Annotated in this window: 55 protein-coding genes and 2 tRNA genes (2 of these 57 cut by a window edge); 35 read left to right on the top strand and 22 right to left on the bottom strand. The window is 63.9% G+C overall.

The window, feature by feature from the left end; all coding sequences use genetic code 11:
* The 6 genes from VVT58_RS03525 to VVT58_RS03500 form a co-directional block, all read left to right on the top strand.
* A protein-coding gene (locus VVT58_RS03525; protein WP_327754164.1) for a lysophospholipid acyltransferase family protein crosses the window boundary here: on the top strand, window positions 1–518 show its 3' portion. 223 nt of this gene lie to the left of the window's left edge; 518 of the gene's 741 nt are visible here — the last part of the coding sequence; the start codon falls outside the window, past its left edge; it ends in the stop codon at window positions 516–518.
* A 27-nt stretch (window positions 519–545) separates the two neighbouring features.
* Window positions 546–1,895: a tRNA (N6-isopentenyl adenosine(37)-C2)-methylthiotransferase MiaB gene (miaB, locus tag VVT58_RS03520; protein ID WP_327754165.1), complete on the top strand. Its 1,350-nt coding sequence runs from the start codon at window positions 546–548 to the stop codon at window positions 1,893–1,895.
* 122 nt (window positions 1,896–2,017) lie between these two features.
* The gene (locus VVT58_RS03515) at window positions 2,018–3,022 is read left to right on the top strand and encodes a PhoH family protein (RefSeq protein WP_327754167.1); all 1,005 of its coding nucleotides are present in this window, start codon (window positions 2,018–2,020) and stop codon (window positions 3,020–3,022) included.
* Between the two features lie 29 nt (window positions 3,023–3,051).
* Entirely contained in the window at window positions 3,052–3,552 is a 501-nt protein-coding gene (ybeY, locus tag VVT58_RS03510; RefSeq protein ID WP_327754168.1) for an rRNA maturation RNase YbeY, read from the top strand.
* A 35-nt stretch (window positions 3,553–3,587) separates the two neighbouring features.
* A complete protein-coding gene (locus tag VVT58_RS03505) occupies window positions 3,588–4,535 on the top strand; it encodes a hemolysin family protein (protein WP_327754169.1) in 948 nt (315 codons plus the stop codon).
* A gap of 368 nt (window positions 4,536–4,903) precedes the next feature.
* Entirely contained in the window at window positions 4,904–6,367 is a 1,464-nt protein-coding gene (locus VVT58_RS03500; protein ID WP_327754171.1) for a DUF2142 domain-containing protein, read from the top strand.
* On the opposite strand, the gene VVT58_RS03495 is transcribed toward VVT58_RS03500, so the two are convergent.
* The 4 genes from VVT58_RS03495 to VVT58_RS03480 are packed head-to-tail and all read right to left on the bottom strand — an operon-like array spanning window position 6,248 to window position 10,073.
* Entirely contained in the window at window positions 6,248–6,979 is a 732-nt protein-coding gene (locus VVT58_RS03495; RefSeq protein WP_327754172.1) for a phosphatase PAP2 family protein, read from the bottom strand. The two genes, VVT58_RS03500 and VVT58_RS03495, sit on opposite strands and share 120 nt — an antisense overlap.
* Window positions 6,957–8,351, bottom strand: a complete 1,395-nt coding sequence (gene lpdA / locus VVT58_RS03490) for a dihydrolipoyl dehydrogenase (protein ID WP_327754173.1) — start codon at window positions 8,349–8,351, stop codon at window positions 6,957–6,959. The genes VVT58_RS03495 and lpdA overlap by 23 nt, the downstream gene beginning before the upstream one ends.
* A 28-nt stretch (window positions 8,352–8,379) precedes the next feature.
* Window positions 8,380–8,787 carry an acyl-CoA thioesterase gene (locus VVT58_RS03485; protein WP_327754174.1) on the bottom strand — a complete coding sequence of 136 codons (408 nt, stop codon included), beginning with the start codon at window positions 8,785–8,787 and terminating at the stop codon, window positions 8,380–8,382.
* Window positions 8,787–10,073, bottom strand: coding sequence for a pyruvate dehydrogenase complex dihydrolipoamide acetyltransferase (locus VVT58_RS03480; RefSeq protein ID WP_327754175.1), 1,287 nt, complete (start codon window positions 10,071–10,073; stop codon window positions 8,787–8,789). The genes VVT58_RS03485 and VVT58_RS03480 overlap by 1 nt, the downstream gene beginning before the upstream one ends.
* 204 nt (window positions 10,074–10,277) lie before the next feature.
* Here VVT58_RS03480 and VVT58_RS03475 point away from each other — a divergent pair, with 204 nt between their 5' ends.
* A complete protein-coding gene (locus VVT58_RS03475; RefSeq protein WP_066561800.1) occupies window positions 10,278–10,733 on the top strand; it encodes a universal stress protein in 456 nt (151 codons plus the stop codon).
* 132 nt (window positions 10,734–10,865) lie between these two features.
* On the opposite strand, the gene VVT58_RS03470 is transcribed toward VVT58_RS03475, so the two are convergent.
* The 4 genes from VVT58_RS03470 to VVT58_RS03455 all read right to left on the bottom strand — a co-directional run bounded on the left by VVT58_RS03470 (window position 10,866) and on the right by VVT58_RS03455 (window position 14,269).
* Window positions 10,866–11,660, bottom strand: a complete 795-nt coding sequence (locus VVT58_RS03470) for an ABC transporter permease (RefSeq protein ID WP_327754176.1) — start codon at window positions 11,658–11,660, stop codon at window positions 10,866–10,868.
* Entirely contained in the window at window positions 11,657–12,589 is a 933-nt protein-coding gene (locus VVT58_RS03465) for an ABC transporter ATP-binding protein (RefSeq protein WP_327754177.1), read from the bottom strand. Before VVT58_RS03465 ends, VVT58_RS03470 begins: the two co-directional genes overlap by 4 nt.
* Before the next feature lie 65 nt (window positions 12,590–12,654).
* Complete coding sequence (locus VVT58_RS03460; RefSeq protein WP_327754179.1) at window positions 12,655–13,284, bottom strand: methyltransferase domain-containing protein; 630 nt, start codon at window positions 13,282–13,284, stop codon at window positions 12,655–12,657.
* Between the two features lie 82 nt (window positions 13,285–13,366).
* Window positions 13,367–14,269 (bottom strand): LysR family transcriptional regulator, encoded by a 903-nt coding sequence (locus VVT58_RS03455; protein WP_327754180.1) that lies wholly within the window; start codon window positions 14,267–14,269, stop codon window positions 13,367–13,369.
* Window positions 14,270–14,365: 96 nt separating this feature from the next.
* Between VVT58_RS03455 and VVT58_RS03450 the strand changes: the two genes are divergently transcribed.
* From VVT58_RS03450 to mmsB, 3 genes are all read left to right on the top strand, one after another.
* Window positions 14,366–15,523, top strand: a complete 1,158-nt coding sequence (locus VVT58_RS03450) for an acyl-CoA dehydrogenase family protein (protein WP_327754181.1) — start codon at window positions 14,366–14,368, stop codon at window positions 15,521–15,523.
* A 14-nt stretch (window positions 15,524–15,537) separates the two neighbouring features.
* Entirely contained in the window at window positions 15,538–16,596 is a 1,059-nt protein-coding gene (locus tag VVT58_RS03445; protein WP_327754182.1) for an enoyl-CoA hydratase/isomerase family protein, read from the top strand.
* 77 nt (window positions 16,597–16,673) lie between these two features.
* On the top strand, window positions 16,674–17,558 hold the full coding sequence (gene mmsB / locus VVT58_RS03440; protein WP_327754183.1) for a 3-hydroxyisobutyrate dehydrogenase: 885 nt from the start codon (window positions 16,674–16,676) through the stop codon (window positions 17,556–17,558).
* A 56-nt stretch (window positions 17,559–17,614) separates the two neighbouring features.
* Here mmsB and VVT58_RS03435 read toward each other — a convergent pair whose 3' ends face one another.
* The 3 genes from VVT58_RS03435 to folE all read right to left on the bottom strand — a co-directional run bounded on the left by VVT58_RS03435 (window position 17,615) and on the right by folE (window position 19,929).
* A complete protein-coding gene (locus VVT58_RS03435; RefSeq protein ID WP_327754184.1) occupies window positions 17,615–18,391 on the bottom strand; it encodes an enoyl-CoA hydratase-related protein in 777 nt (258 codons plus the stop codon).
* Window positions 18,392–18,481: 90 nt separating this feature from the next.
* Window positions 18,482–19,324 carry an SDR family oxidoreductase gene (locus VVT58_RS03430; protein WP_066558230.1) on the bottom strand — a complete coding sequence of 281 codons (843 nt, stop codon included), beginning with the start codon at window positions 19,322–19,324 and terminating at the stop codon, window positions 18,482–18,484.
* Window positions 19,321–19,929: a GTP cyclohydrolase I FolE gene (gene folE, locus VVT58_RS03425; protein ID WP_327754185.1), complete on the bottom strand. Its 609-nt coding sequence runs from the start codon at window positions 19,927–19,929 to the stop codon at window positions 19,321–19,323. Before folE ends, VVT58_RS03430 begins: the two co-directional genes overlap by 4 nt.
* Before the next feature lie 152 nt (window positions 19,930–20,081).
* On the opposite strand from folE, the gene VVT58_RS03420 reads away from it, so the two are divergent.
* A complete protein-coding gene (locus VVT58_RS03420) occupies window positions 20,082–20,672 on the top strand; it encodes a nucleotidyltransferase family protein (protein ID WP_087575808.1) in 591 nt (196 codons plus the stop codon).
* 4 nt (window positions 20,673–20,676) lie between these two features.
* On the opposite strand, the gene VVT58_RS03415 is transcribed toward VVT58_RS03420, so the two are convergent.
* Window positions 20,677–22,338, bottom strand: coding sequence for an MFS transporter (locus VVT58_RS03415; protein WP_327754186.1), 1,662 nt, complete (start codon window positions 22,336–22,338; stop codon window positions 20,677–20,679).
* Between the two features lie 212 nt (window positions 22,339–22,550).
* Between VVT58_RS03415 and VVT58_RS03410 the strand changes: the two genes are divergently transcribed.
* The 5 genes from VVT58_RS03410 (at window position 22,551) to pgl (ending at window position 28,386) form a co-directional block, all read left to right on the top strand.
* Window positions 22,551–23,759: an acetyl-CoA C-acetyltransferase gene (locus VVT58_RS03410; RefSeq protein WP_327754187.1), complete on the top strand. Its 1,209-nt coding sequence runs from the start codon at window positions 22,551–22,553 to the stop codon at window positions 23,757–23,759.
* Window positions 23,760–23,877: 118 nt separating this feature from the next.
* Window positions 23,878–26,067, top strand: a complete 2,190-nt coding sequence (locus VVT58_RS03405) for a 3-hydroxyacyl-CoA dehydrogenase NAD-binding domain-containing protein (protein WP_327754189.1) — start codon at window positions 23,878–23,880, stop codon at window positions 26,065–26,067.
* A 148-nt stretch (window positions 26,068–26,215) separates the two neighbouring features.
* Window positions 26,216–27,220, top strand: coding sequence for a UDP-glucose 4-epimerase GalE (gene galE / locus VVT58_RS03400; protein ID WP_327754190.1), 1,005 nt, complete (start codon window positions 26,216–26,218; stop codon window positions 27,218–27,220).
* Window positions 27,217–27,690, top strand: coding sequence for a YbaK/EbsC family protein (locus VVT58_RS03395; protein ID WP_327754191.1), 474 nt, complete (start codon window positions 27,217–27,219; stop codon window positions 27,688–27,690). The genes galE and VVT58_RS03395 overlap by 4 nt, the downstream gene beginning before the upstream one ends.
* Window positions 27,691–27,696: 6 nt before the next feature.
* Entirely contained in the window at window positions 27,697–28,386 is a 690-nt protein-coding gene (gene pgl, locus VVT58_RS03390) for a 6-phosphogluconolactonase (protein ID WP_327754192.1), read from the top strand.
* A gap of 4 nt (window positions 28,387–28,390) precedes the next feature.
* Here the strand turns inward: pgl and VVT58_RS03385 are convergent, their stop codons facing one another.
* The gene (locus VVT58_RS03385) at window positions 28,391–28,654 is read right to left on the bottom strand and encodes a hypothetical protein (protein WP_327754193.1); all 264 of its coding nucleotides are present in this window, start codon (window positions 28,652–28,654) and stop codon (window positions 28,391–28,393) included.
* A gap of 55 nt (window positions 28,655–28,709) precedes the next feature.
* Here VVT58_RS03385 and VVT58_RS03380 point away from each other — a divergent pair, with 55 nt between their 5' ends.
* The gene (locus tag VVT58_RS03380; protein WP_327754194.1) at window positions 28,710–29,852 is read left to right on the top strand and encodes an aminotransferase class I/II-fold pyridoxal phosphate-dependent enzyme; all 1,143 of its coding nucleotides are present in this window, start codon (window positions 28,710–28,712) and stop codon (window positions 29,850–29,852) included.
* 245 nt (window positions 29,853–30,097) lie between these two features.
* On the opposite strand, the gene VVT58_RS03375 is transcribed toward VVT58_RS03380, so the two are convergent.
* Window positions 30,098–30,182: transfer RNA gene (locus VVT58_RS03375), tRNA-Leu, on the bottom strand.
* A gap of 329 nt (window positions 30,183–30,511) precedes the next feature.
* On the opposite strand from VVT58_RS03375, the gene zwf reads away from it, so the two are divergent.
* The 5 genes from zwf (at window position 30,512) to VVT58_RS03350 (ending at window position 36,060) form a co-directional block, all read left to right on the top strand.
* Window positions 30,512–31,972, top strand: a complete 1,461-nt coding sequence (gene zwf / locus VVT58_RS03370; RefSeq protein ID WP_327754195.1) for a glucose-6-phosphate dehydrogenase — start codon at window positions 30,512–30,514, stop codon at window positions 31,970–31,972.
* The gene (edd, locus tag VVT58_RS03365) at window positions 31,965–33,791 is read left to right on the top strand and encodes a phosphogluconate dehydratase (RefSeq protein ID WP_327754196.1); all 1,827 of its coding nucleotides are present in this window, start codon (window positions 31,965–31,967) and stop codon (window positions 33,789–33,791) included. Before zwf ends, edd begins: the two co-directional genes overlap by 8 nt.
* A gap of 136 nt (window positions 33,792–33,927) precedes the next feature.
* Entirely contained in the window at window positions 33,928–34,893 is a 966-nt protein-coding gene (gene glk / locus VVT58_RS03360; protein ID WP_327754197.1) for a glucokinase, read from the top strand.
* Window positions 34,893–35,510: a bifunctional 4-hydroxy-2-oxoglutarate aldolase/2-dehydro-3-deoxy-phosphogluconate aldolase gene (eda, locus tag VVT58_RS03355; protein WP_327754198.1), complete on the top strand. Its 618-nt coding sequence runs from the start codon at window positions 34,893–34,895 to the stop codon at window positions 35,508–35,510. Before glk ends, eda begins: the two co-directional genes overlap by 1 nt.
* Before the next feature lie 37 nt (window positions 35,511–35,547).
* On the top strand, window positions 35,548–36,060 hold the full coding sequence (locus tag VVT58_RS03350; RefSeq protein WP_066561815.1) for a hypothetical protein: 513 nt from the start codon (window positions 35,548–35,550) through the stop codon (window positions 36,058–36,060).
* Between the two features lie 68 nt (window positions 36,061–36,128).
* On the opposite strand, the gene VVT58_RS03345 is transcribed toward VVT58_RS03350, so the two are convergent.
* Together VVT58_RS03345 and hemB are read right to left on the bottom strand one after the other, a co-directional pair.
* Window positions 36,129–36,713, bottom strand: a complete 585-nt coding sequence (locus tag VVT58_RS03345; protein WP_066558262.1) for a gamma carbonic anhydrase family protein — start codon at window positions 36,711–36,713, stop codon at window positions 36,129–36,131.
* A gap of 1 nt (window position 36,714) precedes the next feature.
* A complete protein-coding gene (gene hemB, locus VVT58_RS03340) occupies window positions 36,715–37,710 on the bottom strand; it encodes a porphobilinogen synthase (RefSeq protein ID WP_327754279.1) in 996 nt (331 codons plus the stop codon).
* A gap of 73 nt (window positions 37,711–37,783) precedes the next feature.
* Between hemB and VVT58_RS03335 the strand changes: the two genes are divergently transcribed.
* Window positions 37,784–38,161 (top strand): VOC family protein, encoded by a 378-nt coding sequence (locus VVT58_RS03335; protein WP_066558271.1) that lies wholly within the window; start codon window positions 37,784–37,786, stop codon window positions 38,159–38,161.
* Window positions 38,162–38,180: 19 nt separating this feature from the next.
* Here VVT58_RS03335 and VVT58_RS03330 read toward each other — a convergent pair whose 3' ends face one another.
* Window positions 38,181–39,761 (bottom strand): M28 family metallopeptidase, encoded by a 1,581-nt coding sequence (locus VVT58_RS03330; protein ID WP_327754199.1) that lies wholly within the window; start codon window positions 39,759–39,761, stop codon window positions 38,181–38,183.
* Window positions 39,762–39,882: 121 nt separating this feature from the next.
* On the opposite strand from VVT58_RS03330, the gene VVT58_RS03325 reads away from it, so the two are divergent.
* From VVT58_RS03325 to VVT58_RS03315, 3 genes are all read left to right on the top strand, one after another.
* Entirely contained in the window at window positions 39,883–40,587 is a 705-nt protein-coding gene (locus tag VVT58_RS03325; RefSeq protein ID WP_327754200.1) for a GIN domain-containing protein, read from the top strand.
* A gap of 95 nt (window positions 40,588–40,682) precedes the next feature.
* The gene (locus VVT58_RS03320; protein ID WP_327754201.1) at window positions 40,683–41,951 is read left to right on the top strand and encodes an ammonium transporter; all 1,269 of its coding nucleotides are present in this window, start codon (window positions 40,683–40,685) and stop codon (window positions 41,949–41,951) included.
* Window positions 41,952–41,953: 2 nt separating this feature from the next.
* Complete coding sequence (locus VVT58_RS03315) at window positions 41,954–42,799, top strand: glycosyltransferase family 2 protein (protein WP_327754202.1); 846 nt, start codon at window positions 41,954–41,956, stop codon at window positions 42,797–42,799.
* 19 nt (window positions 42,800–42,818) lie between these two features.
* Here the strand turns inward: VVT58_RS03315 and VVT58_RS03310 are convergent, their stop codons facing one another.
* The gene (locus VVT58_RS03310; protein WP_327754203.1) at window positions 42,819–44,150 is read right to left on the bottom strand and encodes an MFS transporter; all 1,332 of its coding nucleotides are present in this window, start codon (window positions 44,148–44,150) and stop codon (window positions 42,819–42,821) included.
* A gap of 189 nt (window positions 44,151–44,339) precedes the next feature.
* Here VVT58_RS03310 and cyoA point away from each other — a divergent pair, with 189 nt between their 5' ends.
* From cyoA to VVT58_RS03275, 7 genes are read left to right on the top strand one after another with little or no spacing between them, the layout of a single operon-like run.
* Complete coding sequence (gene cyoA, locus VVT58_RS03305) at window positions 44,340–45,455, top strand: ubiquinol oxidase subunit II (protein ID WP_327754204.1); 1,116 nt, start codon at window positions 44,340–44,342, stop codon at window positions 45,453–45,455.
* A gap of 5 nt (window positions 45,456–45,460) precedes the next feature.
* Window positions 45,461–47,467, top strand: a complete 2,007-nt coding sequence (gene cyoB, locus VVT58_RS03300; protein WP_327754205.1) for a cytochrome o ubiquinol oxidase subunit I — start codon at window positions 45,461–45,463, stop codon at window positions 47,465–47,467.
* Window positions 47,468–47,472: 5 nt separating this feature from the next.
* The gene (gene cyoC / locus VVT58_RS03295) at window positions 47,473–48,102 is read left to right on the top strand and encodes a cytochrome o ubiquinol oxidase subunit III (RefSeq protein ID WP_066558292.1); all 630 of its coding nucleotides are present in this window, start codon (window positions 47,473–47,475) and stop codon (window positions 48,100–48,102) included.
* On the top strand, window positions 48,099–48,530 hold the full coding sequence (gene cyoD, locus VVT58_RS03290) for a cytochrome o ubiquinol oxidase subunit IV (RefSeq protein WP_327754206.1): 432 nt from the start codon (window positions 48,099–48,101) through the stop codon (window positions 48,528–48,530). Before cyoC ends, cyoD begins: the two co-directional genes overlap by 4 nt.
* Window positions 48,527–49,252 (top strand): SURF1 family protein, encoded by a 726-nt coding sequence (locus tag VVT58_RS03285; protein ID WP_327754207.1) that lies wholly within the window; start codon window positions 48,527–48,529, stop codon window positions 49,250–49,252. Before cyoD ends, VVT58_RS03285 begins: the two co-directional genes overlap by 4 nt.
* Window positions 49,249–50,574, top strand: a complete 1,326-nt coding sequence (locus tag VVT58_RS03280; RefSeq protein ID WP_327754208.1) for an ATP-binding protein — start codon at window positions 49,249–49,251, stop codon at window positions 50,572–50,574. Before VVT58_RS03285 ends, VVT58_RS03280 begins: the two co-directional genes overlap by 4 nt.
* On the top strand, window positions 50,567–51,097 hold the full coding sequence (locus VVT58_RS03275; RefSeq protein WP_327754209.1) for a response regulator transcription factor: 531 nt from the start codon (window positions 50,567–50,569) through the stop codon (window positions 51,095–51,097). The genes VVT58_RS03280 and VVT58_RS03275 overlap by 8 nt, the downstream gene beginning before the upstream one ends.
* Window positions 51,098–51,111: 14 nt before the next feature.
* Here VVT58_RS03275 and VVT58_RS03270 read toward each other — a convergent pair.
* Window positions 51,112–51,185 (bottom strand) — tRNA-Gly (locus tag VVT58_RS03270).
* A gap of 210 nt (window positions 51,186–51,395) precedes the next feature.
* On the opposite strand from VVT58_RS03270, the gene VVT58_RS03265 reads away from it, so the two are divergent.
* Both VVT58_RS03265 and VVT58_RS03260 read left to right on the top strand, forming a co-directional pair.
* Complete coding sequence (locus VVT58_RS03265; RefSeq protein WP_327754211.1) at window positions 51,396–53,357, top strand: PAS domain S-box protein; 1,962 nt, start codon at window positions 51,396–51,398, stop codon at window positions 53,355–53,357.
* A 134-nt stretch (window positions 53,358–53,491) separates the two neighbouring features.
* Complete coding sequence (locus VVT58_RS03260; protein WP_327754280.1) at window positions 53,492–54,364, top strand: alpha/beta hydrolase; 873 nt, start codon at window positions 53,492–53,494, stop codon at window positions 54,362–54,364.
* Between the two features lie 20 nt (window positions 54,365–54,384).
* On the opposite strand, the gene VVT58_RS03255 is transcribed toward VVT58_RS03260, so the two are convergent.
* The 3 genes from VVT58_RS03255 to epsC all read right to left on the bottom strand — a co-directional run.
* Window positions 54,385–55,317: a nitronate monooxygenase family protein gene (locus VVT58_RS03255; protein ID WP_087573975.1), complete on the bottom strand. Its 933-nt coding sequence runs from the start codon at window positions 55,315–55,317 to the stop codon at window positions 54,385–54,387.
* 140 nt (window positions 55,318–55,457) lie between these two features.
* Window positions 55,458–55,814: a DUF2794 domain-containing protein gene (locus tag VVT58_RS03250; protein ID WP_066558315.1), complete on the bottom strand. Its 357-nt coding sequence runs from the start codon at window positions 55,812–55,814 to the stop codon at window positions 55,458–55,460.
* A protein-coding gene (gene epsC / locus VVT58_RS03245; RefSeq protein WP_087573977.1) for a serine O-acetyltransferase EpsC crosses the window boundary here: on the bottom strand, window positions 55,814–56,237 show its 3' portion. It continues 299 nt past the right edge of the window; 424 of the gene's 723 nt are visible here — the last part of the coding sequence; its start codon lies off the right edge, out of view; its stop codon occupies window positions 55,814–55,816. The genes VVT58_RS03250 and epsC overlap by 1 nt, the downstream gene beginning before the upstream one ends.

The raw sequence follows: 56,237 nt of genomic DNA, 5'->3' as shown, positions 1-56,237 counted from the left end.
TATTGGCCTTGGGCGGTGCGACCGGATCGGCCTTCGTCGCGCATGACGGCATAGCCGGATGGCCGCTTATCGGCTGGCTGGCTGCCCAGAACAACACGCTGTTTGTCGCCCGCAACCGGCGTGGCGCGCTTTCATCGCAGCTCGACGCCTTGCGCGCCGCACTTGCCGGGCACCAGCCGGTCGCGCTCTTTCCCGAAGGCACGACCAGCGACGGCACTGGGCTGCTGCCGTTCAAGCCCTCTCTGCTCGCGGTACTATTGCCACCTCCGCGCTCGGTGCGGATTCAGCCCGTCCATATCGACTACGGCCCGGCAACGGCCGAGATTAGCTGGCACAGCAACGAACCGGCGGGCGCGAATGCCAAGAGACTGCTGGAACGCAAGGGCCGGCTCGACGTCACCTTGCGCTTTCTGGCGCCTTTCGACCCGGCAATCTGCCCGGATCGCAAGGCTTTGGCGGCCATGACGCAGGAAAGAATTGCCGCCAGCATCGCAACGCACCTGCCGCCTTTTACTTAAGGCGCGCCCCTTGTATAGCTGGACCGCATGAATCGGTACGACGCCCCAAAGACTCCAGCGACATTCCACGTCAAATCCTTCGGCTGCCAGATGAACGTCTATGATGGCGAGCGCATGGCCGAGATGCTGGGCGAGCGCGGCATGACCGCAGCCACCGAGGGTAGTGAGGCCGATCTCGTCATCCTCAACACCTGCCACATCCGCGAAAAGGCGGTGGACAAGGTCTATTCCGACATCGGCCGCCTGACCCGCGAGGACGGCACGCGCCCGATGATCGCGGTCGCGGGCTGCGTCGCCCAGGCGGAGGGTAGCGAGATCCAGCGCCGCGCCCGCAATGTCGATATCGTCGTCGGCCCGCAGGCTTACCATCACCTGCCCGACCTGATCGACAAGGCCGGTCGCGGCGAGCAGGCCGTCGATACCGACATGCCGCTCGCCTCCAAATTCGGCGCCCTGCCCGCCCGCACCAAGCAGGCGCGGCCCACCGCCTTCCTGACGATCATGGAAGGTTGCGACAAATTCTGCACCTATTGCGTGGTGCCCTATACGCGCGGCGCGGAAATCAGCCGCACATGGTCCGCGATCATCGACGAAGCGATGGCACTGGTCGACGGCGGCGTGCGCGAGATCACCCTGCTTGGCCAGAACGTCAATGCCTGGACCGGCGAGGACGGCAAGGGCCGGATGCAGGGCATGGACGGCCTGGTCCGCGAATTGGCGAAGATCGGCGCCCTCAAGCGCATCCGCTACACCACCAGCCATCCCAACGACATGAGCGACGGCCTGATCGCCGCCCATGGCGACGAGCCCAAGCTGATGCCCTTCCTCCATCTGCCGGTACAGTCGGGCAATGACCGGGTGCTCAAGGCCATGAACCGCAGCCACAGCACGGACAGCTATCTGCGCATCATCGAACGGGTCCGCGAAGCCCGCCCCGACATCGCGCTGTCGGGCGACTTCATCGTCGGCTTCCCCGGCGAGACCGACGCCGAGTTCGAAGACACGCTCAAGATCGTGGAGCAAGTCCGCTACGCGCAATGCTATAGTTTCAAATATAGTTCGCGCCCCGGCACGCCCGCTGCCGACATGGACGGCCAGATCCCGGCGGAGGTGATGGACGAACGCCTCGCCCGCCTGCAAGCCGCGATCAACCGCCATCAGGTCGAATTCAACACCGCCACCGTCGGTCGCCGCACTGACATATTGCTCGAGCGCAAGGGCCGTCATCCCGGCCAGCTCATCGGCAAGACGCCGTGGCTCCAGTCCGTCCATGTCACCGCGCCCGACCTTGGCATCGGGGACATGGTCGAAGTCGATATCATCAGTGCCGGCCCGAACAGTCTGGCCGGCGAACCTAGCAGGAGGAAGGCCGCTTGAACCTAAAACCAGTCGTTCCCGTGACAACGGGAACCCATCTCCGAACCTGTCCGCCAGGCTCAAAGAGGAGGAGATGGATACTCGCCCATGCGAGTGTGACGGGTGAACAGGGAGGCTGCTGAATGTCCAAGAAACCGAACCAGAACCACCGCACCGACATCGCTGAACGCGCGCGACTGGAAGTTGTTTTCGACCGCCCGCACCTGCTGGGCGCGCTCTTCGGGCAATATGACCAGAATCTGGTGGCCATCGAAAACCGCCTGGGCGTCTATATCGCGGCGCGCGGCAACAAGCTCCAGATCGAGGGCGAGGCCGAAGCCGCCGCCCGCGCCCGCGACGTGATGACCGGCCTCTATAACCGCATCGTCGCCGGGCAGGAAATCGACGCGGGCGCGGTCGAGGCGGTCATCGCCATGTCCGCCGAACCGACACTGGATGGCATCATCCGCCATGACGTGGCCGAACCGCCCAAGGTGATGATCCGCACGCGCAAGAAGACGATCGTGCCGCGTTCCGCGACGCAGGTGACATACATGGAAGCGCTCACCCGTAACGACATCATCTTCGCGCTCGGCCCGGCAGGCACCGGCAAGACCTATCTCGCCGTCGCGCAGGCGGTGAGCCAGCTCATCACCGGCAGCGTCGACCGCCTGATCCTCTCCCGCCCCGCGGTCGAGGCGGGCGAGCGGCTGGGCTTCCTGCCCGGCGACATGAAGGAGAAGGTCGACCCCTATCTCCGCCCGATCTACGACGCGCTGTACGACACGCTCCCCGCCGAGCAGGTCGAACGGCGTATCGCATCGGGCGAGATCGAGATCGCTCCCCTCGCCTTCATGCGGGGCCGGACCCTTGCCAACGCCTTCATCGTCCTCGACGAAGCGCAGAACACCACCATCGCCCAGATGAAGATGTTCCTGACCCGCTTCGGTGAGGGCAGCCGCATGGTTATCTGCGGCGATCCGCGTCAGGTCGACTTGCCGCAACCGGGCATTTCGGGCCTGGCCGACGCCGTCACGCGGCTGGAGGGCGTGGACGGCATCTCCGTGGTGCCCTTCGGCATTGCCGACGTGGTCCGTCACCCGGTCGTCGGACGCATCGTCCAGGCCTATGAGGGGCCGGATGCCTGAAATATGTTACTGTTCGTGGAGTTCCAACAATGATTGAAGTCGCCGTCCTCCACGAACGGGGCTGGCCCGATACCGACTGGGAATTGCTCGCCCAACGCGCGGTGGTCGCCGCGATCACTCATAGCCCCTATGCCGCCTTCGCTGCTGACGAGGCGCTGTATGAGATCGCGGTCAAACTCACCACCGACGAGGAAGTCCACCAGCTCAACCGCGCCTATCGGGACAAGGACAAGCCGACCAACGTCTTGTCCTTCCCGATGGTGCAGTCCGACCTGCTGGAAGCCACCGCCAACACCGACGACGGCGAAGTCATATTGGGCGATATCGTGCTGGCCGAGGGCGTCTGCGCGGCGGAAGCCGCCGAAAAAGGCATTTCCATTGCCGATCATGCGACCCATCTCATCATTCATGGGACTTTTCATTTGCTGGGATATGATCATATGGAGGACGCCGAGGCCGAAGCGATGGAAGCGTTGGAGACGCAATCGCTGATCAGCCTGGGCATTTCCGATCCTTATGGGGATCGGTAGATCCACATTTTTGAAACAGGGGAACAGGAAGTAAAATGGCTGAAGGCAGTCCGAAGGACGGCAACGGTTCCAAGGAATCGGACAGTAGTAGCCACGAAGGCGGTTTATGGAGCGGCCTGAAGTCGCTGCTTTTCGGTGAAGAAGAGAGCCACAGCCTCCGCCGCGAGTTGGAGGATGCGCTCGACGAATATGATGAGGATGAGCAGGAGGAAGGCGCTTCCTCCCCTGCCAAGGGCGACCTGTCCGCGATCGAACGCCAGATGGTCCGCAACCTCCTTCATTTTTCCGAACATACGGTCGACGACGTGGCTGTGCCCCGGGCGGACATCATCGCCATCGAGGAAAAGGCGAGCTTTGCGGATCTTGCGGCATTATTCGCGGAGGCCGGGCACAGCCGTATCCCGGTCTACCGCGAAAATCTGGACACCATTGTCGGCATGATCCACATCCGCGACGCCTTCGCGATCCTGGCGGGCAAGGCGCCGGTTCCCGATACGCTGGAACCGCTGATCCGCCAGCCGCTCTATGTCCCTGAAAGCATGGGGGCGCTGGACCTGCTCGCGGAGATGCGCGCCAAACGTACCCATCTCGCCATCGTGCTGGACGAATATTCGGGCACCGAGGGGCTGCTTACCTTCGAGGATCTGGTCGAGGAAATCGTCGGTGAGGTCGAGGACGAGCATGACGAAGAACCCGAGGCGATGCTGGTCCCGCTGCAAGGCGGCATCTGGGAAGCCGATGCCCGCGCCGAGTTGGAGGATGTCGCCAAGGAAATCGACGAAAAGCTGGCCGATATCGAGGAAGATGTCGACACGCTGGGCGGACTTGCCTTCGTGATTGCAGGCAGGGTTCCGGAACCCGGTGAAATCATCGAGCATGAGGAGAGCGGCTGGAAACTCGAAATCCTCGCCAGCGACGGTCGCCGCGTCAGCCGCCTGCGCCTCCACCCGCCTGCGGAACGGGAAATAGAAGACGGCGTGTGATTTTGGGGTGCCGGTTGGAGGGGCCGAGGTTCGACCTGGGCATGCCGGCGGCATAGGGTGGCAGGCGGACTTTCAGTTTCCGTCCGCCCTGAGCTTGTCGAAGGGTCTTGCTGAGCGAAGGCGAAGCATGGGAGCCTCACTCCGCTCGGCTGAGGGCTTCGACTTGCCGAAGGCAAGTTTATCCTGAGCGCCTGTCTTGGCAGGCAGACGAAGGGCTCAGCCCGAACGGATTTCTCTCGTCAGCAATTGGCCAACTACACCCTTAGCCCAATAGGCGCGAAATATTAAGAGCTTGGCGCTAGCTCGTCTTCCCGGAAGCGCGGCAGGGCGGGGCAGGTTTATCAATGCGGCAGGAAAGGCGAACATTCATGCAGGCGGGTCGTCCGATCGCGGCCGACATGCCGTGGACGGCCATCGAAATGCGGCTCTACGCCTTGATCTGCATCGCCACCCTGTTCTTCGCCTACGCCACACCGCCCTTTCAGGCGCCCGACGAAAATCAGCATTATATGAAAGCCCTGCTGCTTTCCGAGGGCGGCATCCTGACCGAACAGCGCGGCGCGATGATCGGGGCGGAGCTGCCCCGAGCCGCCATCGACCTGCACGACGTTCATTTTCCGACCCGCGTCTCGCCCAATCCCCGCCTGTTCGATCGCGATATGCTGAACGAGGCTTGGCACGCCGGCGCTTCTCAGCCTGACGGGCGCCGCTTTGCCGATTTTCCCAATGTGGCGAACTATGCGCCCACGCTTTACCTGCCCGGAGCGACCGGCCTGGCGATTGGCGACCGGCTGGGCCTGCCACGCCTCGGCGCCTTCTATGGCGGCCGGATGGCCAACGCCCTTTTCGCACTGGCTATGCTCGGCGCGGCGCTCAGCGTCCTTCCCTTCGGCCGCAACGCGATGCTGGCCACGGCGCTGCTACCGACTTTCTGCTATCAAAATGGTTCGCTCTCGCCCGATGCGGTCATCAACGGAACAGGCTTTCTCGGCCTCGCTCTGGCGCTGCGGGTCGGCTTCACGGGGTGGACCGGCAAGCGCGGCCTCGCGCTCTATCTGACGGCGCCGCTGCTGGCGTTGGCAAAGGGCGTCTATCTGCCGCTGATGGCCGCCGGATTGCGCTGGCCCGATAACCGCCGCGATCTGCGCGCTATGGCGATTCTTGCCCCGATGGCGGTCGGCGCGCTGGCCTTTCTTCTCTGGATGAAGTTTTCCGGAGGCAGCCAGGCGCTCTATCACATCGTCTCCCGCAAGACTGGCGAGACGGTCATGACCGCGCCGCTTGGCCAGCAATTGGCCGTGATCCTTCGCGATCCCCTCGCCTATCTCCATATCCTCGCGACCAGCATGACCGAGCGCACGCCTGTCTATGCGCTCCAGATCGTGGGCCGTTTCGGCTGGAACGCGATCCTGCTGCCGTTGCTGGCCTATCCGCTGGCGCTGGCGATGCTCGGCGCGGCGGTTCTAAGCGGATCGGGCATGCGCTTTTCGCTCGGCCAAAGGCTCTGGTGGCTCGTCATCGTTGCGGGCGTCGCGCTGCTGATCGAAACCGCCATGTATCTGACCGGCACCCCGCTCGACGCCGACTATATTCAGGGAACGCAGGGCCGCTATTTCCTGCCCCTGCTGCCGCTGGCTTTGATGGCCTTCATGCCTGCGGAGCCAATCCGGGGCGCTCGCGCCCTGTTCGCCGGATCGGCGCTGCTGTTGCTGTCAATCGCCGCCGCGACCCTGTTCGACAGCTTCTGGGTCCATGGCTTCGTCACCGCCGACGGCATGCCCCCGCATCATAGCCTGACCCGCGCCCTCACCCTGCCCTCGCCGCGCTGGTAGCCAGACGACGCAGAACGCCAGCCAGCCCAACCCCTCGATCCATCCGGCCAGCACGTCGCTCGGCCAGTGCACGCCCAGCCAGACACGGCTGGTCCCGATCAGCGCAACCGCCAGCGCCGCCCCGACATAGGCGGAGCGCCGCCCGGCCAGCATCGCCAGCGCGCCGAAGAAGATCATGTTTCCTGCCGCATGGCCGCTCGGGAAACTATAGCCGTGCACGATGTCGAGATGCGGCAGCAGATCGGGCCGTGGTGCCGCAAAGATCTGCTTGAGCGCCAGATTGAGCAGCGTCCCGCCGATGACCACCCACAGCAGCCAGAAGGCGCGCCTCCGCGCATCGCCCCATAGACCGACGAAACACACACCCAATAGCGCAAAGCGTCCCGCCGTACCGCCCACTGCCGACGCCAATTGCATGATCCCGGTGACGGGAGCGCCCGCGCCGCTGTCCCGCGCCCGCCCCGCCATTCCCATCAGCGCGACATTCAGGCCGTCCAACATCCCCTGGCGCTGAACCAGCGCAATCGCCAGAACGCAAAAAAGCGCGAGAGCCAAAGCTCCCGCACCTTTTGCCACGCCTGCGCGCCGATCAGATATGGAGCGCGCGCCCATAAGCGGCGAGCACGCTTTCATGCATCGATTCCGAAATAGTGGGATGCGGGAACACAGTGTGCATCAGTTCTGCCTCGGTGGTTTCCAGCGTCTTGCCGATGGTGAAGCCCTGGATCATCTCGGTCACTTCGGCGCCGACCATATGCGCGCCCAGCAATTCGCCGGTCTTGGCGTCGAACACCGTCTTGGTGAAGCCCTCGGCCTCGCCCAGAGCGATCGCCTTGCCGTTGCCGATGAAGGGGAACATGCCGACCTTCACCTCATAGCCCGCTTCCTTGGCCTTGGCTTCGGTCAGGCCCACAGACGCGATCTGCGGATGGCAATAGGTGCAGCCCGGAATGTTGCGCACGTCCATGGCGTGGGGATGCTTGCCAGCAATGGCCTCGGCCGCGATCACGCCCTCATGGCTCGCCTTGTGCGCCAGCCATGGCGGCGCAGTGACATCGCCGATCGCCCAGATACCGTCGACATTGGTCTTGCAGGCGGGATCGGTTACGATATGGCCGCGCTCCGTCTTCACGCCTAGCGTTTCCAGTCCGATATTCTCGGTATTGGGGACGATGCCGATAGCGACGATGACATGGCTGTATTCGCCGTTGACGACCTTCCCGTCCTTGCCCTTGATCGCGGCCTTGACGCCATTCGCGCCGACTTCCAGCTTTTCCACGCCCGCGCCGGTCATGATGGTCATGCCCTGCTTCTTGAGCGCCTTTTCAAGGAAGGCGGAAACGTCCGCATCCTCGACCGGCACGACGCGGTCCAGCATCTCCACAACGGTCACGTCCGCGCCCATGTCATTGTAGAAGCTGGCGAATTCGATACCGATCGCGCCCGAACCGATGACCAGCAGCTTGGTAGGCATTTCCGGCGGGGTCATGGCGTGGCGATAGGTCCACACCCGCTTGCCATCCGCCGGGGCGAAGGACAGGTCGCGGGCGCGGGCGCCGGTGGCGACGATGATGTTTTTCGCCGTCAGCTCTTCGGTCTTGCCGTCCTTGGTGACGGAAAGCTTGCCCTTGGCGACCAGCTTGCCGTCGCCCATATGGACGGTGATCTTGTTCTTCTTCATCAGGTGCGTGACGCCCTGATTGAGCTGTTTCGCCACGCCCCGCGAGCGCTTCACCACCGCCTCGATATCGGCGCTGATCTTCTCGGCGGCCAGGCCATAATCCTTGGCATGTTGCATATAATGATAGATTTCCGCCGAGCGCAGCAGCGCCTTGGTCGGGATGCAGCCCCAGTTCAAGCAGATGCCGCCCAGATTTTCGCGCTCGACAATGGCGGTCTTCAGGCCCAGTTGGGCTGCGCGGATCGCGGCCACATAGCCGCCGGGGCCGGAGCCCAGAACGATGACGTCGTAATTCTCAGCCATGATCAAACTCGCTTTTCTTTGAAATATGTCACGCCGCCGGAGGGGTGAAGGGCGGCACGGAACGGGGCTGGCGATCCTCCCCGATCGCCACGAAGGCGAAGGTCGCCTTGGTCACGCGGTAGGAGCGGTCGTCATGGCGCGCGCGCCGCCAGGCCTCGACGGCAATGCTCATCGATGTCCGCCCGACGGAAACCAGCTTGGCGAAGACCGACACTTCATCCCCCACGACGACGGGACGAAGGAAGGACATGCCTTCCACCGCGATCGTCACGGCGCGCCCATGGCTATGCCGGGCGGCGACGGAACCCGCCGCCGAGTCCATCAGGCTCATCAGCCAGCCACCGAAAATATCCCCATAGGGATTGGTGTCGGAAGGCATGGCGATAACGCGCACCGCCGGGCTGTCCGCCGGCGGCTGCTCGTCCTGTCCAGCCATCAGGCCAGCATGCCGATCGGGTTTTCGACCAGCTCCTTGAAGACCTGCATCAGCCGGGCTCCGTCCGCGCCGTCGATGGCGCGGTGGTCGAAGCTGCCCGTGGCCGACATGACGGTCGCGATCTGGAGGGAGTCATCGATGACGAAGGGCCGCTTCTCACCCGCGCCGATGGCCAGGATCATGCCCTGCGGCGGGTTGATGACGGCTTCGAACTGCTTGATGCCGAACATGCCCATGTTGGAAAGCGACGCGGTGCCGCCCTGATATTCCTCCGGCTTGAGCTTGCCGTCCTTGGCGCGGCTGGCGAGGTCCTTCATCGCGGTCGAAATCGCGGCGACGCCCTTGCTGTCGGCGCCCGTGATGATCGGCGTAATCAGCCCGCCGGGGATCGACACGGCCACCGAAATGTCGGCGCGCTGGAACTGCAGCATCTGGTCGCCGGCGAACTGCACATTGCACTCCGGCACCTGGATCAGCGCCACGCCCAGCGCCTTGATCAGCAGGTCGTTGACCGACAGCTTGACGCCCCGCGATGCCAGACCCGCGTTCAGCTCGCTACGGAGCTTGAGCAGTTTGTCGAGTTGAACGTCCACGGTCAGGTAGATGTGCGGCACCTGCTGCTTGGATTCGGTCAGGCGGCGTGCAATCGTCTTGCGCATGCCGCTGAGCTTGATGACCTCGTGCGGGATGCCGAAATCCTGCGCGGATGCCGGGGCGACCACCGGGGCAACGGCCGACGCGGCAGCGGGAGCCGCAACAGCAGCCTTGGCCGCGGGCGCAGCGCCCTCAAGATCGGCCTTCACGATACGGCCATTGGGACCGGAACCCGCCAGAGCGGAGAGATCGAGACCCTTCGCCTCCGCCAGACGGCGGGCGAGCGGACTGGCCTTCACGCGGCTGTCGGCGGCCTTGGCAGGCGCGGGATCGGCCTTGACCACAGGGGCAGGCGCGGCGGCATCCGCCTTGGTGGGGACGGGATCGGCCTTGGGCGCAGCCGCCGCCTTGGGAACGGCATCGCCCTTTGCGGCTTGCGACACATCCTCGCCTTCCTCGGCAATGATGGCGATGACGGTGCCGACCTTCACGCCTTCGGACCCTTCGGCCACCAGGATTTTCGCCACGATGCCTTCATCGACGGCTTCGAATTCCATCGTCGCCTTGTCAGTCTCGATCTCGGCCAGCAGATCGCCGGACGAAACCGTGTCGCCCTCCTTCACCAGCCACTTCGCCAGCGTCCCTTCTTCCATGGTCGGGGAAAGGGCAGGCATCTGGATCGTTTTGCTCATGGGTGGACGGCCTCTCATTTTTATCGCGCATGGGGCAATGAGGTTCGTTTCGGCGCTTTGGCCGGAACGGTCAAGGCCAAGCCTTGCGTGCAGGCCGATAATCAGCCACATTTCACCAGTCTGGTTCATGGCTAACCATATGGGTTCAGCACATAACCGTTACGTCGAAGACCAAATGGTCGTTACCCTGTGAGGACGCAGCAGATGCGGACATATCTGGTTGTCGTGGACGAATCGCCCGAGGCGGAAACCGCGCTCCGTTTCGCTGCCCGACGCGCCGCCAAGACGGCGGGCGCCGTCCGCATCCTGGCCCTCATCCCGCCTGCCGAATTCGTCCAATGGGGCGGCGTGCAGGCGACGATGGAGGATGAAGCCCTGCAACGCGCCGAAGCGCTGGTGACGAGCGCGGCGGGTACGCTGACCGACGAGTCCGGCATTCGCCCCAGCATCACCGTGCGCCAGGGCGATCCGGTGACGATCGTGCGCCATACGCTGGAGGAGATGGACGATGTCGCCGCCCTGGTGCTGGGCGCCGCCGCCAGCGGTCATCCGGGCGTCCTCGTCTCGCACTTCGCTGGCGCCGATGCGGGCAAGCTGCCCTGCCCGATCATGGTCATCCCCGGCGGCCTGGACGCCGAAGCCATCGACCGGTTGAGTTAGGGCGTTGATCCATGTTCCTGCGCGGGCAGGAACCCAGTTCAAACGGCAGGACGGGGCTCTCACGAGCCACCTGTCTCGTTCGAGTGCCTTCGCAGGAGTACGGTTGGATACAACCGGGCGCCTTTGCGCGCCTTATTTCTTCAGGCGATAGCCCGTCCGGAACATCCAGCCGATAATGCCCAGACAAAGCGCCAGCATCCCGGCGACGAACAGCAGGCTGAACTCTATCCCCACATCGCCGCGCCCGAAGAAGGTCCAGCGGAAGCCGGAGATCAGATAGACGATCGGATTGAACAGGGTGATCGTCCGCCACGGCTCCGCCAGCATGTGGATTGAATAGAAGGCGCCGCCCAAAAATGTCATCGGCATGATGATCAGCAGCGGGATCACCTGCAACTGCTCGAAACTCTGCGCCCAGATGCCCAGGATGAAACCGAACAGGCAGAAGCTGATCGCGATCAGCACCATGAAGGCCATCATCGCCAGCGGATGGGCAACATGGATGTCGACGAAAAGATGCGCGGTCACGAAGATGATCGTGCCGACGATCAGCGACTTGGTCGCCGCCGCCCCGACATAGGCGATGATCGTCTCCACAGCGGAGACCGGGGCCGACAGCAATTCATATATGGTGCCGGTGAATTTCGGCATATAGATGCCGAAGCTGGCGTTGAAGATGCTTTCGGTGAACATCGACATCATGATGAGGCCCGGCACGATGAAGGCCGCATAGGGAATCCCGTCGATCTGCGTCATGCGGGAGCCGATCGCGCCGCCAAACACCACGAAATAGAGCGAGGTAGTGATCACCGGCACCAGCAGCCCGGTCAGCAGCGTGCGGCGAAAGCGATGCAGTTCGAATCTGTAGATCGACCAGATTGCGCGGTGGTTGAAACGGCTTACGCCCTGGGGATTGAAGCCGCTCATGCCGCCTTCTCCTGGTGGACCAGACTGACGAAGATATCCTCCAGGCTGCTCTGCTCGGTATTGAGATCCTTATAGACTATGCCGAGATCGCCCAGCTTGCGCAGCAGCGACGACACGCCGGTCCGCTCCGCCTGGGTGTCGAACACATATTCGATCTCATGGCCGTCCGCCTTCAGCGTGACCTGCCATTGGGCAAGCTCCGGCGGCACCTCGGCAAGCGGCTCCGCCAGCACGATGGTCAGCGTCTTCTTGCCGAGCTTCTTCATCAGCGCGGTCTTTTCCTCGACCAGCACCAACTCGCCATTGTTGATGACGCCGACCCGGTCGGCCATTTCCTCCGCTTCCTCGATATAATGGGTGGTGAGGATGATGGTGACGCCGGTCTGACGCAATTCGCCTATCAGCTTCCACATGTCGCGGCGCAGTTCGACATCGACGCCCGCGGTCGGCTCGTCAAGGAACAGAACACGCGGTTCGTGGGAGAGCGCCTTGGCGATCATCACGCGGCGCTTCATGCCGCCGGATAGTTCCAATATCTTGCTGTGGCGCTTGTCCCACAGCGACAGGTCACGCAGGATCTTCTCGATATAGGCGTCATTGCGGGGCTTGCCGAACAGGCCGCGGGAAAAGGTGACGGTGTCGATCACCCGCTCGAACGCGTCGGTATGAAGCTCCTGCGGCACCAGCCCGATGGCCGATCGCGACCCGCGATAATCGCGGATGATGTCATGCCCGGCCACGGTGACGCTGCCGCCCGTGGGACGGACATTGCCGCAAATGATGGAGATCATGGTGGTCTTGCCAGCGCCGTTCGGCCCGAGCAGCGCGAAGATTTCGCCCTCCTCGATCTTCAGGTCGACGCCCTTGAGCGCCTGAAAACCCGAAGCATAGCTTTTGGTCAGGCCGGAAACGGTAATGATGGACGCCATGCGCGGCAATGCCCCCTTGTGCTGAGGCGCAAAGATAGGGTGCCGCCCGCGCAGCGCAACCGGCGCTATTCGCTCTTGCGGAAAAAGCGGAAGACCGTGGCAGGCGGGAAGTTGCGGACGGTCTGCCCGGCGCGGACGACATCCAGCGCCAGCGCATCCAGAATTTCCCGGCTGACCGGCGGGCGCAGGGAATAGGTAAATTGAATGAAGACCCCGCCCGGCCGAAGCATGCGGAAGCTTTCGGACAGGATGTCGGCATGCATCTGGCGGTCCATGGCCAGCAGCGGCAGGCCGCTGATGACCGCCTGATATTCCCCCTCCTCGCCCGCCGCCGCCCTGGAGACGATCTGCGCGGGGGTTTCGAGCACCGAGACATGCGGGAAATGACGCCGCAATCCGCGCGCGAAAGCGGGATTGATCTCCACCACCTCCAGCTTCTCCGGAGGCAAGCCCGTGCCCAGAATGGCGCGGGTAAAGACGCCGGTGCCGCCGCCCAATTCGATCACCCGGCCATCCTCAGGGACGATATGCTCGACCATCAAACGCGCAAGATAGCGGCTGCTGGGCACAACCGAAGCGGTCTGGCGCGGCTTCTTTACCCAGGCGGCCAGAAAATCCAGATATTCGGTCGCCCTGGCGCGCAACTCGCTGTTGGGCAAGGCGATCGTGCTTCTGCGCTTGGGCTTATGCTGCATGAGCGAACTGCGACCATTTCACTGTCATGCCGACTCCCTTAGCGGGCCGGACGGGCGCCGTCGATTGGCTTTAGGAGTGTTTTCAGTTCGCTTGACCGACAGATACCCCGCTTTTCAAGGTTTCGATACGTTCCTGCAACCATAACGCCACGGCAGCGATGCGGGGCAGCTTCTTGAGGTCGCCATGCGTCACCAGCCAGAAGCTGCGCATAATCTCCACTCTATCGGCCATGACCGGCACCAGCCCGGAATCGCTTGCCGCGATGAAATCCGGCAGCACGCCGATCCCTGCCCCTTCTGCGATCATGCGATGCTGCATATTGATGCTGGTGGCGCGCAGGCTGGCCTCCAACCCCGCCTCCACCTCGTCCAGATAGTCGAGTTCGGGCGAGAAGATGAATTCGGGCACATAGCCCACCAGCACATGCCCCCGCAGGTCGGCGGTGCTGCGGGGGGTGCCCGCCTCAGCCAGATAAGCAGGGGCCGCATAAAGGTGCAGCCGATAATCGCCCATGCGCCGGACCGACAGCCGCCCCCGCTGCGGCCGCGCCAGCATGACCGCCATGTCCGCTTCCCGCTTCGATGGGTTGAGAAAGCCCGAGGCGGTGATGAGGTCGAGCCGGATGCCGGGATGGCGGCGGCTGAAATCGGAGAGGCCCGGCGCCAACACCCAGGTTCCGAAGCCCTCGGCCACCGACAACCGCACCTGGCCGCTCAGATGATGCTCCCGGCCAGTCGCCTCCTCCATCGCCGCGAGAGCCGCACTCTCGATGCTTTCGGCATGGCTGAGGAGCGCCTGACCATGGGCGGTCAGCGTCCGTTCCCCTGTCCCCACCTCGAACAGTTCAGGACCCAGCGTCCGTTCCAGCCGGGCGAGCCGCCGGGCGATGGTCGTCGCATCGATGCCCAGCGCCCGTGCCGCCGGGGCGATCTTGCGCGTGCGCGCCACCGCCAGAAAGACCCTGAGATCGTCCCAATCGAACATTCGCCGCCCGCCAAACTGCAAAATCGCTGCGACGCTATGCAGAACTGCGTTGTTGCATGCAATTCCGCATTATATCTAGAGGGGAGTTTAAAGCGCATGTCAGGAGAGCTTGTGAGCCAGTTCGATCTCACCGAGGACCAGTTGGCCATTCAGGAGATGGCGCGCCGGTTCACCGCCGATGCGATCACGCCTTTTGCGGCGGAATGGGACGAAAAGCATATCTTCCCCCGCGACACCATCCGCGCCGCCGCCGATCTGGGCTTCGGCGGCATCTATGTGTCGGAGGAAGCGGGCGGCATCGGCCTTGGGCGGCTGGAGGCGGCGCTGATCATGGAGGCGATGGCCTATGGCTGTCCATCGACCAGCGCCTTCATCTCCATCCATAACATGACCGCCTGGATGATCGACCGCTTCGGCAGTCAGGCGGTGAAGGGCAAATATCTCCCTTCCATGGTGCCGATGGAGCGGATCGGCAGCTATTGCCTGACCGAAGCGGGATCGGGATCGGATGCGGCTGCGCTCAAGACGCGGGCTGTCCGGGACGGCGACCATTATGTCGTCACCGGCTCCAAGCAGTTCATCTCCGGCGGCGGCGAGAATGAAATCTACGTCGTCATGGTCCGCACCGGCGATGAAGGGCCAAAGGGCATAAGCTGCCTTGTCATCGAGAAGGACATGCCGGGCGTCAGCTTCGGCGCGCAGGAACGCAAGCTGGGCTGGCATTCGCAGCCGACGGCGCAGGTCAATTTCGACGGGGTGCGGGTGCCGGTCGAAAATCTGGTCGGTGGCGAGGGCGAAGGCTTTCGCATCGCGATGATGGGGCTGGATGGCGGGCGGCTCAATATCGGCGCCTGTTCGCTGGGCGGGGCGCAGCGCTGCATCGATGAAGCGCTGACCTACACCAAGGATCGCAAGCAGTTCGACCAGAGCATCGCTGATTTCCAGAACACGCAGTTCATGCTGGCGGACATGGAGACGGAATTGCAGGCGGCGCGCACCCTGCTCTATGCCGCAGCGGTCAAGGTGACGGAGAATGCGCCCGACAAGACGCGTTTTGCCGCCATGGCAAAGCGGCTGGCTACCGACACAGGCTCCTCCGTGGTCGACCGGGCGCTGCAACTGCATGGCGGCTATGGTTATCTGATGGATTATCCGATCGAGCGCTTCTGGCGCGATTTGCGCGTGCATTCGATCCTGGAAGGCACCAATCAGGTGATGCGCATGATCATCGCCCGCGACATGCTGCGGCAATGAGCGCGGGAGATAATATGACTGATCAGGTTCTGATTTCCATCGACAATGGCGTGGGGCGCATAAGGCTGAACCGGCCCAAGGCGATCCATGCGCTGACCACCGAAATGTGCAGCGCCATCATCGACGCGCTGCTGGCCTGGCGGGCGGATGAGAGCGTCGTTGCGGTCATGCTGGATCATTCAGAGGGGCGTGGATTTTGCGCGGGCGGCGACATTGCCATGATCGCCAACAGCGCCAAGGGCGACTGTTCCGAGGCGGAGCAGTTCTTCTTCACCGAATATCGGATGAACCATCTGCTGTTCGTCTATGAAAAGCCGATCGTCGCTTTCATCGACGGCATCGTCATGGGCGGGGGCGTCGGCATTTCTGACCCCGCGCGCTATCGCGTGGCGACCGAGCGGACCACCTATGCCATGCCGGAAACCGGCATCGGCCTGTTTCCCGATGTCGGCGGCGGCTGGTTCTTGCCGCGCATGCCGGGACGGACCGGGCCATGGCTGGCGACGACCGGCGCGCGGATCAAGGGTGCGGATTGCGCCGCCATCGGCATCGCCACCCATTATATGGCCTCTGACAAGCTGGAGGCGGTGAAGGCGCGGATCATTGCCGATCCGGACGGTTTGGCCGAGATATTGGACGAGATGGCCGACGCGCCGCCGCCCTCGACCGTGGCCGCGCATCGGGACCAGATCGACCGGCTGTTCGCCTCGGATCGTTTCGAGGAGATATTGGCGGCGCTGGAGGCGGACGGATCGGACTGGGCGCGGGAGCAGCGCGCCACCCTCGCCACCAAATCGCCGCAGACCATCAAGGTGGCGCTGCGCCAGATGGTGGAGGGCGCGGCATTCACCGACTTTGCCGATAATATGCGCAACGAATATCGCATCGGCCATCACGTCATCCGCCGCCCCGATTTCGTCGAGGGCGTGCGCGCGGTGATCTTCGACAAGGACAATGCGCCGCGATGGAACCCGGCGCGGCCGGAGGATGTGACGGACGAACTGGTGGACAGCCTGTTCGCGCCCCTGCCCCCGGAAAAGGAATGGACGCCGCTGCCTGAATTGCGCGGCTGAAGATGCCTTATTTTCCGCGATTTCCGAGCCGTCAGATGGTCCATCTGACTTGAAATCGCTCTAGAGGAGTGCCTGAAATGAGCCAGACCATCGCCTTTATCGGCCTGGGCAATATGGGCGGTGGCATGGCCGCCAACCTGCTGAAGAACGGCTTTGCCGTACGGGCGTTCGACCTGTCGGAAGAGGCGCTGGCCAAGGCCGTCGAGGCAGGCGCCGTGCGCTGCGCAAGTGTGGCCGAAGCGGTGGCGGGCGCCGATGCCGTCGTCACCATGCTGCCTGCGGGCAAGCATGTGGAGGGCGTCTATTCGGGCGAGGTCTTCGCTGCGGCCAAGGCGGATGCGCTGTTCCTCGATTGCTCGACCATCGATGTCGCGACGGCGCGCCGGGTTGAGGAGGCTGCCGCCGCCAAGGGCTTCGAGATGGTCGATGCGCCGGTTTCGGGGGGCATCGCGGCGGCCAATGGCGGGACGCTGACCTTCATGGTCGGCGGCTCCGACCAGGCTTTCGGCCGCGCCAAGCCGATCCTGTCCGCCATGGGCAAGGCCGTGATCCATGCCGGTGGAGCGGGCAATGGGCAGGCGGCCAAGATCTGCAACAACATGCTGCTGGGCGCGACCATGGTAGCGACCTGCGAGACCTTCGCCATGGCGAAGAAGCTCGGCCTCGATCCGCAGACCTTCTACGATATTTCCAGCGTATCGTCAGGGCAGAGCTGGTCGATGACCAGCTATTGCCCGGTGCCGGGCGTCGGGCCGCAAAGCCCTTCGGACAATGGCTATCAGGGCGGTTTTGCGGTCGGCCTGATGCTCAAGGATCTGAAACTGGCGAGCGAAGCCGCCGCTTCGGTCGGCGCGAGCGTGCCGATGGGGAATGCGGCGGAGTCGCTTTATCAACTGCTCGCCAATCAAGGCGAAGCGGCACGCGACTTTTCGCTGATGATCGAGATGCTGGAGGGGAAGTAACCCCTCCTGCCTTTCAAATGAAGAGGCGGGAAATCCCCGCCCCCTCGCTCAAGAGATCAGCGCCCCTTCCAGACGCCCGGACGCTTGGCGACGAAGGCTTCCATGCCTTCCTTCTTGTCCTCGGTCGCGCTCAGGATCTGGAACAGGCGGCGTTCGGTCAATATGCCCTGAGCCAGCCCGGTTTCGAACGCCAGATTGACCATTTCCTTGTTCACCATCGCGGCCATGGGCGGCATGCCGGCAATGGCGGCAGCGGTCTTGAGCGCATCCTCCAGCAGCTCGGCCGCCGGAACGATGCGCGCGACCAGACCGGCGCTTTCCGCTTCCTCCGCGCCCATCATGCGGCCGGTCAGGCACATTTCCATCGCCTTCGCCTTGCCGACGGCGCGGGTCAGCCGCTGCGAGCCGCCCATGCCCGGCGCCACGCCCAGCTTGATTTCGGGCTGGCCGAATTTCGCGGTGTCGGCGGCCAGAATGAAGTCCGCCATCATCGCCAGTTCGCACCCGCCGCCCAGCGCAAAGCCCGCGACAGCGGCGATCCACGGCTTGCGGGTGGCGACGACGTTGCTCTGCCAGCCGGAAAAGAAATCCTCCAGAAAGAAGTCCGCCGCGTCCTTTTCCACCATTTCCTTGATGTCGGCGCCGGCGGCAAAGGCCTTTTCGCTGCCGGTGAGGACAAGGCAGCGCTGCGACGGATCGGCGTCATAGGCGGCGAAGGCCACGCTCAGATCCTTGAGCACCTGGCCGTTCAGGGCGTTCAACGCCTGCGGACGATTGAGCGTGACCAGCGTCACCGCGTCGCGCTGTTCCACCAGGATCGTTTCATAAGCCATTGCCGTCTCCATTCATTCGACCATTTGCGATCCGCTCTATGCAGAGCGACGGACCTTGACCAGCCCCGGCAAGCCGCATCTTCGCAGCCGCTATCGGCACAGATGCATGAAGTCGCGGTCATAGCTGCGCAGATGCGCGCCGCCGTCGATATAGAGCGTCTGCCCGGTCACGGCGTCGGCGCCGGCCAGATAGAGGACGGCTTCGGCAATCTGCTCCGCTTGCGGCAGACGCTCCAGCGGCATCATCTCGGCCAGCCGCTCCATCTGGCCATCATCATAATCGGGCGTCGCGATGGTGAGGCCAGGCGCGATGGCATTCACGCGAACCTGCGGCGCCAATGTCGAGGCGGACAGCCGCGTCAGCCCCGCCAGCGCCATTTTCGACAGCGTATAGGCCAGTTGGTCGCCATGCGGATGGTCGATCCGCTGGTCGAGAATATTGATGATGCACCGATCCCCCGTACCCGCCGGGATGGTGGCGAAGGCCTTGGTGAGCAAGGTTGGGGCAGCGCAATTGACGGCATAGTGACGCATCAATTCATCGGCGCTGACGCTGTCGAGTCGGTCCTGCCCAAAGATCGCGGCGCTGTTGACAAGGACATCGGGCGGACGGCCGAAACGCTCGGCCACCAGGGCCACCAGTTCCTCCGCGCTCTCCGGATCGGTGAAATCGACGGTGAAGCCGTCCCATTCGGTCGCATTCTCCTCCAGCGTCAGCGCCAGGTGGGAATCGAGCCGGGTATCGTGACTGCCATGGATCGCCAGCGAATAGCCCGCCCGGGCAAAGGCGGCTGCGATGATGCCGCCCAGCCGCCGATGACCACCAGTCACCAGCGCAAGCCGCTTTTGCGCCAGAGGCCGCGCACCGGCCTGTTCCGGACGCTTCCTCGTGCCCCCCAGGGGCCGATAGGCGGGGACTTCCTCTTCGCTCACGCGCCGATCAGCTTCAACACTTCTTCGCGGCTCTTCACATCCTCGCGGAAGACGCCGAGCATGCGGCTGGTCTTCATGACGACATTGGGGGTCCGCACGCCCCGTCCGGTCATGCAGCCATGGGTCGCTTCGATCACCACGGCCACGCCTTCGGGCTTCAGATGTTCCCAGATGCAATTGGCGACTTCCGAAGTCAGCCGCTCCTGCACCTGAAGGCGGTGGGCGAAGGCATGCAGCACGCGCGCCAGCTTCGATATGCCCACGACATATTGGCCGGGCAGATAGGCGATGTGCGCGACGCCGACGATGGGCGCCATATGATGTTCGCAATGCGACTGGAACGGGATGTCCTTCAACAGCACGACGTCGTCATAGCCGCCGACCTCATGGAAGATACGCGAGAGATGATAGGCCGGATCATCGTCGTAACCGCGGCAATATTCCTTCCACGCGCGCGCCACGCGTTCGGGCGTTTCCAGCAAGCCTTCCCGTTCCGGATCGTCGCCCGACCAGCGGATTAGCGTGCGGATCGCATCGGCAACGTCTTTCGGAACCGGGATCTTGACCGACTCGCCCGCAGCTTCGGCATCGGGATCATATTCCATGGACGGCACCACTCCTTAGTTGCTTGGCGGCATATGGCGACTGATTCGCAGGAACGCCAGCCCCTTCGCCCTGCTGGACACGACAACATAGCGGTGGCACATGGATATCAAACCGGATGAACCGGGTCGCTATCATCATCCACAGGGGAAGCATGCGGACCGAACATATCGCCGCCGTCCTCCTTGCAGCGGGCACTTCCTCACGTTTCGGGGAGGAGGACAAGCTGATGGCCGACTGGCGGGGCAAGCCGGTCGCCGTCCACGCGCTGGAAACCATCGCCTCCATGATATTTGCCGAACTGGTGGCGGTCGTACGGCCCATCGGCCAGGCGCCGGTCCTGCATCGCAGGCTGGAGCGGCGCGGCTACACGATCCTGGTCAACGACCGGCCGGAGGACGGTATATCGGGCAGCATCATCCGGGCGGTCGAACATGTCATGCCGATCCGGAAATGCCGGGGCATATTGATCTGCCTGGCCGACATGCCCGATGTGCCGCAGACGCATTACAACCGCATCTGCCTGGCGGCCGAAGACATCCGGTCCGTCGTCGCCAGCACGGACGGTTTTTCCTCTTCGCCACCGGCCTTTATCGGGCGGAAGCATTTCCCCGAACTGTTGGCGCTGCGCGGGGACCAGGGCGCCCGCGCGCTGCTCAGCCATGGCGTGCAGATAGAAACCATGGGCGCCTGCCTGCGGGACATCGACACGCCGGAGGATCTGGCCGAGCGGCGGCCCGAATAGCAAATTAGCTGGAACGGGTCGGATCGGTCATGGGATCGCCCATCTCGCGCGGGTCGGCAGAGCGTCCCAAAGGCAGCGAACCGGTTTGCCGTTCCACCATGCGATGGACGACCGGCGGATGGGGGCCGCGGTGCAGCGCGTTTATGGCTTCGCTGTTCGCCCGGTCGGCCACGGTCCGGCGGCTGTTGTGGCGGACATAGTCCAGCCAGGTCGACACATGATAGCGCTCCACCCATAATTCCGGATCGCCCAGGTCGCGCAGCAGCGACCAGCCATGGGCGCCGTCGCGACGGCGGATGCGGCGGCGCTCGCTCATCGCCGTCAGGAAGGGAACGACCGATCCGGCGGCTATGCGATATTCTATGGTGACGACCACAGGCCCGCTGCGGGGTTCGATCGGAACCGCCGTCTCGGGCTCTCGCCACAAATTCTGAAGGTCGAGATTTTCCTCGCCCGCTTGCGACAGCGGACGCACATAGCCGATGAGCGCGGAGACGAACTGGACGGCGGCGGCAATATAGAGGGCGGCGGCGACGCCATGGTCCTCCGCCAATGTGCCGAACAGCCAGGCGCCGCCCGCCATGCCTCCGAAGGCGATCATCTGATACATCGCGACGGCGCGCGCCACGACCCAGCGCGGCGCCGACATCTGAACGGAAACGTTGAAGGTCGAAAGCGCGATCACCCAGCCCGCACCGGCCAGCAGGAGCCCCGCCAACGCAACGACCAGCCAGTCGCTGACCGCCATCAGCGCCGTGCCGACCGCGAGCGCCATAGCGGCGCAGCGCACCATCGTCTCGACGGAAAAGCGGCGGCGCAATTGCCCCGTCAACAGCGCCCCCGTCACCGCGCCGATGCCGAAGGCGCCGCTCAGCGCCCCGAAAGTCAGCGCTCCGCCGCCCAATATATCGCGCGCCACCAGCGGCATCATCGCTGAAACAGCGCTTGCGCCGATGCCGAAGGCCGCGCTTCGCAGCAGAACGAGCTGGATATTCGGGGACATGGTGACATAGCGGACCCCGGCCCGCATCGCGACGCCCATGCGTTCGCGCGGCAGAAGCTGGGGAACGCTTTCGGGCCGCCATCGGGCCAGCACCGCAACCAGGCCGATATAACTGACTGCATTGACCAGAAAGGCGGTCGCTGCGCCGGCGGCAGCCACGATGACGCCGCCCAGCGCCGGGCCGATGCTGCGGGCCATGTTGAAGCCCATGGAATTGAGCGAAACAGCATGGGGCAAGGCCGCTCGCGGGACCATTTCACCGACAGAAGCCTGCCAGGCTGGTCCGTTGATGGCCGTGGCGCAGCCGATCAGGAAGGTGAAGCCCAGCAACGCCCAGGGCGTCACCCATCCCATCCAGGCGAACAATGCCAGCAGGGCGGAGACGGTGAGCATGGACAATTGACAGAGCAGCATCACCACCCGCCGGTCGCTATTGTCCGCGACCGCCCCGGCCCACAGCGACAGCAGCATGATCGGCAAGGTCGTCGCCGCGGGAACCAGCGCGATCATCTGGGGCGAGGCAGAGAGCGAGGTCATCATCCACTGCGCGCCGACCGACTGGATCAGCCCGCCGAAGTTGGACGCAAGGCTGGCCCACCAGATCGCCCGGAAGATCGGGATCGACAGGGGCGATGGCGGCGGAGGAGAATCTGATTCAGACACGAAATGCCATGAAGCCCAATTGGGGCCGAGGGTCAAATCAGCGAATCGGAAAATGGCGCGAATCCATGAATGAAGTAGTGAGTTGCCCATATTCTGGAAGTTGACGTTACGGTCGGGCGGGACTGTCGATTGAGACTTGCACTTTACGTAAACGTAAATACATTTGCGGGCGTATCCGGCGCTCGCACGCGGCGGGCCAGAGAGGAAAAGCCATGGAAGCCTTTATCTATGATGCCGTCAGGACGCCCCGGGGCCGGGGCAAGGCCGACGGGTCGCTGCACGAGATCACCCCCATCCAACTGGCGACGCAGATGCTGGAAGCGGTGCGCGACCGGACGGAGATCGACACCGCAGACGTCGATGACGTCATTCTGGGCTGCGTCAGCCCGGTGGGCGAACAGGGTGCCGACATTGCGCGCGTCGCGGTGCTGAACGCCGATTATGCGCAGACCGTGCCGGGCGTGCAGGTCAACCGTTTCTGCGCTTCGGGGCTGGAGGCCGTGAACATGGCCGCCGCGAAGGTCTATTCGGGTGAGGCCGGTCTCGCCATCGGCGGCGGCGTCGAGTCGATGAGCCGGGTGCCCATGGCCTCGGACGGCGGCGCCTGGGCGATGGATCCGGCGGTCGCCTACAAGACCTATTTCGCGCCGCAGGGCATCGGCGCCGACGTGATCGCCACCAAGTTCGGCATCAGCCGCGACGATGTCGACGCCTATGCCGTGGAAAGCCAGAAGCGCGCCAAGGCCGCCTGGGACGAGAAGCGCTTCGCCAGATCGATCGTGCCGGTGAAGGATATCATCGGGCAGGTCGTCCTCGACCATGACGAGCATATGCGGCCGGATGCGACGATGCAGTCCCTGGCCGCGCTCAAGCCGAGCTTCACGGCGCTGGGTGAGGACATGCCGGGCTTCGACACCATCGCCCTCCTCCGCTATCCCGAACTGGAAAAGGTCAATCATGTCCACCATGCCGGCAACAGCAGCGGCATTGTCGACGGCGCCGCGGCGGTGCTGGTCGGCAATCGGGAGATGGGCGAGAAATATGGGCTGAAACCCCGCGCCCGGATCAAGGCCATGGCCTCCATCGGGTCGGAGCCGCTGATCATGCTGACCGGGCCGGAATTCGTCGCGGGCAAGCTGCTGAACCGGGCGGGCATGAGCAAATCCGACATCGACCTGTGGGAACTGAACGAAGCCTTCGCCAGCGTCGTGCTGCGTTACATGCAGGCGATGGACCTCGACCATGGCAAGATCAACGTCAATGGCGGCGCGATCGCCATGGGCCATCCGCTGGGCGCGACCGGCGCGATGGTGCTCGGCACGGCGCTGGATGAGCTGGAACGCACCGGCAAGGGCACGGCGCTCATCAACCTGTGCGTCGGCGCCGGCATGGGCACCGGCATCATCATCGAGCGCGTTTGAGCGGGCTGGAGCGGCGATCTGATTGAATCAGATCGCCGCTCCAGGTCTTTTGTTTTCCGCGATTTCTTAACCAGCGATCGGTTCCGATCGCTTGGAAATCGCTCCAGGAGAGATTATCATGAACACGATCCGCTTCGACATCGACGCCGACGGCGTCGCCACGCTGATCATCGACGTGCCCGATCAGTCGATGAACGTCATCGGCCCGGATTTCCTGGCCGATCTGGATGCGGCGATCACGCGCATTTCTTCCGAGGACGCCATCAAGGGCGCGGTCATTGCATCGGGCAAGGACAGCGGCTTCATGGCGGGCATGGACCTTAAATATTTCGGCTCCATGCTGGTGAGCGAAAATGGCCAAAAGGACAATGCGCACCCCTCCCCCGCCGAAATATTCGACAAGGTTTTCGTGCTGAACCAGTTGTTCCGCAGGCTCGAAACCTGCGGCAAGCCGGTCGCCTGCGCCATTGAGGGCACCTGTGTCGGCGGCGGGTTCGAACTGGCGCTGGCCTGTCATAGGCGGATCGTGGGCGACAGCCCCAAGACCCAGCTTGGCCTGCCCGAAATCCTGATCGGCCTGTTCCCCGGCGGCGGCGGTTCGCAGCGTCTGCCGCGCATCATGGGCGTGCAGGCGTCGCTCATGTACATGTTGCAGGGCAAGCTGTTCCGCCCGGCCGAAGCCGCGATGATGAAGGTCGTGGACGAGGTGGTGCCGCAGGGAACCGCCGTGGCGAAGGCTAGGGAGTGGGTGAAGGCCAATCCGTCTGCCTCCGTGCAACCATGGGACCAGAAGGGCTTCAAATTCCCCGGTGGCGCGGGCGGGTTCAATCCGGCCTTCGTGCAGACCATGGCGGGCGCGCTACCGATGACGCTCAAGCAGACGCAGCGGAACATGAACGCGCCGATCGCGCTGCTCTCGGCGGTCTATGAGGGCGCTTTCCTGCCCATCGACCGGGCGATCCGGGTCGAGAGCAAATATTTCGCCAAGGTCGCCGCCGATCCACAGGCGGCGAACATGATCCGCAGCCTGTTCGTCAACAAGCAGGCGGCGGAACGCGGTGCGCGGCGGCCCAAGGGTGAGGCCAAGGCACCGACCAAGAAGCTCGCCATGCTGGGCGCGGGCATGATGGGCGCGGGCATCGCCACCGTGGCGGCGCAAGCGGGCATCGAGGTCGTTCTGTTCGACCGCGATCAGGCCTATGCCGAAAAGGGCAAGGCGCATGTCGAGGACGTGCTGAAGAAGCGGCTGGGCAAGGGCATGACGCCGGAGAAGATGGCGGAGACGCTGGCCCGCGTGACGCCGACGACCGACTATGCCGCGCTGGCTGGAGCGGACTTCGTGATCGAGGCGGTGTTCGAGGATGTCGCCATCAAGGCCGAGGTGACCAAGAAAGTCGAGGAAGTGCTGGGCGCGGACACGATCTTCGGGTCCAACACCTCCACCTTGCCGATCACCAAACTCGCCAAGGCGTGGAGCAAGCCGGAGAATTTCATCGGCATCCACTTCTTCTCGCCGGTCGAGAAAATGCCGCTGGTCGAGATCATCCTCGGCAAGCAAACCGGGCCTGCGGCGATCGCCAAGGCGCTGGATTTCGTGAGCCAGATCAAGAAGACGCCCATCGTCGTCAATGATTCGCGTGGCTTCTATACTTCGCGCTGCTTCGGCACCTATGTGCAGGAAGGCGTGGAGATGGTGGCGGAGGGGATCAACCCCGCACTTATCGAAAATGCCGGGCGGCAATTGGGGATGCCGGTGGGGCCGCTGGCCGTAGGCGATGAGGTGTCCATCGAACTGGGCCACAAGATCGTTGTCGCCGCGCAGAAGGAACTGGGCGACGCCTATGTCGCGCAGCCGTCCGACGCGGTGATGGCGCGGATGGTCGAGCTGGGACGCCTTGGCCGCAAGAGCGCCAAGGGCTGGTACGACTATCCCGAAGGCGGAAAGAAGCATCTGTGGCCGGGGCTGGAGGAGATGTTCCCCCGCGCCGCCGTGCAGCCCGATGTCGAGGAGGTGAAGGAGCGGCTGCTTTATCGCCAGCTCGTCGAATGCGCCCGATGCTTCGAGGAAGGCGTGCTGGAGACGCCGGAGGATGGCGATATCGGCGCGATCTTCGGCTGGGGCTTCGCGCCCTATACCGGCGGGCCGTTCAGCCATATGGACACGGTCGGCATCGGTCATGTGGTGGCCGTGCTGGAGCGGCTGGCGGCAACGCATGGCGACCGTTTCGCGCCGACCGTGCAGTTGCAGGACATGGCGGCGAGCGGCGCGACTTTCTATCGCCCCGTTTCGTCCCGCGCCGCGGCATGAATGGGGTGTAAATCGTTGGATTAGTGGTTTAGGCCTTCCCGAACATTTCCGGGGAGGCCTTTTTTTTGAGAAGCGCCCTTCGAAAAAAGTTAACGCGCTCCTGCGAAGGCAGGAGCACGTTGCAGCTAAGACAGACAGGGCGAAATATATGAGCGAAAAGCCGACGGTTCTGGTGACGGGTGGGGCCGGCTATATTGGCAGCCACGCCGTTCTGGCGCTGCGGGATGCGGGCTATGGCGTCGTGGTGATCGACAATCTGGTGACGGGCTTTCGCTGGGCGGTGCCGGACGATGTGGCGTTCGTTCAGGGCGATATTGCCGATCAGCCATTGGTGCAACAGACTTTGCGCGACCATGGGGTGAAGGCCGTCATGCATTTCGCCGGATCGGTGGTGGTGCCGGAATCGGTCGAGAATCCGCTGAAATATTATCATAACAACAGCGCCAAGACCCGCGACCTGATCGAGAGCGTCGTGACGGTCGGCGTGCCGCATTTCATCTTTTCCTCGACAGCGGCGACCTATGGCATTCCGGAAGAAAGCCCGGTCAGGGAAACGACGCCGCAGCGGCCGATCAATCCCTATGGCATGTCGAAGCTGATGACCGAATATATGCTGCGCGACGTGAGCGCGGCGCATGCGATGAATTTCTGCGCGCTGCGTTATTTCAACGTGGCGGGCGCCGATCCGGCGGGGCGGACCGGGCAGTCGACGGCGGGGGCGACGCATCTGATCAAGGTCGCGGTCGAGGCCGCATTGGGCAAGCGGAGCCATGTTTCGGTGTTCGGCGCCGACTTCGACACGCCCGATGGAACCGGCGTGCGCGACTATATCCATGTCACCGATCTGGCGGCGGCCCATGTGCTGGCGCTGGAGGCGCTGATGGCGAAGCCGGAGCAGAATTATCTGCTCAATTGCGGCTATGGGCGCGGTTTTTCCGTGCTGGAGGTGCTGGACGCGGTGGACCGGGTGACGAACCTCAGAATCGACCGGCGGATGGAAGGGCGGCGCGCGGGCGATCCGGATGCGCTGATCTCCGACAATCGGGCGATCATGGCGGAATTTCCCTGGAAGCCGCAATATGCCGATCTGGACCAGATCGTGACCCACGCCCTCGCCTGGGAACGCAAGCTGACGGAGATTCGGGGCGAATGAGCGCGGAGTCCGTTCGGGCCTTTTTCTCCACCCATGCGCCGGATGTCGCCATCATCGACCAGGGGGTGAGCACCGCCACGGTCAATGAGGCCGCGGAGGCTTTGGGCGTGGTTCCCGCCCGGATCGCCAAGACCCTGTCGCTGCGTGTAGGGGATGAGGTCGCGCTGGTGGTGGCGCGGGGCGATGCGCGGTTGCATAATGGCAAGGCCAAGGCCGCGCTGGGAGCCAAGCCGCGCATGCTGGGGCTGAAGGAGGTCGAGGGATTGACGGGCCATCCGGTCGGGGGCGTGTGCCCCTTTGGGTTGGCGGCGCCGCTGCCCGTCTATTGCGACGTGTCGTTGCGCGATTTCGACACCGTGTTTCCGGCGGCGGGATCGCGGACGACTTCGGTGGAACTGACGCCGGAGCGGCTGGCCGAACTGACCTGCGCGCGGTGGATCGATATTTGCACCCTTCCGGAAGGGAATTAAACGCTCATGCCTACCGAACATCTTTTCGTCGATGGCGCGCTGGCGGCGGCGGACATGGCGCGGCGGATCGCCATGATCCTGGGCGATGCCATCGCGGCGCGGGGCGTGGCGACGATCGCGCTTTCGGGCGGGCGGTCGCCAAGGCCCGTTCTGGAGGCGCTATCGGGCGTGGCGCTCGATTGGGACAAGGTGATCGTGACGCTGGTCGATGAGCGATGGGTCGCGCCCGACCATGCCGACAGCAATGAGCGGTTGGTTCGCGAAACGCTGTTGCAGGGGAAGGCTGCGGCGGCGCGCTTCGTGCCGATGAAGAATGACGCGGCGGACGCCTATGCCGGGCAGGCCGGATGCGAGGCGGCTTTTGCCGCCCTGCCCTGGCCGCTCGACATCGTGCTGCTGGGCATGGGCGAGGATGGGCATACCGCCTCGCTGTTCCCAGCGGCGAAGGAACTGGCCGAGGGGCTTTCGACCGAAGCCTTGACGCTGGCGGTCACGCCGCCTGCCGCGCCGCATCAGCGCATGTCGATGAGCGCCGCCGCGATCCTGGCGAGCAGGCATGTGTTCCTGCAAATCGGCGGGGCGGCGAAGAAGGCGGTTTATGATCGGGCGCTGGCGGATGGGCCTGTCGAGGAACTGCCGATCCGGGTGGCGCTTTGCCAGCATGCGGTGTCGGTCGAGGTCTGGATTTCGGAGTGAGCTTTCAATCGCGGGGTTTGTGTTTCGAGAAAAGATAGCGCCATACGCCGACCAGATTGATCGCAAGCAGCGCGACGTTCTGAAAGCCTATGCCCTCGCTGTCCCCGGCGAGGAAACCCCAGCCGATCAGCGCGATCGAGGATGTCACGAACAGCACGAACGCCCAGCCGGTGATGCGGCGGCCCAGGTTCAGCGATACGATCAGGGCGGCGATGGTGGCGGCGGCGGCGCCATAATATTGCAGCGCGTCGAGCATGGTTTCGTTCACGTCTTTCCCAACGCGGCGATTGTGACAAGGTTGCGGGGCGGGTAAGAGGCGGCGCATGGTTGCCAAGATCGATCCTTTTCACGCCATCGCCATCAGCCGGGAAGCGCACAAGCTGGAGGCCGAGGGGCGATCCATCCTGCATATGGAGTTCGGCCAGCCTTCGACCGGGGCGCCGTCCGCCGCCATTGCCGAGGCCCATGCCGTGCTGGACAGCGACCCCATGGGCTATTGGGAAAGTCCGGCGCTGAAGGAACGGATCGCGCTGCATTATCGCGAACGCTATGGCGTGGCAGTGGAGGCGGAGCAGATATTGCTCACCTGCGGCGCGTCGCCGGGGCTGGTGCTGGCGCTGACCAGCCTGTTCGAGCCGGGAGCCAAAGTGGCGACGGCGCGGCCGGGCTATGTGGCGTATCGCAACACGCTGAAGGCGCTTTATCTGGAACCGCTGGAGGTCGATTGCGGGCCGGCGGAGCGCTATCAGATCAGTGCGGCGGCGCTGGAGGCTTTGGAGCCGGCGCCCGACGGCGCGATCATCGCCAGCCCGGCCAACCCCACCGGGACCATCATTCCGGCGGAGGAAATGGCGCGAATCGCGGAAGTTTGCCGGGCACGCGGCATCAGCATCGTGTCGGACGAGATTTATCATGGCCTGAGTTACGGCGAGCCGGCGCGGTCGATGCTGGAATTCGCGCCGGACGCGGTCATCGTGAACAGCTTTTCCAAATATTTTTCCATGGCCGGGTGGCGGCTGGGCTGGGTGGTGTTTCCACCGGAGCTGATCGACACGGCGCGGGCGCGGATGGGCAATTTGTTCCTGACGCCGCCTTCCCTTGCGCAGCATGCGGGGCTGAAAGCCTTTGATTGCATCGATGAGCTGGAGCGGCATGTCGCAACCTACCGGCGGAATCGGGAGCTGCTGCTGGCCGCCCTGCCCGCGCTGGGATTGAAGGAGATCGCGCCGCCGGATGGTGCCTTCTACATCTATGCGGATGTGGGGCACCTGACCAATGATAGCCTGTCCTTCTGTCAGAGGCTGCTCCGCGAAACCGGCGTGGCGACGGCGCCGGGGATCGATTTCGATCCGGTCGACGGGCACCGGCACATCCGTTTCAGCTTCGCCGTTTCGACCGATCGGGTGGAGGACGCCATTGCCCGCATGATTCCCTGGTTCGATGCGCAAGGCACGGCAAGAGATTGATCCATTCCCAATAAGAATGAAAATTTCTCTGGTATAATAATGATTTGCGGTTAATCGCTGCGGCGCGACCCGAAGCTTTTACATTGTGAAAGCTCACCTGCCCGGCAGCCTTGGCTGTCGGGCTCTTTTTGCTCGCCAGTGCGCAAAACAACGAACCCTTTAGGGTTCGCAAGGCCGAACGGCCGCCCGAGCTTATGCGAGGATAGCCAAGCCGACGGATGTCGGCGCCTGAGGCCTAAAAAATATGGTGCGGGCGGTCGGAATCGAACCGACACTCCTTTCGGAACCGGATTTTGAGTCCGGCGCGTCTACCAGTTTCACCACGCCCGCGTGCCCTTTACCGCGTTTTCTTAAGCCGGAAGATGATTCCATCTTCCTTGAAAACGTCAGGGTGGAGCGCCAATGGCAAAAACGGCGGCCAGCGTCCAGCCAAAAATCAACGGCTTCATCTTCTCGCGGTTGCGAGATGCAGCCCGCAGCGATAGCCTGCTTGCGTAACGAGTGCCGCAGGGTATAAAGGCGGCATCGTGCAGACCTGAAAACATCGGACAACCGGCCCAATTGCATTGGACCGGCCTGTCCGGTTCTTTGTCACCGCGATTTCCGGCCAGCGGGCATCCGCCCTCTTGGAAATCGCTCAAGCGGAAAAGGGACAACCTTTGACCGAACCGTCTGCCACGTTCCTGTTGTTCGGCGCCACCGGCGATCTGGCCCACAGGATGATCTTCCCCTCGCTCTACAATCTGCTTGCCGATGGCCTGCTGCCGCAAGATTTCCTGATTATCGCGTCAGGACGCTCCGAATTCACCGACGAGCAGTTCCGCGCCGATATCGACAAGGCCTTGCGAAAATTCCTCGCCGCCGACCGCTATGATGCCGACATGGCCGAGCGGCTGTGCGGCATCATCGTCTATCAGCCGGTCGAGGCGGGCAACGCCACGCAGTTCAAGGCGCTGGCGGAGCGGCTGGATGGCCGACTCGACAAGGGCGTGTCCGTCTATCTTTCGACGCCCCCTTCCCTGTTCGCGCCGACAGCCCAAGGCCTGGCCGAAGCGGGCCTGATCACGCCCAAGACGCGAATCGCGATGGAAAAGCCGATCGGGAAAGATCTGGTCTCTTCCAAGGAAGTGAACGACGGCATCGGCGCGCTGTTCGCGGAGGACCAGATTTTCCGCGTCGACCATTATCTGGGCAAGGAAACCGTCCAGAATCTGCTGGCCCTGCGCTTCGGCAATGTGATGTTCGAGCCGCTGTGGAACGCGACCGCCATCGACCATGTGCAGATCACCGTGGGCGAGACGGTCGGGCTGGAAGGCCGCGTATCCTATTATGACGGCGTCGGCGCGCTGCGTGACATGGTGCAGAACCACGTCCTCCAGATCCTGTCGATCATCGCGATGGAGCCGCCCGCGCGGATGGACCCGACCTCCGTGCGCGACGAAAAGGTGAAGGCGCTGCGATCCCTGCGCCCGATGACGGCGGAGACCGTGAAGACGCATAGCGTGCGCGGCCAATATACGCCGGGTGCGGTCGGCGGGCAGATCGTGACCGGCTATGCCGACGAACTGGGCAAGCCGTCCGAAACCGAAACCTTCGTGGCGCTGAAAGCCTATATCGACAATTGGCGCTGGCAGGGCGTGCCCTTCTACCTGCGGACCGGCAAGCGGCTGCCCGCGCGCCAGTCGGAGATTTTGATCCAGTTCAAGCCGGTGCGGCATTCCATATTCGGGCGAAATGGCGGGTCGGGGCTGGAGCCGAATACGCTCATCATCCGCCTGCAACCGGAAGAATTTATCCGCCTGCTCATCATGAGCAAAAGACCGGGGCTGGAGCGCGACGTGCATCTGGAGGAGGTGACGCTGGACGTGTCGCTGACCGCCGCCTTTGCCGGGCAGCGCCGCCGCATCGCCTATGAGCGACTGATCCTCGATCTGCTGGCGGGCGACGCCACTCTGTTCGTGCGCCGCGACGAGGTCGAAGCGCAATGGACCTGGATCGATTCGATCATCGAGGGGTGGAAACAGGCGGGCGTGAAGCCTTCGCCCTATTCTTCAGGGAACTGGGGGCCGTCCTCAGCCATTGCCCTTATCGAACGTGACGGAGCAAGCTGGAATGACTGATCTTCATCCGGTGATCGCCAAGGTCACCGAACGCATCGTGAAGCGCAGCGCCGCTTCACGTCTCAAATATCTGAGCCTGATCGAGCGCGGGCGGGACGCGGGGACCAACCGCGATCAGCTTTCGTGCGGGAACCTTGCCCATGGCTTTGCCGCGAGCGGCGAAGACAAGGCTGTCATCCGCACCGGCGCGGCGATGAATTTCGGCATCGTCACCGCCTATAACGACATGCTTTCGGCCCATCAGCCCTATGGCCGCTATCCGGAGCAGGTCAAGCTGGCGGCGCGCGAGGTCGGCTGCACCGCGCAGGTCGCGGGCGGCGTACCGGCGATGTGCGACGGCGTGACCCAGGGTCAGGCGGGCATGGACCTGTCGCTTTTTTCCCGCGACACCATTGCCTTGTCGACGGCGGTTTCGCTGTCCCACGCGATGTTCGAGGGCGCGCTGCTGCTGGGCATTTGCGACAAGATCGTGCCGGGGCTGCTGATCGGCGCGCTGCGTTTCGGGCATCTGCCGACCATCCTGATCCCCGCCGGGCCGATGCCTTCGGGCCTCGCCAACAAGGAGAAGGTGCGCATCCGCCAGCTCTATGCCGAGGGCAAGGTGGGCAAGGAGGAACTGCTGGAATCGGAGAGCGCCAGCTATCATGGCGCGGGCACCTGCACCTTCTACGGCACGGCCAACAGCAACCAGATGATGATGGAGATGATGGGGCTGCACATGCCCGCCGCCTCCTTCGTGCATCCGGGCACGAAGTTGCGGCAGGAACTGACGCGGGCGGCGGTGCATCAGCTTTCGCGCATCGGCTGGAACGGCGATGACTATCGGCCTTTGGGGCATTGCGTCGATGAGAAGGCGATCGTCAACGCGATCATCGGCCTGATGGCGACCGGCGGGTCGACCAACCATGCCATCCACCTGCCCGCCATTGCGCGGGCGGCGGGCATCCATATCGACTGGACCGATTTCGCGGAGATTTCCGATGTCGTGCCGCTGCTGGCGCGGGTCTATCCCAACGGTTCGGGCGACGTGAACAATTTCCATGCGGCGGGTGGCGTGAGCTATGTGATCCGGGAATTGCTGGGCAACGGCTTGCTACATGGCGACATTCCGACCGTGGCTCGCCGGGGGCTGGCCGATTATGGGCTGGAGCCGGTGCTGGAAAATGACGCGCTGGTCTGGAAGGACGTGCCGGAATCGCGGGATCGGGCGATCCTGCGTCCCGTGTCCGATCCGTTCAGCGCGGATGGGGGCATGAAGCTGCTTTCCGGCAATCTGGGCCGCTGCGTCATAAAGGTGAGCGCGGTCGACAAGGAACGCTGGACCATAGAGGCGCCAGCGGCGGTGTTCCACGATCAGGACGATGTGCTGCGCGCCTTCAAGGCGGGCGAGCTGGAGCGCGATGTCGTCGTCGTGGTGCGGTTCCAGGGGCCGCGTGCCAATGGCATGCCGGAATTGCACAAGCTGACCCCGGCGCTGGGCGTGTTGCAGGATCGTGGGTTCCGCGTGGCGCTGGTCACTGACGGGCGCATGTCGGGCGCGTCGGGCAAGGTGCCCGCGGCGATTCATTTGTCGCCCGAGGCTTTGGGCGGTGGTCCCATCGGCAAGCTACGCGATGGCGATGTCGTTCGGGTCTGCGCGGAGACGGGAGAGATCACGGCGCTGGTCGACGCGGCGGAGTGGGACGTGCGGGAGGTTCCAACGCCCCCCCCTGCTCCCTATGACACCGGCCGCGAGTTGTTCGCTCTGTTCCGCCATCATAGCGACCTAGCGGAAAGCGGCGCCTCGCCCATTCTCGCGGCGATGGAAACCGAACTGTGACGCAGTGGTTGTACCCCATTTTGGTCATTCCCGCGAAGGCGGGAATCCATCTCCCGACTTAGCAGTTGGGACAATGGCAGGAGATGGATCCCCGCCTTCGCGGGGATGACGAATCTATATACCCAAGGTACCAAATATGACCGAAATCATCGCAGCCGATATCGGCGGCACCAACGCCCGTTTCGCCCGCGCAAAGCTGGATGCGCGGGGTGTGCCGACGCTCGGCAAGGTGCGCAAATATAAGGTTGCGGATTATCCCAGCCTTCAGGCCTGCTGGGCCGCGTTCGTCGAGGATGAAGGGGGTAAATTGCCCACCTCCGCCTCGATCGCCTTCGCCACTGCCATCGGGCGCGAGGTCATCAAGCTGACCAACAGCGCCTGGGTGATCCGGCCCGATACGCTGGACGAGGAACTGGGCCTCAAGCATTTGCGGCTGGTCAACGATTTCGAGGCGGTGGCCCATGCCGTGGCGCGTCTGCCGCAGGAAAATCTGCCGTTGCTGTTCGGGGAGGACAAGCCCTTCCCGCGTGACGGCGGGGTGACGATATTGGGGCCGGGCACAGGGCTGGGCGTCGCGATGATCGCCTTCGACGATGGGCAGCCGCATGTCATCGCCACCGAGGGCGGGCATCTGGACTTCGCGCCGCTCGATCCGTTGGAGGAGAAGATCCTCGCCTATCTGCGCGACAAATTCCTGCGCGTGTCTACCGAGCGGATCGTGTCGGGGCCGGGCCTCAACAATATCTACAAGGCGATGGCGACCATCGGCCATGATCGGGTCGTGCTGATGGAAGATGCCGAGCTTTGGCAGGCGGCCATAGACGGCACGGACGAATTTGCGCGGGCGGCGTTCGACCGTTTCTGCATGTCCTATGGTTCGGTCGCGGGCGACCTGGCGCTGGCGCAGGGGCCGCATGCGGTGGTCCTGGCGGGCGGGCTGACGCAGCGGATGCGCGGATTGCTGCCGCAGAGCGGATTCCATCAGCGCTTCACCGCCAAGGGGCGGTTCGAGAGCCTGATGAAAGCCGTGCCGATCCGCCTCGCATTGCACGACGAAATCGGGCTGTACGGGGCCGCCGCGGCCTTTCGGGAGAAGAAATAATGTCCTTGAGCGTGGAACAGGTGATGGAACTGGCGCCGGTGATCCCGGTGCTGGTGATCGACCGGGTCGAGGATGCGTTGCCGATTGCGCAGGCGCTGGTGAAGGGCGGCCTGCCCGCGCTGGAAGTGACGTTGCGGACGCCGGCTGCTCTGGATGTGATCCGGGAAATGGCGAAGGTCGAGGGCGCGGTCGTGGGTGCGGGGACCGTGCTCAATCCGGCGCAACTGGATGCCGCGATGGAGGCGGGGGCGCGCTTCATCGTCAGTCCCGGTCTCACTGAACCATTGGGCAAGGCGGCGATTGCGGCGGGGATTCCCTTCCTGCCCGGCACCGCGACGGCGGGCGACATCATGCGCGGGCTGGATATGGGCCTGTCGCATTTCAAATTCTTTCCGGCGGAAACTTCTGGCGGCTTGCCTGCGCTCAAGGCTCTGGCGGCACCGCTGCATAGCGCGCGCTTCTGCCCGACCGGCGGGATCACGGCGGAAAGCGCGCCGAAATGGCTGGCCGAGCCCTTCATCAAATGCGTCGGCGGCAGTTGGGTCGTGCCCAAGGGGCCGGTCAATCCGATGAAGATCGAGGCGCTCGCCCGCGAAGCCGCATCGCTTCCGCGCTAAGCTTGCCTCCGCGCCAACGCCATCCTAGATGCGTTTCATGAACCTGCGTCGGCTGCTTCCATCCCTGGCCCTGTTCCTGTCCGGTTGCGCCAGCACCTTTCAGGGCTATCCTTCACTCGCCAAGCGGGCGATCGAGGGTGCGCCCATTGCCGAGGCGGCGCCCCAACCCTCTCCGGTCGCGCCGGAACCGGAGCTGGTCCAGAATGTGGAGCGGCTGACGGCGCAGGCTCAGACGGGCGGGTCGGCTTTCGACAAGGCCTGGCCCGCGGCGGACAGGGCGACGCGGGCGGCTTCCGGATCGGCGGTTTCCAGCGAGGCCTGGGTGGCGGCGCAGACGGCGTTGAGCGCGCTCGAATCGGCGCGCAACGACAGCGTGTCGGCGCTGGCGAGTCTGGACGTGCTCTATGTCGAGCGCAGCAATGCGGTGTCCGAAGGCAAGGCCAGCGGCGGGATCGAGGCGATCGATGCTGCGCGCGGGGTGGCGCTGGCGATCGTCGACGGGCAGAATGACCGGCTGGACGTGCTCAAGGGCCGGTTGGCTCAGCCTTGATCCTGAGCATTTCGCATTTCCTGCTCCTGCCTTCGCAGGAGCAGGATTCATATAAACCTTAGGCTGCTTCAATCCGACGCGAACGCCGCCTTGACCGCGCCCTTATGCGCCTTGCCGTTATGGACATAATGTTCGACGCCTTCGCGCATGTCGATCAGCACTTCGTCGGATAGGTCACGCATATATTTGGCGGGGCGGCCTGCCCAAAGCTGGCGGTGCGGCACCGTCTTCCCCGGCGAAAGCAGCGCGCCCGCCGCGAGCATGGCGTCGCTTTCCACCGTGCACCCGCTCATGACGATGGCGCCCAGGCCCACGAAAGCCCGGTCCTTCAGGATACAGCCATGGACCATCGCCATATGGCCGATCAGCACATCTTCCCCGATGACGGTCGGCCAGCCTTCGGACGGGCGGCCGTCGATATGGTCGCCGGGGCTGTCGCAATGGACCACCGTGCCGTCCTGGATATTCGTCCGCGCGCCGATATGGATGAAATTCACATCCGCCCGGATCACGCAATTATACCAGATGCTGACATCGGGACCGATCTCCACATCCCCGATGATCCGGCAGCCGGGCGCGATGAAGGCGCTGGGGTGGATCTTCGGCGTCTTGCCGTTGAAGGGGATGATGGAGGCTTCGGGGTGATCGGTCATTTCAGGCTCCCAGCAGGCGAGCGGCGTGAAGCGCGTGATAGGTGAGAACGCCCGAGCAACCGGCCCGCTTGAACGCCATCAGCGTTTCCAGCACCAGCGCGTCGCGATCCCCCGCCCCTACGGCGGCGGCTGCCTCCAGCATCGCATATTCGCCCGACACCTGATAGGCGAAGACGGGCACTTCGAACCGATCCTTCACTCGGGCGATGATGTCGAGATAGGGCAGGCCCGGCTTCACCATCACGCTGTCCGCGCCTTCCGCAATGTCTAGGGCGACTTCGCGCAGCGCTTCCTCGCTGTTGGCGGGGTCCATCTGATAGGTTTTCTTATTGCCTTTCAGGAGGCCGCTGGAGCCGACGGCATCGCGGAACGGGCCGTAAAAGGCGCTCGCATATTTGGCGGCATAGGCCATGATCTGCACATTGGCATGGCCTTCCTCCTCCAGCGCCTCGCGGATGGCCCCCACACGACCATCCATCATATCGCTGGGCGCGATGATGTCCGCGCCCGCCGCCGCCTGATTGAGCGACTGGCCGATCAGCACGTCGATGGTGGCGTCGTTGACGACATAGCCCGCTTCATCCAGCAGGCCGTCCTGGCCATGGGCGGTATAGGGATCGAGCGCCACGTCGGTCAGAATGCCGATCTCCGGCACTGCGTCCTTGATCGCCCGGATGGCCCGGCACATCAGATTATCGGGATTGAGCGCCTCTTCACCATCGTCGCTGCGCCGTTCGGGCTGGGTGTTGGGAAAGAGGGCGAGGCAGGGAATGCCCGCCGCCTGCGCTTCCCGTGCGCGTTCCACCATCAGGTCCACCGACCAGCGGGAGACGCCGGGGAGCGACTTGATGGGTTCTTCCACCCCCTGCCCTTCGGTGACGAACAGCGGCCAGATGAAGTCGCTGGGGCTGAGGCGATTTTCGGCGTGCATCGCCCGGCTCCAGGCCGAGGCGCGGGTGCGGCGCAGGCGAAGCGCCGGATAGGAGGCGTGAGTCATGGCCGGCTGTGTAGGCCGCCCGGACGGGGGGATCAAGGTTCCGGCGATGCGACCGCTATGATAGGGCGCGGGCATGCGTGCCATCCATCATATCGCGATCATCTGTTCCGACTATGCGCGGTCCAGAGCCTTTTATGTCGACATTCTGGGCTTTGGCGTGATCCGCGAAGTGTGGCGCGACGAGCGGCAATCGTGGAAATGCGATCTGGACGCGGGCAATGCCCAGATCGAACTTTTCTCCTTTCCCGCGCCCCCGCCCCGTCCGACCCGGCCGGAAGCCTGCGGCCTGCGTCACCTCGCCTTCACGGTCGACGATCTGGACGGGGAAGTCGCGCGGCTGGCGGCGGCGGGGATCGCCTGCGAGGAGGTCCGGATCGATCCTTACACCGGACAGCGCTTCACCTTTTTCGCTGATCCGGACGGGCTGCCGCTGGAATTTTATGAGGCATGATCCCTATTGGGCTCAGATCCTATTTCACAAAGCGGCGGAAGAAGCTGTCCCCGTTCCATTGCGGCCGTCCCGGCGCATTGGCGACGCGCAGAGTCACGGCGGCGACATAGTCGTTGAGCTTCACCGATTCCGCCGGCATCACCGGCTGGTTCGCATCGTCCCTGGGCGAATGGTAGATATTGGCGCGCCAGGCCTTTTCAACCGCCGCCTCCGGCGTGTCCGCCTTGAAGCCATATTTGAAGAATAGCGCGGGGATGCCCGTGCGGATGAAGCTATATTGGTCGGAGCGGATGAAGACGTTCCGGTCAGGGAAGGGATCGGGCGTGATCGGCAGATTCATCTGCGCGCTCACCGCTTCGGCATCCTTCCCCAAGCTGCTCTGGTCGTAGCCGATGGGCGTCACGCTGGTCAGCGGGAAGATCGGCAACGCCATGTCGAAATTCAGGTCCGCCACCATCGCCTTGTGCGGCACGGTCGGCCGCCGGGCGAAATAGGTGGAGCCTAGCAGCCCCTTTTCCTCCGCCGTCACGAAGGCGAACAGGATCGATCGCCTGGGCTTCGCCTTGCTCTCGCGCAGGGTGCGGGCGATTTCGAGCAGGCTGGCCACGCCGGAGGCATTGTCGATGGCGCCATTATAGATCGCATCGCCCTTGATCGGCGTGCCGACGCCATAGCCGTCGAGATGGGCGGACAGGACGACATATTCCTTTCGCAGCGCCGGGTCCGTTCCCGGCATGAGCGCGATGATGTTGGGCGACGAGATGTCCGCGCGTTTGGCCGCCACCTTCGCGTCCAGTCGCCGGGCAAGCGGGAAAGAAGGCATGGGCACGGATTTGTCGGCAGCGGCGGCGATCTCCGTGAAATCATGACCGGAGCCTGCGAAGAGCAGCGCGGATTTGGCGGGATCGAACTGCGCGCTCAGGAAAGGCGCAGCGGTCTCTCGCAAGGCCTGGTCGCGGAAGAACAGAGCGGGCTGACTGGCCAGGCCCATGCGGCGATCCCAGGGAATCTCGACCTGCTTGGGCGTGACCAACTGGATCAGGCCGAGCGCGCCCTGTTTGGCCAGCCATGCGGCGCGTTCCGAGCGTGCATGGGATTTGAGCGCGCCGGAAATGGTCGAGGGGCCGCCGGAAACGACCACCACCATCTTGCCCTTGATATCCAGCCCGGCGAAATCGTCATGATTCACTTCGGGCAGATGCAGTCCATAGCCCGCAAAGACCAGCGGCGCGCTGACGGTTGGCGGAACGGGGCCGCCGCCGCCCGAGAAAATGATGTCGGCGGGCACGGCAAGCGCCGTTTCGCCCTCCGCGCCGGTCAGGCTGGCGCTGCTGTCCTGCGACAGGATTACCTGCTCCGTGAAGGCGATCGGCTGTTTATAGCCATGCGTGCCCGCGGGCTGGAGGCCGAGCGCCTGAAGCTGAGCGATCACATAGTCGGCTGCCTTGTCATAGCCCGGTTTGCCGGTCCCTCGTCCTTCATAAGCGTCGCCGGCAAGGGTGCGGACGTGGCTCCACCAGGCTTCCGCCCTATTGTCAGGTGCCGCCAGGGCCGTCGTGCTGATCAAACCCAGGAGAAGTCCGGAAAACAGTTTGCGCATCAGCCACATGCCCTCTTTTGGAAACCTGACGATCTTGCCCGATCCGGTGCGACGAACAAGGGGGCTTGGAACCGCTACGGCCTATTCGTATCAAGATCGCGATAGAGGTTGGGAGACCGTCATGCCGCTTCCCCGTTTTCTTGTTCTTCTGACCGTGACGATGGCGGGATTGGCGGCTCCCGCAGGGGCGGCGACGCGGGGCTTCACCCTCTCCAGCTTCGATGCGATCCGGGTGGATGCTCCGATAGAGGTCGTGATTACCACCGGCGCCGGAGCTTCGGCGCGGGCGGAGGGGGATCAGGCGGTGCTGGACCGGCTGAAGCTCGACCTGTCGGGACGCCTGCTGGCGGTGACGATGGAGCGGGCGCAGCCGGGCGAGAAATCCGGCGGGCGGGCGGTGCTGCGGCTGTCGACCGGCGATCTGGGCCGCGTCGTGCTGACCGGGGGTGGATCGGTTTCGATCAGCCGGATGAAGGGGTTGCGCGGGGAGATCGTGTTGGGCGGCAATGGCGACATTAGCGTGGCGGCGGTGGATCTGGAGCAGCTCCATCTGGGCGTGGCGGGGGCCGGACGGGCGAATCTGGCCGGGCGGGTCGGTGTCGCGACCGTGCGGGTCACTGGTCCGGGAGCGGTGGCGGCGGAGGGACTGCGGGCGCGGCAGGCCGTGGTGGCGAATGACGGGCCGGGGAATGTGGCGCTGACGGCGGAGGTGACCGCCAAGGTGACGGCTTCCGGGTCGGGCGACGTGACGGTGGCGGGAAAAGCGGCGTGCAGCGTCGACAATCGCGGGACGGGGCGGATCAGTTGTGGGGGGGCGGCTTATTAGGATGGGAGTGAAGGCAGGCCGCTTCAATATATCTGGTTAGGCAAGTCTTTACTTCGCATACGTTACGACGGGCCGAATTCTGGCTGGATTGTTTGATGCGCCGTCTGCTTGCCCTTCTTCTTCTTTCCGCGCTGATCGCGCCCGAATCCGCGATGGCGCAGGTCGCCGTGGCCGACAGCGGCGATACGGCGTGGATGATCCTGTGCGGCGTGCTGGTGCTGCTGGCCGCCTTGCCGGGACTGGCGTTGCGTCATGCGGGATTGGTCCATGCGCGCAGCGCCCTGTCGGTGGGCATGCAAGGGCTGGTGGTGGCCGCAGGGGTTTCGCTGCTCTGGGGGATCATCGGTTATAGCCTGGCCTATGCGCCGGGGAGCGGCTGGCTGGGCGGGCGGGCGCATATATTGCTCGCCAATCTGGAGGCGTTGCGGGATGGGTTGACCGTGCCGGAATCGGCCTTCGCGCTGTTCCAGATGGGGCTGGCCGTCTTCGCCGCCGGCCTGTTGCCCGGTGCGGTGGCGGAGCGGGTGCGTCTGGGATGGATGACGGCCTTTGCCCTGCTCTGGCTGTTGCTGGTCTATGCGCCGGTGGTGCATTGGGTCTGGGGTGGCGGATGGCTGGCGGGCCTGGGCGTCATGGACTTTGCCGGGGCGCTGGTCGTGCATCTCTGCGCGGGGTTTTCGGCGCTGGCGCTGGTGCTGATCGTGGGCAAGCGGCGGGCGGTTTCCGGGGGGCATGCCCCGCTTCTGAGCCTTGCCGGCGGCGGGCTGCTGTGGATCGGCTGGGCGGGGATCGTCGGGGGCTGGGCCTTTGGCGCGACGGACAATGCCGCGACGTCCATCCTCAACGCCCATTTCGCGGCCTGCGCGGGCGCTTTCGGCTGGATGCTGGTGGAGCGGATCGATCTTGGCCGGGTGACGACGACGGGCGCGGTGTCGGGAGCATTGGCCGGACTGGTGGCGATTTCCGCTTCGGTGGCCCTGGTCGGACCGGGCGGGGCGATGATGATCGGGCTGATCGCCGCCCTGCTCTGCCGGGTGGCCAAGGCGCTGCTGGGTGCGCGGATCGACGATGCGGCGGATGTGTTCCTGATCCACGGGCTGGGTGGGCTGATCGGGGTGTTGCTGCTGGTTCCCTTCGTGCTCCCGGCGCTGGGCGGAGTCGGCTTCGCGGCGGGGATCAGCCTTGGCGGCGCCATCGTCGCGCAGGTCATCGGCATAGTGGTGGTGGCGCTGTGGGCGATGGCCGGATCAGCGATCATCGCCCTGATGCTGTCGGTGATCGTGCCAGCCCGGATCGGCGCGCGGGAGGAGGAAGAAGGCCTCGATCTGACGCAGCATAAGCAGCAGAGCTGGGATTTCCGCTGAAGGTGCGGATCGCCGTCGGCATATTCGCGCATCAGGAGGAACGGCGGATCGGGCTGTGCCTGGCGTCCCTGCCGCTGGACCGGGCGGACATCGTCTTTCATGTGCTGGTGAACGGGTCGACGGACGCCACTGCGGCGCGGGCGCGGGAGGCGAGCGGCGGACGAGCGAATGTTATCGTCCATGACATGGCCGCCGGTGGCAAGGCGCGGACATGGAATCATTTCGTCCACGACCTGCTCCGCGGCGATGAGGATGCCGTCATCTTCATGGATGGCGATGCCGAAATCGTCGCTGGGTCGATCGACGCGCTGACGGCGGCGTTGGCGGCACGGCCTGAGGCCAATGCGGCTGCGGGGATGCCGGTCAATGGGCGGTCGGTGGAAGCCTATCGCCAGAGCCTGCGGGATGAGCGGGGGCTGTTCGGTGATCTTTATGCGCTGTCCGGACGGTTCGTCGCAGCAGTCCGGGCCAGGGGCTTGCGCTTGCCAGAGGATCTGGTGGGAGACGATGGGCTGGTGGCCGCCTGGGCGCATACCGATCTGGGGCGCGATGCCGATTGGGATCGGGAGCGGGTGCTGGCGTGCGAGGATGCGGGCTTTCGCTGCGAGGCGGTGAGCCTGCTGCGGCCCTCCACGCTTCACATGCAATATCGGCGGATGATCAATTATTCGCTGCGCTATTTCCAGAACCGGATCATTTCCGACATCATGGCCGGTGAAGGAGTATCGGGGTTGCCGGTTCGGATGGATGCGCTTTACGGCGAATGGTTGCCGCGTTTTCGGCCCCGGCCCTTGCCGACAGGATGGTTCGATCGCAGGGCTTTGGCGCGAATGAGGGGGAAGCGATAAGGCCTCCCCCCTTTCCTTCTCAGCGGTCGCGGGCCGCCAGTTCCTTGTTGACGTAGAGCGCCACCATGGTCGCCACCGCGCCCGAGAGCAGGTAGATGCCCGAGGCGGCCAGACCGAACTTCACCGACAGCAGCAACGCCACCAGCGGAGCGAAGCCCGCGCCGACCAGCCATGCAAGGTCGGAGGTCAGCGCCGATCCGGTATAGCGCGCTTCGGTGGCGAAGTTGGACGCCACCACGCCTGACGACTGGCCGAAAGCCAGGCCCAGCAGCATGAAGCCCAGGATCATGAAGGCGACCTCGCCCAGATCGCCGCCATTGAGCAGCAACGGCGCCATGACGCTGAAGATCGCGATGCCGAGCGCCGACCATGCCAGCAGCGAGCGGCGGCCGATCTGGTCCGCGATGAAGCCCGAGACGACGATGGCGAGCAAGCCGACCGACGCGCCGATCATCTCGATGATCAGGAAGCGTTCCAGCGGCTGCTTCGTGAACAGCGCGATCCAGCTCAGCGGGAAGACCGTCACCATGTGGAACAGCGCGAAGCTGGCCAGTGGAGCGAAGGCGCCGATGATGATGTTGCGCCCTTCCGCCTTGACGGTGGGCAGCACTTCGGACGGTTGCAGATCCTTCTGTTCGAACAGGCGCTCGAACTCATGCGTCACGACGATGCGCAGGCGGGCGAACAGCGCCACGACGTTGATCGCGAAGGCGACGAAGAAGGGATAGCGCCAGCCCCAGTCGAGGAAATCCGCGTCCGACAGCGTCATCAGGAAGAAGGCGAACAGGCCGCTCGCCACCAGCAGCGCCAGCGGCGCGCCAAGCTGTGGCACCATGGCGTACCAGCCGCGCTGATGCCGCGGCGCGTTGAGCGAGAGCAGCGAGGCGAGGCCGTCCCAGGTTCCGCCGAGCGCGATCCCCTGCGCGGCGCGCAAAATGACCAATACGACCGCTGCATAGTGGCCAATGGTCTCATATCCCGGCATGAAAGCGATCGACGCGGTCGATCCGCCCAGCAGGAACAAGGCCACGGTCAGTTTCGTGCCCCGACCGAAATGGCGGTCGATGGCCATGAAGATCAGCGAGCCGATGGGCCGCGTGATGAAGGCGACGGAAAAGATCGCGAAGGAATAAAGCGTGCCGGTCAGGGCATCCACATAAGGGAATACCAGGTGCGGGAAAACGATGACCGAAGCGATGGCATAGACGAAGAAATCGAAGAATTCGGAGGTGCGACCGATGATGACTCCGATGGAAATATCACCCGGCGCGATCTTGTGGTCCCGCGCATTGATCAGGCGCGCATCATCCTCCAGCGATCGGGAGGTGAAGGTCATGGCCTGTGAACTCATAGGCATCCGCTCCTTGGCTTAAGCCACCGGAACCCTTTTTCTGTTCTGCCGGCGGCCACGAACAGGCAACATAACAGAAAACCCGCAGAGTCTAAGCAGTATCCCGCAATCCAAGCATTTTTTGCACCTGCGCACTATGGGACAAATTGCCCACTGTTCGACTCCCTGTGGACGGGTTAGCGCGCGCTCATGCCACACCCCCTCTTCCCCCACTGGACCCGAATTTTCCGCTGGTCCGCTCCGATTCTGGCGCTGCCGCTGACGGCATGCAACTGGGTCGTGATGAACCCGTCGGGCGATATTGCGGTGCAGCAGCGCGACCTGATCCTGATCTCGACCGCGCTGATGCTGCTGATCGTCATTCCCGTCATGGCGCTGGTCGTCTTTTTCGCCTGGCGTTACCGCTCTGCGAACGAGGCGGCGGAAAAGGAATATGATCCGGATTGGGATCATTCGACCAAGCTGGAGCTGCTGATCTGGTCCGCGCCGCTGCTGATCATCATCTGCCTGGGCGCGCTGACCTGGGTGAGCACGCACAAGCTGGACCCCTATCGGCCGTTGGACCGGATCGACGCGCAGACGAAGATCGATCCCAAGGTGAAGCCGCTGACTGTCGAGGTCGTCGCGCTCGACTGGAAATGGCTGTTCATCTATCCGGAGCTGGGCATCGCCACGGTCAATGAGCTGGCGGTCCCGACCAATGTGCCGGTGCGTTTCGACATCACCGCCTCGACGGTCATGAACAGCTTCTACATTCCTGAACTGGCCGGGCAGATCTATGCGATGCCGGGCATGAAGACCCAGTTGCATGCGGTCGCCAACAAGGCGGTCGGCGGCGTGGGCTTCTCCGCCAACTATTCGGGCGCGGGCTTCAGCCATATGCGCTTTGCCTACAAGGCGCTCGACCGGGCCGGTTTCGACGGCTGGGTGGCGAAGGTGAAGGCAGGTGGCGTCAATCTGGACCGCAATGTCTATCTGACGCTCGCCAAGCCCAGCGAGAAGGCGCCGGTCGCCTATTTCTCCGCCGTCGATCCCAAGCTGTTCGACGCGGTCGTGAACCTTTGCCCCAAGCCCGGCCAGCGCTGCATGGGCGAGCTGATGCACATCAACATGATGGGCGGCGCGGGCAAGGAATCGGCGCATGAGACCGAAGGCCTTCGCTACGACTTCCCCAACAGCCATGTGATCGACCAGACCGAGCGCAATGAAGGCGTGCAGACCGCGCCGGACGCACCGGGGGCCACCGAGGCTCCAGCCGATCACTCTTCCCACAGCGGCGCTGACGCGCACGCGCAGCATCGGTAAGGCCCATGACTGGCACAATGACAACAGCACAGATGATCTTCGGTCGTCTGACATGGGACAGCTTCCCATGGCATGAGCCCATCATCGTCGCGACCTTCGCGGCGGTGGTGCTGAGTGGCGCGGCGGTCGTCGCGGCGCTGACCTATTTCAAACTCTGGGGCTATCTCTGGAAGGAGTGGTTCACCAGCGTCGATCATAAGAAGATCGGCATCATGTATATGGTGCTGGGCCTCATCATGTTCCTGCGCGGCTTTGCCGATGCGGTGATGATGCGTCTCCAGCAGGCGCTCGCCTTCAACGGATCGGAGGGCTATCTCAACGCCCACCATTATGATCAGGTGTTCACGGCCCATGGCGTCATCATGATCTTCTTCGTGGCGATGCCGTTCATCACCGGCTTGATGAACTATATCGTCCCGTTGCAGATCGGCGCCCGCGACGTCAGCTTCCCGTTCCTCAACAATTTCTCCTTCTGGATGACCACGGGCGGCGCGGTGCTGGTGATGATGTCGCTGTTCCTGGGTGAGTTTGCCCAGACCGGCTGGCTTGCCTATCCGCCGCTTTCGGGGATTGCCTACAGTCCGGCCACGGGTGTCGACTATTATATCTGGGCGCTACAGGTGGCCGGTGTCGGCACGACATTGTCCGGCATCAACCTGATCGCGACCATCGTGAAGATGCGCGCGCCGGGCATGTCCCTCATGAAGATGCCGGTGTTCACCTGGACCTCGCTCTGCGCGAACATCCTGATCGTCGCGTCCTTCCCCATCCTGACCGCGACGCTCGTCCTGCTGTCGCTCGACCGCTATGCCGGCACCGCCTTCTTCACCAATGATTTCGGCGGCAATCCGATGATGTACGTCAACCTCATCTGGATCTGGGGCCACCCGGAAGTCTACATCCTCATCCTGCCGCTGTTCGGTGTTTTCTCCGAAGTCACCTCGACCTTCTCGGGCAAGCGCCTCTTCGGCTACACCTCCATGGTCTATGCGACCTGCTGCATCATGGTGCTGTCCTACCTCGTGTGGCTGCACCACTTCTTCACCATGGGGTCGGGCGCCAGCGTCAACAGCTTCTTCGGCATCACGACGATGATCATCTCGATCCCGACGGGGGCGAAGCTCTTCAACTGGCTGTTCACCATGTATCGCGGCAAGATCCGTTTCGAGCTGCCGATGATGTGGACCGTCGCCTTCATGCTGACCTTCACGATCGGCGGCATGACCGGCGTGTTGCTGGCCGTCCCGCCCGCGGACTTCGTGCTGCACAACTCGCTGTTCCTGATCGCGCACTTCCATAATGTGATCATCGGCGGCGTGCTGTTCGGCCTGTTCGCGGCGATCAACTATTGGTGGCCCAAGGCCTTCGGCTTCAAGCTCAATGTCTTCTGGGGCAAGGTGAGCTTCTGGTGCTGGCAGGTCGGTTTCTGGATGGCCTTCACCCCGCTCTACATCCTGGGCCTGATGGGCGTCACCCGTCGCATGCGCGTGTTCGACGATCCGTCGATCCACATCTGGTTCATCATTGCCGCCGTCGGCGCTGCGATCATCGCGGCGGGCATCGGCACCATGCTGGTCCAGTTCGCAGTCTCCATCTGGAAGCGCGAGGAGCTGAAGGACGAAACCGGCGATCCCTGGGATGGCCGCACGCTGGAATGGGCGACGTCCTCGCCGCCACCGGAGTATAATTTCGCCTTCACGCCGGTCGTCTACGACACCGACACATGGGCGGACATGAAGCGGAACAATTATCAGCGTCCGCTCTCCGGCTACCAGCCGATCCATATGCCGAGCAGCACCGGCGCGGGCGTGATCCTCGCGGGTCTGGCGACGCTCTGCGGCTTTGCGCTGATCTGGTACATCTGGTGGCTCGCGGGCCTGAGCTTCATCGGGATCGTCGCCGTCGCGATCGGCCACACCTTCAACTACAAGCGCGACTTCCACATCCCGCAGGATGTCGTGACGCGCACCGAGGAAGAGCGCACGCGCACCCTCGCGGCGGCAGGAGCCTGACACTCATGACTAGCGCAACTGCAATGGCGCATCGGGAAGAGCGGGCCTATCATCTGCCCGAGGAACCGCACCTCCACGAAGGCCACAGCACCAATCTGGGCTTCTGGATGTATCTGATGAGCGATTGCCTCATCTTCGCCATCCTCTTCGCCACCTATGCGGTGCTGGGCGGCAGCTATGCCGGCGGGCCGGGGCCGAAGGATCTGTTCGACCTGCCGCTCGTCGCGCTCAACACCGCGATGCTGCTGTTCTCGTCGATCACCTATGGCTTTGCCATGCTGGCGATGGAGAAGAACAGGGTCAGCGCCACGCAGGGCTGGCTGGTCGTCACGCTGCTGTTCGGCGGGGCGTTCCTGTTCATCGAACTCTATGAATTCGCGCATCTCATCCATGAGGGCGCGGGTCCGCAGCGTTCGGCGTTCCTGTCCTCCTTCTTCACGCTGGTGGGCACCCACGGGCTGCACGTCACCTTCGGTTCGATCTGGCTGATCACGCTGATGGTGCAGGTCGCGAAGAAAGGCCTGATCCCGGCCAACAAGCGCCGCCTGATGTGCCTGTCGATGTTCTGGCACTTCCTGGACGTCATCTGGATCGGCGTCTTCACCTTTGTCTATCTGATGGGAGTCCTGCGGTGAGCGACGCTGTCCATCCTCATGGCCATCATGACAGCCACGACCATGGGCATCATGAAGAAGGCTCGCACGGCAGCTACGGCAGCTACATGATCGGGTTCGGCCTGTCGGTGATCCTGACCGCCATCCCCTTCTGGCTGGTGATGAGCGGCGTGCTGCACGATCCGCAGCTGACCGGCGTGGTCATCATGGGCTTTGCCGCGGTGCAGGTGATCGTCCACATGATCTACTTCCTGCACATGAACACCCGCGTCGAAGGCGGCTGGTCGTTCATGGCGATGATGCTGACGGTGGTGCTGGTCGTCATCGTCCTGTCGGGATCGCTGTGGGTCATGTATCATCTGAACGCGAATATGATGCCGCATGCGGACATGGACATGAGCGCCATGCACGACATGTCCACCATGCAGAATATGAGCGAAATGCCGTGAAAACGGCCCAAGACGGGGGGCGCGGCAAGCGCTCCCCGGCCTTTCTGATCGGCCTGACGCTGATCGCCCTTTTCTTTTTCGCAGGATTTTGTGCGCTAGGCGGCTGGCAGATCCAGCGCCTCGGCTGGAAGCGCGACCTGATCGCCCGCGTCGATGCGCGAATCCACGCCCTCCCCATCCCCGCTCCCCGTGCCGCCGCAAGGGCCGATGAATATCGCCGGGTGAGGATTTCGGGCCATTTCCTTCACGACAAGACTGCGCTCGTACAGGCGGTGACCGTGCGCGGCCCCGGTTTCTGGGTGCTGACGCCGCTCGTCACCGATCAGGGCTTTACCCTGATCGTCAATCGCGGCTTCGTGCCGCCCGACAAGCGCCGGGATTATGCACGGCCGCAGGGCGAGGTTCATGTGGCGGGGCTGCTGCGCCTGAGCGAACCGGGCGGCGGTTTCCTGCGCTCCAACGATCCGGCGGCGGATCGCTGGTATTCGCGTGACGTGGCCGCGATCGCCGCCGCTCGCGGGATCGATGGGCCGACCGCCGATTATTTCATCGACGCCGATGCAGCGGGCGGTCCCGACAGCCTGCCGGTCGGCGGCCTCACGGTCATCAAATTCCCCAACAGCCACCTGCAATATGCGATCACATGGTTCGTGCTGGCGGCGATGGTCGCGGGCGCGTACATGTTCGTCATGCGTCAGGAGCGGAAAGACCGCCGGGGATGAACCGGAACCTGCCGATCAGCACCCTCTGGCAGCCCAGCCAGTGGCCGGCCGATGCTGCGGGCCGCAAGAATCTGGCGCTGCTGGTGCAATTGCGCTGGCTGGCGATTGCGGGCCAGCTCATCACCATATTGGCGGTGCATTTCGTCATGGGCATCCGTCTGCCCATCGCCCCGATGCTGCTGGTCGCGGGCATGGCGATATTGATGAATGGCCTGAGCTTCGGCGTTCTGCGCAAGCGGACCGACGTGTCCCATGCCGAACTGTTCCTCTCGCTGCTGTTCGACGTGCTGCTGCTGACGGCGCAGCTTTATCTCTCCGGCGGGGCGACCAATCCCTTCATCTCGCTCTATCTGGTGCAGGTGGCGCTGGGCGCGGTGCTGCTCGACCGCTGGAGCATCTGGGGGATCGTCTTCGTCTCGACGCTCTGCGCGGGACTGCTGGCGCTGCATTATCGGCCGCTGGACCTGAATGGCGTGCTGGAAGGCCATTTGTTCGACCTGCATATCATCGGCGCCTGGATCTGCCTGACCATGATCGCGGTGCTGCTGGTGCTGTTCGTGCTGCCGGTGACGCGCAACCTCCAGGTGCGGGACGCCTATCTGGCGAAACTGCGGCAACACGCGGCGGAGGAGGAGCATATCATCCGGATGGGCCTGCTGGCGTCGGGTGCGGCGCATGAACTGGGCACGCCCCTGTCGCAGCTTGCGGTGGTGCTGGGCGACTGGAAGCATATGCCGGAGATCACCGGCCATCCCGACCTGGTGGAAGAAGTGGAGGAGATGCAGGCGGCGGTGCAGCGCTGCAAGGCGATCGTGACCGGCATCCTGCTGTCTTCCGGCGAGGCGCGGGGCGAGGCGCCGGAAGTCACCAATGTGCGCGATTTCATCGACGGCATCGCCATGGAGTGGCGCAGGGCCAATCCCGGCATGCCGCTGCGCTGCGATTTCGGGCCGCATGACTATCCGCGCATCATTGCCGATCCGGTGATCCGGCAGGCGATCGGCAATCTGCTCGACAATGCGCGGGAGGCGGGCGCGACCTATATCGACCTGCTCGTCGGGCGCGACAGCAGCTCGCTCAACATCGCGGTGCGCGACAATGGCAGCGGCTTTTCCGAGGCCATGCTGGAGGATTTCGGCAAGCCCTACCGATCGAGCAAAGGCAAGGAGGGCCACGGCCTGGGCCTCTTCCTGGTCGTCAATGTCGTGCGCAAGCTGGGCGGCAGCGTATCGGCAAGCAATGGCGCGGATGGCGGGGCGCTGATCCTGTTGCGCCTGCCGCTGGGCACCGTGGCGATGGAAGAGGGAAATGCCGATGTCTGAGCGCGTGCTGGTGATCGTCGAGGATGATGAGGCATTTGCCAAGACGCTCAAGCGCTCCTTCGAGCGGCGCGGCTATGTGGTGCTGACGGCGGACAGCCATGCCGCGCTCGAACTGGTGCTGGCGGGCAGCAAGCCGAGCTTTGCGGTGGTCGACCTGAAGCTCGGCCCGGAGTCCGGGCTTGTCTGCGTGCAGACATTGCATGCCCATGATCCGGCGATGGTGATCGTCGTGCTGACCGGCTTTGCCAGCATCGCCACGGCGGTGGAGGCGATCAAGCTGGGCGCTTCCAACTATCTCGCCAAGCCCTCCAACACCGACGATATAGAGGCGGCGTTTGCGCGCTCCACTGGCGACCCATCCACGCCGCTGGCGCCGCGCCCGACATCGATCAAGACGCTGGAATGGGAGCATATCCATGAAGTGCTGAAAGACAGCGACTTCAATATTTCCGAAGCGGCGCGGCGGCTGGGGATGCACCGGCGGACGCTGGCGAGGAAGCTCGCCAAGCGGCAGGTGGGCTGAACCTAAGTTTCAGATGGAGCGGGTGAAGGGAATCGAACCCTCGTCGTAAGCTTGGGAAGCTTCTGCTCTGCCATTGAGCTACACCCGCCTGCCTGCGCGGCTTAGCCGTTGATCCGAATGGCGTCAACGACATCGCGGCGGAGAATTTCGGAGGGAATGGCGCCATGGCGGCCGATATTCCAGCCGGCATGGCGATGGCCCGCCAGCCCGGCGCCCGCGAACAATCGCTTTCGGAAGCGGAACGTCCGGCACGCAGAAGCGTTGTTCAGGACGAACAAGATAATCCACGGGGACCCACATGAGCACGGCGGCACCGGAAGGATCTGGAAACCGCTTCGAGTTGCTGGTCCAGAACGTCACTGACTATGCGATCTACATGCTGTCGCCCAACGGCATCATCGTCAGTTGGAATCCCGGCGCGCGCCGCTTCAAGGGCTATGAGGCCGAAGAAATCATCGGTGAGCATTTTTCCCGCTTCTATACGCCGGAGGATCAGGCGGCAGGCATTCCCGCGCTGGCGCTGGAAACGGCGGAGCATGAGGGCCGGTTCGAGGCCGAGGGATGGCGCGTTCGCAAGGACGGTTCGCGTTTCTGGGCCCATGTCGTCATCGATCCCATTCGCGAACCCGGCGGCCAGTTGATCGGCTTTGCCAAGGTCACGCGCGACCTGACCGAACGCCGCGCGGCCGAAGAGGAATTGCGGCGCAGCGAGGAACGATTCCGCCTGCTGGTGCAGGGCGTGACGGACTATGCCATCTACATGCTCGATCCCGTGGGGACGATCACAAGCTGGAATCCGGGGGCCGAACGGTTCAAGGGCTATAAGGCCGAAGAGATATTGGGCCAGAATTTCGCCCGCTTCTATTCGGAGGAGGACCGCATGGCCGGCCTGCCCTCACGGGCGCTGGAAACAGCGGCGCGGGAAGGACGGTTCGAAGCTGAGGGATGGCGCATCCGCAAGGATGGATCGCGCTTCTGGGCGCATGTCATCATCGACGCCATTCGGGAGGCTGACGGCGAACTGATCGGCTTTGCCAAGATCACCCGCGACCTCACCGAACGGCGCGAGACGCAATTGGCGCTGGACGAAGCGCGGGAAGCAATCTTCCAGGCGCAGAAGATGGAGGCCATCGGCAAGCTGACCGGGGGCGTCGCCCATGATTTCAACAATCTGCTGGCGGTGATCGTCGGCAGCCTGGACCTGGCCAGGCTGCGGCTGGCGACTGGAGCCGACATATCCCGCTATATCGACAACGCCATGACCGCGGCCGAGCGCGGAGCGACGCTGACGCAGCGGATGCTGGCCTTTGCCCGCAAGCAGGAGTTGAAGCTGCAAAGCGTCGATTGCGTCGCCCTGGTGCGGAACATGGCCGATCTGCTGAAGACGACGCTGGGCACCGGAGTCTCCATCGAAACGCGCTTTCCCTTGCATCTGAGCGCCGCCCATGCCGATCCGGCGCAACTGGAACTGGCGCTGCTGAACCTGGCGGTGAATGCGCGGGACGCGATGCCGGGCGGCGGGCGGATCATCATCGAGGGCGCCGAAGCGACGCTGCCGAAAGCGCAACGGCCCGATCTGGACGGCCGACGCTATGTGCGCCTGTCGATCATCGATGAGGGCGAAGGCATGGACGCGGCCACGCTGGAGCGGGCGCGCGAACCCTTTTTCACCACCAAGGGGATCGGCAAGGGGACGGGCCTGGGCCTGTCCATGGCGCATGGCTTTGCCGAACAATGCGGCGGATCGCTGACCATCGTCAGCGAGCGGGGACATGGGACCACCGTGTCGCTATGGCTGCCCGTCGCACCCGCAGGCATGGTGGCGGACGAGCCGGTCGTGACGTCCGACATAATGGCTGCCGCGTTTGTGGAACCGCTGGTCATTCTGGCGGTGGACGATGACGATCTGGTGCTGACCAACACCGCCGGCATGCTGGAGGAATTGGGGCATACCGTGTTCCAGGCGACATCGGGGCTGGATGCGCTGCGCGTGCTGGAGCAGGGCAGCGTCGATCTGGTGATCACCGATTATGCCATGCCGGGCATGACCGGCACGCAACTGGCGGACGAGATAGAGGAACGGTTGCCCGGCCTGCCCGTCGTCATCATCACCGGCTTTGCCGAATTGCCGCCGAACATGACCAGGCGGCCAAGGCTGGACAAGCCGTTCAAGCAGGCCGAACTGGCCCGCATGGTGACGTCGGTGACGCAAGGGGGGCAGAAGCTCGTCAAGCTGGCCGCCCATTCCGACGATCTGTAACGCGATCTTTACCAAGCTGGGCGAAACATACGTAAAACATAGATTTTTCGGTCTTCACCCCTTGCATGCAGTGGGGAGTTCGCCAAAGAGACATGAACATCGTCCGCCCCTTTTCCACCAGTTCGCAGGATCGCATGAACACGCCAGCCGCGCCGACTTCGCATTTCTACACGTCGCTGCGCATGCGCCTGCACTATCTGGATTGGGGCAACAGCGCGGCGCCGACGCTGATCCTGGTGCATGGCGGGTTCGATCATGCGCGGAGCTGGGACTGGACGGCGCGGGCGCTGGCGAGGGATTATCATGTCATCGCGCTCGACCTGCGCGGCCATGGCGACAGCGCCTGGTCGGCCGAAGGTTCCTATATGATGGCGAACTATGTCTACGACCTGGCGCAGTTGGTCGAACAATTGGGCCGGGATCCGGTGATATTGGTCGGCCATTCGCTGGGCGGTTCGATCGCGCTGCGCTATGCCGGACTGTTCCCGGAAAAGGTCGCCAAGATCGTCGCCATAGAGGGGCTGGGCCTGTCGCCCAGCCGGATCCAGGAACATGCGGCGAAACCGGCGCCCGAACAATGGCTGCAATGGATAGAAAAGCGGCGGACGCGGGCGCGGCAGACGCGTCGGCATTACCCGACCATAGAGGCGGCAGTCGCGCGCATGCGGGAACGCAACGACCATCTGTCGGTCGAGCAGGCGATGCACCTCACCATCCACGGCGTCAATCGCAATGAGGATGGCAGTTACCGCTGGAAATTCGATCCCTATCTGCACGACCCGGCGCCGCAGGCCTGGAACGACATGGACCTGCCCGAATTCTGGAGCCGGATCGCTTGTCCGACCCTGTTGTGCCTGGGGCTGGATAGCTGGGCGTCCAATCCGGTGAAGGACGGACGCGCTGCGCATTTTCAGGATGCGCGGCTGGTCGAATTCGCGGATGCGGGCCATTGGCTGCACCATGACCAGTTCGACCGCTTCATTGCGGAATTGCGCGGATTCCTGTGATTCGACCTTCTTGAAAGCAGCTATGCTCCAAAGGCGGCAACGGCAGCCCGATATTCCGCTTTGAGTTGCGCGATGAAGGCCGTGGCGGACTGGATTTGGCGGATGGCGCCAATCCCCTGCCCCGCGCCCCAGACGTCGCGCCAGGCCTTTTTATCGCCGCCCGCTATGCTGGAAAAATCCATGTCCGACGCCTTGGGCAGCTTGTCGGCGTCCAGCCCGGCGGCGGCGATGCTGGGACGCAGATAATTGCCGAGCACGCCGGTGAAATAGTCGGAATAGACGATGTCGCCCGCGCCGCTATCGACGATCATCTGCTTGTAGGCCGGTTCGGCATTGGCTTCCTCGGTCGCGATGAAGGGGGAACCCATATAGGCGAAGTCCGCCCCCATCATCCGCGCCGCCGCGATCGAGCGTCCCGTGGCGATCGCGCCCGACAGGGCCAGCGGCCCATCGAACCAGGCGCGGATTTCCTCCACCAGCGCGAAGGGCGACAGCGTGCCGGCATGGCCGCCCGCCCCCGCCGCCACGGCGATCAGCCCATCGGCGCCCTTCTCGATCGCCTTGCGCGCGAAGCCATTGTTGATGACGTCATGCAGGACGATGCCGCCATAGCTGTGCACCGCCTTGTTCACATCCTCCCGCGCGCCGAGCGAGGTGATCACGATGGGCACGCGATATTTGACGCAGAGGGCGAGATCCTCCTCCAGCCGGCTGTTGGTCTTGTGCACGATCAGGTTGACGGCGAAGGGCGCATCCTTGTCTGTCAGAGCCTCCCCCAAATGTTGCAGCCATTGTTCGAACACGCCCGATGGCCGGGCGTTGAGCGAAGGAAAGGCGCCGATGATCCCGGCGCGGCACTGGGCGATCACGAGCGTTGGCTGCGACACGATGAACATCGGTGAGCCGATCAGCGGCAGGGACAAACGGCCTTCTAAAAATGCCGGCAAGCTCATGGACGGGTGCCTCTCCTTTGATGTGGCACCGCGCTATCATCGGACAAGCCGCAGAAAAAGGCGAAATTCACCCCAGCACTCAGCTTTGGCAGGGACGCGGGCAGAAACGGCCGTTCGCCGTAACGACGGCGACAGGGAAATTATTCACCGACGATCTTGAGCAGGCGCCGCTCGACCGGCGCGAGAATTCCCTGAAGCTCGGTTCCGCGCTTCAGCACATGGCCCGCCTCCCCGATGAGCGCCCACATGCCCTGCCGGTGGCGCAGGGAAGGCCGTTTTTCGATGCGGAATTCCGGGCGTTCGGCCGATCGGCGGAAGGCGGAGAAGATCGCGGCTTCGCGGCCCATGTCGATCGCATAGTCACGCCAATGGCCGGCGGCGACCATGCGGCCGTACAAATCCATGATCCGCTGAAGTTCGAGACGATCGAAACCGGTCTGACCGGCTGCCCTTGCGCCCTGGGCTGCTTGCGACGGGAACGGCGTCACATTGCTCATCAGGCGCGGCCACGCTCCTTGAATAGGGGAATGTCATCACCCGGCGCATCACTTGGCACATTGCCGCGTTCCGCGATCAGTTCGGCCAGGCGCTTCTGCAATTGCTCGACCTCGCACTGAAGCAGTTCCAGTTTCTGCTTTTCCGGATCGAAACAGTCGGAGCAAGGCGTGCCATAGGGCAGGAATTCGCGCTGATAGGCGGTCACGTCGACCAGCATGGCGCGGGCGGGAATGCCGACCATGGTGGCGCCTTCCTTCACATCCTTGGTCACGACGGCATTGGCTCCCACGCGGGCGCGGGCGCCGACGCGCACCGGGCCCAGAACCTGCGCGCCGGACCCGACGATGACGCCATTCTCCAGCGTGGGGTGTCGCTTGCCGGCGATGCCGTTCGCGGGGTCGGTGCCGCCCAGCGTCACATTC

The sequence above is a fragment of the Sphingobium sp. SJ10-10 genome (genome assembly GCF_036038995.2).
Classification (GTDB): Bacteria; Pseudomonadota; Alphaproteobacteria; order Sphingomonadales; family Sphingomonadaceae; genus Sphingobium.
This window is presented reverse-complemented; position numbering and strand designations above follow the sequence as displayed.

Bases quoted from the DNA above. Each gene is read 5' to 3' on its own strand.
- miaB (WP_327754165.1), top strand. From the start codon at position 546: ATGAATCGGTACGACGCCCCAAAGACTCCAGCGACATTCCACGTCAAA.
- VVT58_RS03515 (WP_327754167.1), top strand. From the start codon at position 2,018: ATGTCCAAGAAACCGAACCAGAACCACCGCACCGACATCGCTGAACGC.
- ybeY (WP_327754168.1), top strand. From the start codon at position 3,052: ATGATTGAAGTCGCCGTCCTCCACGAACGGGGCTGGCCCGATACCGAC.
- VVT58_RS03505 (WP_327754169.1), top strand. From the start codon at position 3,588: ATGGCTGAAGGCAGTCCGAAGGACGGCAACGGTTCCAAGGAATCGGAC.
- VVT58_RS03500 (WP_327754171.1), top strand. From the start codon at position 4,904: ATGCAGGCGGGTCGTCCGATCGCGGCCGACATGCCGTGGACGGCCATC.
- VVT58_RS03495 (WP_327754172.1), bottom strand. From the start codon at position 6,979: ATGGGCGCGCGCTCCATATCTGATCGGCGCGCAGGCGTGGCAAAAGGT.
- lpdA (WP_327754173.1), bottom strand. From the start codon at position 8,351: ATGGCTGAGAATTACGACGTCATCGTTCTGGGCTCCGGCCCCGGCGGC.
- VVT58_RS03485 (WP_327754174.1), bottom strand. From the start codon at position 8,787: ATGGCTGGACAGGACGAGCAGCCGCCGGCGGACAGCCCGGCGGTGCGC.
- VVT58_RS03480 (WP_327754175.1), bottom strand. From the start codon at position 10,073: ATGAGCAAAACGATCCAGATGCCTGCCCTTTCCCCGACCATGGAAGAA.
- VVT58_RS03475 (WP_066561800.1), top strand. From the start codon at position 10,278: ATGCGGACATATCTGGTTGTCGTGGACGAATCGCCCGAGGCGGAAACC.
- VVT58_RS03470 (WP_327754176.1), bottom strand. From the start codon at position 11,660: ATGAGCGGCTTCAATCCCCAGGGCGTAAGCCGTTTCAACCACCGCGCA.
- VVT58_RS03465 (WP_327754177.1), bottom strand. From the start codon at position 12,589: ATGGCGTCCATCATTACCGTTTCCGGCCTGACCAAAAGCTATGCTTCG.
- VVT58_RS03460 (WP_327754179.1), bottom strand. From the start codon at position 13,284: ATGCAGCATAAGCCCAAGCGCAGAAGCACGATCGCCTTGCCCAACAGC.
- VVT58_RS03455 (WP_327754180.1), bottom strand. From the start codon at position 14,269: ATGTTCGATTGGGACGATCTCAGGGTCTTTCTGGCGGTGGCGCGCACG.
- VVT58_RS03450 (WP_327754181.1), top strand. From the start codon at position 14,366: ATGTCAGGAGAGCTTGTGAGCCAGTTCGATCTCACCGAGGACCAGTTG.
- VVT58_RS03445 (WP_327754182.1), top strand. From the start codon at position 15,538: ATGACTGATCAGGTTCTGATTTCCATCGACAATGGCGTGGGGCGCATA.
- mmsB (WP_327754183.1), top strand. From the start codon at position 16,674: ATGAGCCAGACCATCGCCTTTATCGGCCTGGGCAATATGGGCGGTGGC.
- VVT58_RS03435 (WP_327754184.1), bottom strand. From the start codon at position 18,391: ATGGCTTATGAAACGATCCTGGTGGAACAGCGCGACGCGGTGACGCTG.
- folE (WP_327754185.1), bottom strand. From the start codon at position 19,929: ATGGAATATGATCCCGATGCCGAAGCTGCGGGCGAGTCGGTCAAGATC.
- VVT58_RS03420 (WP_087575808.1), top strand. From the start codon at position 20,082: ATGCGGACCGAACATATCGCCGCCGTCCTCCTTGCAGCGGGCACTTCC.
- VVT58_RS03410 (WP_327754187.1), top strand. From the start codon at position 22,551: ATGGAAGCCTTTATCTATGATGCCGTCAGGACGCCCCGGGGCCGGGGC.
- VVT58_RS03405 (WP_327754189.1), top strand. From the start codon at position 23,878: ATGAACACGATCCGCTTCGACATCGACGCCGACGGCGTCGCCACGCTG.
- galE (WP_327754190.1), top strand. From the start codon at position 26,216: ATGAGCGAAAAGCCGACGGTTCTGGTGACGGGTGGGGCCGGCTATATT.
- VVT58_RS03395 (WP_327754191.1), top strand. From the start codon at position 27,217: ATGAGCGCGGAGTCCGTTCGGGCCTTTTTCTCCACCCATGCGCCGGAT.
- pgl (WP_327754192.1), top strand. From the start codon at position 27,697: ATGCCTACCGAACATCTTTTCGTCGATGGCGCGCTGGCGGCGGCGGAC.
- VVT58_RS03380 (WP_327754194.1), top strand. From the start codon at position 28,710: ATGGTTGCCAAGATCGATCCTTTTCACGCCATCGCCATCAGCCGGGAA.
- edd (WP_327754196.1), top strand. From the start codon at position 31,965: ATGACTGATCTTCATCCGGTGATCGCCAAGGTCACCGAACGCATCGTG.
- glk (WP_327754197.1), top strand. From the start codon at position 33,928: ATGACCGAAATCATCGCAGCCGATATCGGCGGCACCAACGCCCGTTTC.
- eda (WP_327754198.1), top strand. From the start codon at position 34,893: ATGTCCTTGAGCGTGGAACAGGTGATGGAACTGGCGCCGGTGATCCCG.
- VVT58_RS03350 (WP_066561815.1), top strand. From the start codon at position 35,548: ATGAACCTGCGTCGGCTGCTTCCATCCCTGGCCCTGTTCCTGTCCGGT.
- VVT58_RS03345 (WP_066558262.1), bottom strand. From the start codon at position 36,713: ATGACCGATCACCCCGAAGCCTCCATCATCCCCTTCAACGGCAAGACG.
- hemB (WP_327754279.1), bottom strand. From the start codon at position 37,710: ATGACTCACGCCTCCTATCCGGCGCTTCGCCTGCGCCGCACCCGCGCC.
- VVT58_RS03335 (WP_066558271.1), top strand. From the start codon at position 37,784: ATGCGTGCCATCCATCATATCGCGATCATCTGTTCCGACTATGCGCGG.
- VVT58_RS03330 (WP_327754199.1), bottom strand. From the start codon at position 39,761: ATGCGCAAACTGTTTTCCGGACTTCTCCTGGGTTTGATCAGCACGACG.
- VVT58_RS03325 (WP_327754200.1), top strand. From the start codon at position 39,883: ATGCCGCTTCCCCGTTTTCTTGTTCTTCTGACCGTGACGATGGCGGGA.
- VVT58_RS03320 (WP_327754201.1), top strand. From the start codon at position 40,683: ATGCGCCGTCTGCTTGCCCTTCTTCTTCTTTCCGCGCTGATCGCGCCC.
- VVT58_RS03310 (WP_327754203.1), bottom strand. From the start codon at position 44,150: ATGAGTTCACAGGCCATGACCTTCACCTCCCGATCGCTGGAGGATGAT.
- cyoA (WP_327754204.1), top strand. From the start codon at position 44,340: ATGCCACACCCCCTCTTCCCCCACTGGACCCGAATTTTCCGCTGGTCC.
- cyoB (WP_327754205.1), top strand. From the start codon at position 45,461: ATGACTGGCACAATGACAACAGCACAGATGATCTTCGGTCGTCTGACA.
- cyoC (WP_066558292.1), top strand. From the start codon at position 47,473: ATGACTAGCGCAACTGCAATGGCGCATCGGGAAGAGCGGGCCTATCAT.
- VVT58_RS03280 (WP_327754208.1), top strand. From the start codon at position 49,249: ATGAACCGGAACCTGCCGATCAGCACCCTCTGGCAGCCCAGCCAGTGG.
- VVT58_RS03275 (WP_327754209.1), top strand. From the start codon at position 50,567: ATGTCTGAGCGCGTGCTGGTGATCGTCGAGGATGATGAGGCATTTGCC.
- VVT58_RS03265 (WP_327754211.1), top strand. From the start codon at position 51,396: ATGAGCACGGCGGCACCGGAAGGATCTGGAAACCGCTTCGAGTTGCTG.
- VVT58_RS03260 (WP_327754280.1), top strand. From the start codon at position 53,492: ATGAACACGCCAGCCGCGCCGACTTCGCATTTCTACACGTCGCTGCGC.
- VVT58_RS03255 (WP_087573975.1), bottom strand. From the start codon at position 55,317: ATGAGCTTGCCGGCATTTTTAGAAGGCCGTTTGTCCCTGCCGCTGATC.
- VVT58_RS03250 (WP_066558315.1), bottom strand. From the start codon at position 55,814: ATGAGCAATGTGACGCCGTTCCCGTCGCAAGCAGCCCAGGGCGCAAGG.